Origin of the sequence: Achromobacter ruhlandii (genome assembly GCF_902859695.1) — a bacterium.
In the GTDB taxonomy this organism is placed as follows: domain Bacteria; phylum Pseudomonadota; class Gammaproteobacteria; order Burkholderiales; family Burkholderiaceae_B; genus Achromobacter; species Achromobacter ruhlandii.
On the sequence record NZ_CADIJL010000004.1, the window covers coordinates 1 to 56664 of the forward strand.

The window sequence follows — 56664 nt, forward strand, 5'->3', positions numbered from 1 at the left end:
TCTTCCACCTGAACCGCTTCGAGAGCATCGAGCAACTACAGGCCGGCATCCGCCAATACATCCACTACTACAATCACCACCGCATCAAGCTCAAGCTAAAAGGCCTGAGCCCGGTTCAGTACCGGACCCAGGCCTTCGGACCTTAGCTTTTTACCGTCCAACTTCTTGGGGTCAGTTCACCGCGCGGCCTTTTTTTGCGGGCAACGCAAACCTCTCCCATGCCCCCAAGGTCCAGCAGCGCCACATTTCTCGAAACCGGTAGCCCGGCGCGGGGCGCGCAGGCGGTGAGCGCGCCGTCGATGCGCCCGACGGAATCCGAAGGCAGCCGCCGCAGGCGGCAACGAGGATGAGGATGGGGAAGTCCGGAGCGAACGCTCCGGACCGCAATCGTTGGCGCGCTCACCGCCTGCGCGCCCCGTGACGGGCGGCCTACGAAGCAAGCACCGCACCGACCAACAAAGAAATAATCAAGAACCCAACAGCAACTCAGCACTGACGCCGCCGGACTCCCTACATCTTGACGACATCCACGCCCTTAGGCGCCACAAACCGAAACTCCCCATCGCCAAGCCTGGGATTGGGAACGATCCCGGAAAGATCCACCCGCGTCGTCTGCCCGAACGAATCCAGCAGCTCCACCCGCACCGGCAGATTGTCCTTCATCCCGATATCGACGCGCGAAAACCCCGCATCCGCCGTGCGCGGCTTCGCCCGCAGCCAATCGATGCCATCCTTGGACGGCAACGCCGACACATCGAACGACTGCTCCAACGACCCCGACCCGAACAGAATCGCCGCCGGCGACGTCCCGATGGCCGCATCCACCTTGCGCTCGGTCACCTGCGCCAGATCCGGATCGAACTGGAACACCTGTTTGCCGTCGGAAATCACCAATTGCTCATAGGGCTTCTGCACCGACCACTTGAACTTGCCCGGCCGCTGGAACGAGAACACCCCCGTCTGCGCAGGCTGCGTGCGCCCCTGCGTGCTGACGGTGTACTGCGAAAAAGAGCCAGTCGCCGCCGTCACCGTGCTCACGAACGCGCGCAACTGCTCCTGCGCCGTGGCGGCCACGGCCGCGGTCGGCGCCAACGCCGGGGCCATGCACAGGGCCAGGCCGGCGGCCAGGCCACGAAACGTCTTCATCATGCTTCCTCTCGAGCGGCGGCGGGCACCAGGATCTCCCGGTTGCCATTGGACTGCATCGCCGACACGATACCCGATTGCTCCATCTGTTCCAGTAACCGCGCCGCACGGTTGTAACCAATGCGCAGATGGCGCTGCACCAGCGAGATCGAGGCGCGGCGATGCTTGAGCACCACCTCGCAGGCCTGGTCGTACATCGGGTCCGACTCGGCGTCGCCGCCGATGCCGGTGACGCTGCTGGCGCCTTCGCCGCCGTCACCGTCCAGCCCGCCTTCCAGCAGGCCCTCGACATAATTCGGCTCGCCCTGCGCCTTCAGGCTTTCGACCACGCGGTGCACTTCGTCGTCGCTGACGAAGGCGCCGTGCACACGCACCGGCAGACCGGTGCCCGGGGGCATGTAGAGCATGTCGCCCTGGCCCAGCAGGGTCTCCGCGCCCATCTGGTCGAGAATGGTGCGCGAGTCGATCTTGGACGACACCTGGAACGCGATGCGGGTCGGAATGTTGGCCTTGATCAGGCCTGTGATGACATCCACGCTGGGACGCTGCGTCGCCAGGATCAGGTGGATGCCGGCCGCGCGCGCCTTCTGCGCCAGGCGGGCGATCAGTTCTTCGATCTTCTTGCCGACCACCATCATCAGGTCGGCCAGCTCGTCGATGACCACCACGATGGTGGGCAGCGGCGACAGCGGCTCGGGCTGGTCGGGCGTCAGCGAGAACGGGTTCGGGATCGGCTCCTCGCGCTTGATGGCGTCGCGGATCTTGGTGTTGTAGCCGGCCAGGTTGCGCACGCCCATCTTGCTCATCAGGCGGTAGCGCTTTTCCATCTCGCCCACGCACCAGTTCAGCGCGTTGGCGGCATGGCGCATGTCCGTGACCACCGGCGCCAGCAGGTGCGGAATGCCTTCGTAGACGCTCATTTCGAGCATCTTCGGATCGATCAGGATCAGGCGCGTGTGCGAGGCGTCGGCCTTGTACAGTAGCGACAGGATCATGGCGTTGATCCCGACCGACTTGCCCGACCCGGTGGTGCCCGCCACCAGCAGGTGCGGCATCTTGGCCAGGTCGGCCACCACCGGATTGCCGGCAATGTCCTTGCCCAGCGCCATGGTCACCACAGAATGGCTGGCGTGGTAGGTCTGCGAGCCCAGGATCTCGGACAGCTTGACCACCTGGCGCCGCGGGTTGGGCAATTCCAGGCCCATCAGGTTCTTGCCGGGAATGGTTTCCACCACCCGGATGCTGACCAGGCTGAGCGCGCGCGCCAGGTCCTTGGCCAGATTGACGATCTGGCTGCCCTTGACGCCGGTGGCCGGCTCGATTTCATAACGCGTGATGACCGGACCGGCCTGCGCCGCCACCACGGTGACGGACACGCCGAAGTCGGCCAGCTTCTTTTCGATCAGTCGCGAAGTGAACTCGATGGTCTCGGCCGACACGGTTTCCTGGTTGGCCAGCGGCGGATCCAGCAGGCTGATGGCCGGCAGGTCGCCCTCGCCGCCCGGCGGCGGCGCGAAGAACAGCGACTGCTGCTTTTCCTTCTCGACGCGCTCGGACTTGGGCACCACGGTGATCGCCGGCTCGATACGCACCGGCTGTTCATGCACCAGTTTTTCCTGCTTGGCCACCACCTGCTCGGTGCGCACGGCCTTGGCCACTTCGCCGACCTTGCGGTCTTCGCGCGCGGCGTAGGAATTGCGCACCCGGCGCACCAGGCCTTCGATCCAGCTGCCGACGCGCTCTGCCACGGTCAGCCACGAGAACGAGAAGAACAGGCTCAGGCCGATCGCCAGCATCACCAAAAAGGCCAGGGTGCTGCCGGTGAAGCCGATGCTGCGGCCCATCAGGTCGGCCAGGGTGTGGCCGATGACGCCGCCAGCGCCGCTGGCGCTTTCCGAGGCGCCCGGCAGGTGGGTACCGCGGCTGGCCAGGCGCAGGGCTTCCATGCCCAGCGAGCCGACCAGCAGCAGGAAGAAACCGATGCCCTCTTCCCAGTGGACCCGAGGCAACACCTCAGGCTGCTTACCATTGGTAACACGAAGATGGCTGGCAAGGCGGCGGTAACCCGCCCGCACGCGGTGCAGCAGCAGGATCACCCACCACCAGGCGGAGAAACCGAACAGGTACAGCAGGATGTCCGCCAGGTAGGCGCCCAGGGTCCCGCCCTTGTTGTGGATGACGCCGGCGGGGACGGAATGCGACCAGCCCGGGTCGGCGGCGCTCCAGGTGGCCAGCACCAGGGTGAGCCAGGCCGCCAGGGCGGCGAAGAGGATCCAGCGGGCTTCGCGCAGCAACGCGGAGATACGCGTCTGCAGTGGCGAGGGCCCGTTGCGGGTGTTGCGCGAAGCGCGCGGAGAAGCAGTCGAGATACGCGGCATGCGGCTCATTATAATTGGGCGTTAACCTAAAGATACCCGCCCATGTCCACGCCTACGCACGCTAAAGTTTTGATACTCGGATCCGGCCCCGCCGGTTACACGGCGGCCGTCTATGCGGCACGCGCCAATCTGAGCCCCGTCCTTGTTACAGGTTTGGCCCAAGGCGGCCAGCTGATGACCACCACGGACGTCGACAACTGGCCGGCCGACGCCGACGGCGTGCAGGGTCCGGACCTGATGCAGCGCTTCCAGAAGCACGCCGAGCGCTTCAACACCGAAATGCTGTTCGACCACATCGCCAAGGTCGACCTGTCCAAGCGCCCGTTCACCCTGACCGGCGACACCGGCAAGGTCTACACCTGCGACGCCCTGATCATCGCCACCGGCGCCTCGGCCAAGTACCTGGGCCTGCCGTCCGAAGAGGCCTTCATGGGCCGCGGCGTGTCCGGCTGCGCCACCTGCGACGGCTTCTTCTACCGCAACCAGGACGTGGTCGTGGTCGGCGGCGGCAACACCGCCGTCGAGGAAGCCCTGTACCTGTCCAACATCTGCCGCAAGGTCACCCTGATCCACCGCCGCGACAAGTTCCGCGCCGAGCCGATCCTGGTCGACAAGCTGATGAGCAAGGTCGAAAACGGCAACATGGAACTGAAGCTGTTCCATACGCTGGAAGAAGTGCTGGGCGACGACAGCGGCGTCACTGGCGTGCGCGTGCGCCACGTCGACACCGGCGCCACCGAAGACCTGAAGGCCACCGGCGCCTTCATCGCCATCGGCCACCAGCCCAACACCGAGATCTTCCAGGGTCAGCTCGACATGAAGGACGGCTACATCGTCACCAAGAGCGGCCTGTCCGGCATGGCCACCATGACCTCGGTCCCGGGCGTGTTCGCCGCCGGCGACGTGCAGGACCACGTCTATCGCCAGGCCATCACCAGCGCCGGCACGGGCTGCATGGCCGCCCTGGACGCACAACGGTGGCTGGAGAATGCGGGGCAATAAGGTCGGCGCGGCCGACCTGAAACGCCTCAAGAAAGACCTGCAGGCCGAGCAGGAACGCGCCGCCCTCGCCCAGCGCGTGGCGGCGCTGAAGAAAACCGCGCCGGCGCCCGGCGCGGACACCGATCCGGCCGACGACATGGCCGCGTTCCGGCGCAGCATGCAGACGGTCAAGCCGATCAGGCAGGTCGCGCGCGCCGAGCACAAGCCTGTGCCGCAGCCGGCCCCGGCCCTGCGCCGCGCCAACGCCTTGGGCGAGACCGCCACGCGCGCCGATGCCGGCGTCTCGGACGGTGGCGAAATCACGCACCTGCTATCCGAAGGCGGCACCGCCTTCGTGCGCGGCGACGCCGCGCCCGATACGGCGCGCAACCTGCGCCGCGGCCAGTGGCGGGCGGGCGCCGAGCTCGACCTGCACGGCCTGCGCGTGGAGCAGGCGCGCCACGCCATGCTGTCGTTCCTGGACGAGTGCCAGGAACACGGCATCCGCTGCGTGCGCATCGTGCATGGCAAGGGCTATGGCTCGCAGGGCCTGGAACCGGTGCTGAAAGACAAGGCCCGCACCTGGCTGGTGCAGAAGAACGAGGTGCTGGCATTCTCCGAGGCGCCCGAGCGCGAAGGCGGAGCCGGCGCCCTGCTGGTGCTGCTGCGCCAATCCGAGGGGCCGCGCAAATGAAGTGGCTCTACCTGGGCATCGCCATCGTCGCCGAGATCTTCGCCACCAGCGCCCTGAAAAGCTCCGACGGCTTTTCGCGGCTGGCGCCCTCGGTGGTGACGGTGTTCGGCTACATGATCTCGTTCTACTTCCTGTCGCTGACGCTGCGCGAGGTGCCGGTCGGCATCGCCTACGCCATCTGGTCGGGCGTGGGCATTGTGCTGATCTCCATCGTGGGCGCGCTGTTCTTCAAGCAGCACCTGGACACCCCGGCGCTGATCGGCATCGGCCTGATCATCGCCGGCGTGGTGGTCATGAACGTCTTCTCGAAGTCCGTGTCGCACTGAGCCGTCCCGGGCGCAAGCCCGGGGCCGCCCCTCCTGCTGGTCAGGGCCGCCCTTTCCCCCATCCGCCTCAGGCCGTGCCGTTCTCCGCCGGCGGCTTCGGCGCGCCCGGATGGCGCAGGTAGCCCACCAGCGCCAGCGTGGCGCGGTCGGGCGGCGGCGTCAGCAGCGACACCACGACGATCGTCAGGAACGCCACCGGCGCGCCGAACACGCCGGCCGCGATCGGCTGGATGCCCCACCACAGGTCCACCGGCTGGGTCCGCGAGATCCCCAGCACCCACTCGCGCAGCCACGGATGCGTGTGCGTCATGTAGGCGAAGGTCGCCAGCAGGCCCGCCGCCATGCCGAGCGTGGCGCCCCATTTGTTGGCGCGGCGCCAGAACACGCCCATCACCAGCGCCGGGAAGAACGACGAGGCCGCGAACGAGAACGCCGCCGACACCATGAAGAGAATATCCGCCGGCTTGCGCGCCGCCACCCAGGCCGCGCCGAACGCCACCACCAGCAGGAGGATCTTGGACACCATCACCCGCCGCGCCGCCGACATGCGCGGCGACACCATCCGGTACCACATGTCGTGCGACAGCGAATTGGACAGGGTCAGCAGCAGGCCATCGGCGGTCGACAGCGCGGCCGCCAGGCCGCCCGCCGCCACCAGCCCGGAAATCACATAGGGCAGCCCGCCGATTTCGGGCATGGCCAGCACCACCACATCCGCGCCAATGCTGATCTCGCTGAGCTGCACCACGCCATCGCGGTTGATGTCGGTGACGTCCAGCAGGTTGCTGTCGACCGCGCTCCAGGCGTGGACCCAGTTCGGCAGGCTGAGGAAATTCGACCCCACCACCTGCGTATAGACCTCGTACTTCACCAGCAACGCCAGCGCTGGCGCCATGAAATACAGCAGCAGGATGAACAATAGCGACCAGCACACCGACCGGCGCGCCTCGATCACCGACGAGGTGGTGTACGACCGCATCAGGATGTGCGGCATGCCCGCCGTGCCCAGCATCAGGCACAGCACCAGCGCCAGGAAATTGATGCGCATGTTGCGCCGTTCCTCCGGATCGGAGGACGGGAACGGTTCGGCATGGGGGGTCAGCGGGGCCGCGCGCGCCTCGAAGGTGGCCTTGGCCTGCGACCAGGCAACGCGGGCCTCTTCCACCGTGGGCGGAAACGCCGCCAGTTCGCGCTCGACCGAGCGGATCTCGACCATCGGCGCGTCACTGGCGTTGAGCTGCGCCAGGCGGCTGCGCAGCTTGTCCTTTTCCAGCGCCCAGGATTCCGGCAGGTCGCGCACCCGCTGCGCCATCTCGTCGGCCCGTTCCTGCCACAGGCGGCGCACCTCGATCTCGGCCGGATCGTTCTTCAGGTAGACCTCTTTTTCCGTCACCTCCTGCAGCACCACGCCGGCCGACAGTTGCGGCACCGGCATGTCGGTGTGCTTGATCGACAGCCACACCACCGGCACCAGGTAGGCGATGACCAGGATGATGTACTGCCCCACCTGGGTCCAGGTGACGGCGCGCATGCCGCCCAGGAACGAACAGACCAGCATGCCGCCCAGCGCCACGAAGATGCCCAGCTCGAACGAAATGCCGGTCATGCGCGTGGTGATGATGCCCACGCCGTAGATCTGCGCCACGAGATAGGTGAACGAACAGAGGATGGCGCAGGCCACGCCCGCCAGCCGCGGCAGGTTGCCGCCATAGCGCGCGCCCATGAAATCGGGAATGGTGTATTGGCCGAAACGGCGCAGATAAGGCGCGAGCAGCATCGCCACCAGCACATAGCCGCCCGTCCAGCCCATGATGTAGGCCAACCCGCCATAGCCGGTCAGGTAGAGCGTGCCGGCGACGCCGATGAACGAGGCCACCGACATCCAGTCGGCCGCGGTCGCCATGCCGTTGTAGATGGCCGGCACCCGCCGGCCGGCGACGTAGTATTCAACCTGATCGGAGGTGCGGCAGACAATACCGATGCCCGCGTACAGGCTCACGGTCACCAGCAGGAACACATAGCCGATCCAGTTGCGCGGCAGGCCCAGGATCTCGGCCAGCGCCATCAGCAGAATCATCAGTGCGAAGCCGGCCGTATACAGCACGTAGATACGGCGCAGCCGGATCCGGAATTCCTGCGGGGTGTCTCCGCCGAACGGCATCAGCGGCTCTCCTTGGCCTCGTCCCCGCGTTGGTCGGCGCGGTTCATGATCCGGGCGTAGATGCAGATGATGACGAGGTAGGCCAAAGGCGCGCCATAGGCCGCCATCCAGAACGAGAAGGGCCAGCCGATGAAGTCGAACGACAGGTCGCGGGCGAAATAGGATGGAATGAATGTCAGCGCCGCCCACACGACCGCCAGCACGACGATCAGGCGCACATTGCGGCGCCAATAGCGGGAGGGGATGGGCTCGGGGGAAACGCGGGATTCCGGCATAGCTGGCGTGAGCGAAACCTGAGGAATATCGCGAAACGCGGCGCTTGAAAACCCTGGCTGGATGAAATGCGGGCTTTTTATGCGACAACGGCCGGCACTGCCTGGTGCCAGCCGTTGTGCGTTTTGCTTTTCTTGAGTACTGCTACTTTTTTATGTACCGGTGCCGCCGGTAATTGCCCATGCAGGGCTTTGTCTCCTCACCTGCATGGGAAGAGATTCTGCACCAGATGCGGGAATGTCACACTAGGGGAATGCCCTAATTCGGCGCATTCATTTACATATTCCATGCACCACAGTAGTGCATTTTGGCGTCTCCGTTCTAAATATTGGGATTTTTTCCACCCAAGCCCGCGTTCCGGAAGCTGCCGGCGGCCCCGATTTTGAGCCTGCCTCAACTCCCCGCCGCGCCGCCCGCTTCCGGGCACCCGCGCCGCGCCATCGCGGCGCATGCGTAGACCGGATGATGACAGCGCGTCTTTACGTTCCGTTTACACCCCCCCGCCAAAGCTATACCCCGTTTTTACCCCCCGCTCCGTAACCTGCCGATGTCCTGATTGGTCACTTCGCCCGCGCGGTCCGCATCCCCTTTTGCCGCCCGGGCCCGTCGTTCGAAGGGAGCGCCGCTCCCGGGAGGAAAAACGTGGATGCCATCTATATCGCGATCTTCGCCGTCATGGCCGGGCTGACCTACGCCCTGGTCTCGTTCTGCGAAGCCTTGTCCTCGGGAGAGCAACCATGAGCTGGCTCTACTGGCTGAGCGGCATCACGTCCGCGCTGCTGTTCGTGTACCTGCTGGTCGCGCTGTTCAAACCGGAGAAGTTCTGATGACTGCCGAATTCATCGGACTGCTGGTCGTGTACCTGGCGGTCCTGCTCGCGATCGCGCCCTTTCTCGGGCGCTATATCCGCGTCGCCATGGAAAACGGGCAATCCCGGCTGACCGCCTGGGGCCGCCCGCTGGAACGTGGCATCTACCGGCTGGCGGGCATCGACCCGCAGGCCGAAATGGGCTGGAAGCGCTATGCGCTGGCCGTGCTCGCCTTCAACATCCTGGGCATCGTGGCGGTCTACGCGCTGCAACGCCTGCAGGGCCTGCTGCCGCTGAACCCGGCCGGCATGGGCGCTGTCTCGCCCGATTCCTCGCTCAACACCGCCATCAGCTTCGTCACCAACACCAACTGGCAGGGCTACGGCGGCGAATCGACGATGAGCTACCTGACGCAGATGCTGGCGCTGACGGTGCAGAACTTCGTCTCGGCCGCCACCGGCATCGCGGTGCTGTTCGCGCTGATCCGCGGGCTGGCGCGCCATTGCTCGGCGACGGTGGGCAACTTCTGGGCCGACATGGTGCGCAGCACGTTGTACGTGCTGCTGCCCCTGTCCCTGGTGCTGGCGCTGGCGCTGGTGAGCCAGGGCGTGATCCAGAACGTCAGCCCCTACCAGGACGTGCAGACGGTCGAAGCCCTGCACTATGACCAACCGCGCGTGGACGCCCAGGGTCAGCCGGTGCTCGATGCCAAGGGCCAGCCCGTGACCGACCCCGCGGTCACCCAGACGCAGACGCTGGCCATGGGCCCGGTCGCCTCGCAGGAAGCGATCAAGATGCTGGGCACCAACGGCGGCGGCTTCTTCAACGCCAACTCCGCGCATCCCTATGAAAACCCGACGGCCCTGTCGAACTTCCTGGAGATGCTGGCGATCCTGGCAATCCCGGCGGCGCTGTGCTTCAGCTTCGGCGAAATGGTCGGCAACCGGCGCCAGGGCATCGCCATTCTGGCGGCCATGACGCTGCTGTTCGCCGTGTTCGCCTTGAGCACCGCCTATTTCGAGCAGCAGCCCAATCCGATGACCGCCCAGACCGGCGTCGACAGCGCCATGAGCGCGCTCTCGCCGGGCGGCAACATGGAAGGCAAGGAGACCCGCTTCGGCATCGCCGCCACCTCGCTGTTCGCCACCATCACCACGGCGGCCTCCTGCGGCGCGGTCAACGGCATGCACGATTCGCTCAGCGCCATGGGCGGACTGTCGCCAATGCTGCTGATGCAGCTGGGCGAAGTGGTCTACGGCGGGGTCGGCTCCGGCCTCTACGGCATGCTGGCGTTCGCCATCCTCGGCGTCTTCATCGCCGGGCTGATGATCGGCCGCACCCCCGAGTACCTGGGCAAGAAGATCGAGGCCTACGACATGAAGATGGTCTCTATCGTCATCCTGGCGACGCCGCTGCTGGTGCTCGGCGGCACCGCGCTGGCGGTGTCGGTGACGGCCGGCCAGGCCGGCGTGCTGAACCCAGGCATCCACGGCTTCTCCGAGATCCTGTACGGACTGTCCTCGGCCGCCAACAACAACGGCAGCGCCTTCGCCGGCCTGTCCGCCAACACGCCCTTCTACAACGTGCTGCTGGGCATCGCCATGTGGTTCGGCCGCTTCGCCATCATCGTCGCGGTGCTGGCGATGGCCGGCTCGCTGGCGGCCAAGCGCCGCCTGCCCGCCGGGCCCGGCAGCATGCCGACCACCGGTCCCCTCTTCGTGGTGCTGCTGATCGGCGCGGTGCTGCTGGTGGGCGCCCTGACTTATGTGCCCGCGCTGGCCCTGGGCCCGGTCGCGGAACACCTGCAACCCTGAATGCAACAGGCTAGGAAAGAAAATGGCCAAGATTGATATGCCAACCCAAGGCGCCGGCGGCGGCGCCGCCCGCGCGCCGTCGGCCGCGCCGCTTGAACGCAAGTTCGGCATGTGGTCGGGCGCGCTGGTCGGCCCCGCGCTGCTGGACAGCCTGCGCAAGCTCTCGCCCGCCGCGCAACTGAAGAACCCCGTGATGTTCGTGGTCTACGTGGGCAGCATCCTGACCACCATCCTGTGGATCATGGCGCTGCGCGGCCAGGCCGAGGCGCCCGCGGGCTTCATCCTCGCGATCTCGGTGTGGCTCTGGTTCACGGTGCTGTTCGCCAACTTCGCCGAAGCGCTGGCCGAGGGCCGCGGCAAGCAGCAGGCCGCTACCCTGCGCGGCCTGCGCACCACCATCGATGCGCGCCTGCTCAAGGGTTTCCGCGATGAGGATGCCGCCCGCGCCGAACCCGCACAGTGGCGCAACCAGGCCGTCAAGCAGGCCTCCGGGCTGCTGCGCCGCAATGACGTGGTGCTGGTGGAAGCCGGCGAAACCATCCCGGGCGACGGCCAGGTCATCGCCGGCGTCGCGTCGGTCGATGAAAGCGCCATCACCGGCGAATCGGCGCCGGTCATCCGCGAATCGGGCGGCGACTTCTCGTCCGTCACCGGCGGCACGCGGGTGCTGTCCGACTGGATCTTCGTGCGCATCGCCGCCGATCCGGGCGAGAGTTTCCTGGACCGCATGATCGCCATGGTAGAAGGCGCCAAGCGCCAGAAGACCCCCAACGAACTGGCGCTGACGATCCTGCTGGTCGGCCTGACGGTGGTGTTCCTGCTGGTGGTCGCAACGCTGATGCCGTTCTCGATCTACTCGGTCACGGCCGCTGGCGGCGGCAGCGCCGTCACCGTCACGGTGCTGGTGGCGCTGCTGGTGTGCCTGATCCCCACCACCATCGGCGGGCTGCTGTCGGCCATCGGCGTGGCGGGCATGAGCCGCATGATGGGCGCCAATGTCATCGCCACCTCGGGCCGCGCGGTGGAAGCCGCCGGCGATGTCGACGTGCTGCTGCTGGACAAGACCGGCACCATCACCTTCGGCAACCGCCAGGCCTCGACCTTCCTGCCCGCGCCCGGCGTATCGCCGCGCGAACTGGCGGACGCGGCGCGCCTGGCCTCGCTGGCCGACGAAACGCCCGAAGGCCGCAGCATCGTGGCGCTGGCCGACAAGGCCATCCACGCGCCGGCCGTGCGCGCCGCCGATGCCGAGTACGTGCCCTTCACCGCCCAGACCCGCATGAGCGGCGTCAACCTGAAAGACCGCATGATCCGCAAGGGCGCGGTCGATGCGGTGCGCGCCTGGCTGGCCGAGCAGGACGCCATCGTGCCCGAACAGGTGCTGCGCCTGGCCGAGGACGTGGCGCGCCGCGGCAGCACGCCGCTGATGGTCAGCGACGGCAACCGCGCGCTGGGCGTGGTCGAGCTCAAGGACATCGTCAAGCCCGACATCCAGTCGCGCTTCGCCGAGCTGCGCCGCATGGGCATCAAGACGGTGATGATCACCGGCGACAACAAGCTCACCGCCGCCTCCATCGCCGCCGAAGCGGGCGTCGACGACTTCCTCGCGGAAGCCACGCCGGAAGCCAAGCTCAAGCTGATCCGCGCCTACCAGGGCGAAGGCCGCCTGGTGGCGATGACCGGCGACGGCACCAACGACGCGCCGGCGCTGGCGCAGGCCGACGTTGCGGTGGCGATGAATTCGGGCACCCAGGCCGCCAAGGAAGCGGGCAACATGGTGGACCTGGATTCCAATCCCACCAAGCTCATCGAGATCGTCGAGATCGGCAAGCAGATGCTGATGACGCGCGGCGCGCTCACCACCTTCAGCATCGCCAACGACGTGGCCAAGTACTTCGCCATCATCCCGGCGGCGTTCGCCACGGTGTACCCGCAGTTGAACGTGCTGAACATCATGGGCCTGGCCACGCCGGCCTCGGCCATCCTGTCGGCCGTGATCTTCAACGCGCTCATCATCATCGTGCTGATCCCGCTGGCGCTCAAGGGCGTGCGCTATCGCCCGCTGGGCGCCTCGGTCCTGCTGCGCCGCAATCTGCTGATCTATGGACTGGGCGGCCTGCTGGTGCCGTTCGCCGGCATCAAGCTGGTCGACATGGTGCTGGCCGCCCTGGGCTGGGTCTGACCCGCGCCCGTCACTGGAAAGGAACTCATCATGAAACAAGCTCTTCCCCTGCCGCGCCAAGGCGGCATCCTGCGCCCCGCGCTGGTCGTCTTCGCCGCCCTGTCGCTGGTGACCGGCCTGGCCTACCCCTTCCTGACCACCGGCATCGCCGCCGCCGTGTTCCCGCATGAAGCGTCGGGTTCGCTGATCCGCCAGGGCGACAAGGTGGTCGGCTCGGAATGGATCGGCCAGTCGTTCAGCGCGCCGCAGTACTTCTGGGGCCGGCCGTCGGCCACCTCGCCGATGCCGTACAACGCCGCCAACTCCGGCGGCTCGAACCTGGGCCCGCGCAATCCGGCGCTGGCCGAGGCCGTGCAGGCGCGCATCGCCGCCCTCAAGGCGGCCGACCCCGACAACCCCACCCCGGTGCCGGTGGACCTCATCACTGCCTCGGGCAGCGGCCTGGATCCGCACATCAGTCCCGCCGCCGCGGCCTACCAGGCCGCGCGCGTGGCCCGCGCCCGCCAGCTGCCGCGCGACAAGGTCGACGCGCTGATCGCGGCCAACACCAGCAAGCCCTGGCTGGGCGTGCTGGGCGACCCCGTGGTCAACGTGCTCAAGCTCAATCTGGCGCTGGACCAGCTGGCGCCGGTGAAATGACACGCCGGCGTATAGTATTGCCAGCCGTTCCCCCACTTCACCTGCGCGTTCATGGCTGACAATGCTGGCGAGCGTCCCGATCCGGACGCGCTCTTGAAAGACCTCGACGCTGCCGCGCGCCAGGCGGTGCGCGGCAAGTTGCGGGTCTACTTCGGCTCGTCCGCCGGCGTCGGCAAGACTTACGCCATGCTGGTGGCCGCCCGAGCCCATGCCGCGCAGGGCGCCCGCGTGCTGGCCGGCATCGTCGAAACACACGGCCGCCGCGAAACCGCCGCCCTGCTCGAAGGCCTGGCGGTCCTGCCGCTCAAAGAGGTCGCCTACCGCGGCCACGCGCTCAAGGAATTCGACCTGGATGGCGCGCTGCGGGCGCATCCCGATCTGGTGCTGGTCGACGAACTGGCCCACTCCAACGCGCCCGGTTCGCGCCACGCCAAGCGCTGGCAGGACATTCACGAACTGCTGGCGGCCGGCATCGACGTCTGGACCACGCTCAACGTGCAGCACCTGGACAGCCTCAACGAGGCCGTCGGCAGCATCACCGGCGTGCGGGTCTGGGAAACCGTGCCCGACGAGGTCTTCGACGCCGCCGACGAAGTCATCCTGGTCGACCTGTCGGCCGACGAACTGCTGCGCCGCCTGAAGGAAGGCAAGGTCTACCTGCCCGAGCAGGCGCGCCACGCCACCCGCAACTTCTTCCGCAAGGGCAACCTGATCGCGCTGCGCGAGCTGGCGCTGCGCCGCACCGCCGACCACGTCGACGACGACGTCCAGGCCTATCGCCGCGACCGCGCCATCGAGCCGGTGTGGCGCACGCGCGAAGCGGTGGTGGCCTGCATCGGCCCCGACGCCGACGCCGAATACGTCATCCGCAGCGCCCACCGCCTCAGCCAGCAGCTGGAATGCGACCTGCACGTGGTCACCATCGACGTGCCGCGCGCCGCGCCGCCGCCGCAGGCCGAGCAGGAACGGCTGCAACGCAGCCTGGCGCTGGCCGACTCGCTCGGCGCGCGTTGCGAAACCCTGGCTGGCGGCGACATGGTCGACGCGGTGGTGCGCTACGTGCGCCGCCACAACATCACCAAGGCCATCGTCGGCCGCACCCGCGCCAGCGGCCTGCAGCGCCTGCGGCTGTCGCTGTCGGCCCTGCTGACGGCGGCCATCAGCCCCGGCTGGCTGTGGCGCCGTCACAGCTTCGCCGACATGCTGGCCGCCGGCTGCCCCGAGATCGACATCATCCGCCTGGGCGCCCCGCCCCTGCCCGCCGCCAACGTGCCGGGCCGCGATCCGCTGACGCTCGGCCGCCGCGGTCGCCAGGCGGCCGACGAACGCGGCCCGCTGGCGCTCGCCGGCTATGCCTGGGCCCTCTGCTATTGCGCAGTGGCCACCGCGCTGTCGGCGCTGGCGTTCCCGGCGCTGCACCAGACCAACATCGTCATGCTGTTCCTGCTGGCGGTGGTGGCGGTGGCGCTGCGCCATGGCCGCGGCCCGGCCGCGCTGGCCTCAGTCGTCAGCGTGGGGCTGTTCGACTTCTTCTTCGTGCAGCCGCTGGCCTCGTTCGCCGTGTCGGACGTGCAGTACCTGCTGACCTTCGGCGTACTGCTGGCCGTGGGCCTGTTGATCGGCCAGCTCACCGCCGGGCTGCGCTTGCAGGCTCAGGCCTCGGTCAAGCGCGAGGCCGATGCGCGCAGCCTGTACGAGTTCGCGCGCGAGCTGTCGTCGGCGCTCCTGCCCGAGCAGATCGTCGCGTCCGCCGGCGCCTTCGTGCACGCCACTTTCGGCTCGCGCTGCGCGCTCTACATCCTGGGCCTGGACGACCGCCTCAAGCTGGCCTCGCCCGCCGCCGACGACATGCCGCCGCTGGAGTCGGCGCTGGCCCAATGGGTCTACGACCACGGCCAGCCGGCCGGCGCCGGCACCGCCACGCTGTCCAACAGCGACCTGCTGTACCTGCCGCTGAAGGCGCCGATGCGCACCCGCGGCGTACTGGCGCTGGCGGCGCCGCGCCGCAGCCTGTTCTCGCAGCCCGACTCGCGCCGCCAGATCGAGGCCTACGCCACGCTCATCGCCATCGCCCTGGAGCGCCTGCATTATGTCGAAGTGGCGCAGCAGGCGCTGGTCAGCATGGAATCCGAAAAACTGCGCAACTCGCTGCTGGCCGCGGTTTCGCACGACCTGCGCACGCCGCTCACCAGCCTGGTCGGCATGACCGACACGCTGATGCGGCGCCAGGACGCATTGCCGGCCGACATCCAGGACACCATCCGCGCCATGCGCGACCAGGCACAGCGCATGCACGCGCTGGTCGCCAACCTGCTCGACATGGCGCGGCTGCAGAGCCGCGACACGCCGCTGCGGCTGGAGTGGCAGTCGATCGAGGAACTGGTCGGCGCCTCGCTGGCCGCCATGCGCGAAGCGCTGGCGGCGCATCAGGTCACGGTCGACAGCCTGTCCGGGTTGCCGCTGGTCGAATGCGATGGCGTGCTGATCGAGCGGGTGCTGTGCAACCTGCTGGAGAATGCCGCCAAGTACACCCCGGCCGGCAGCGTCATCCGCCTGCATGCCGCGGCGCAGGACGGCGAGCTGCGCGTCGCGGTCTGCGACAACGGCCCCGGCGTCGCGCCCGGCGCCGAGCGCCGCATCTTCGAGAAATTCACCCGCGGCGAACGCGAATCCGCCACCCCCGGCGTCGGCCTCGGCCTGGCCGTGTGCGAAGCCATCGTCAGCGCGCACCATGGCCGCATCTGGGTCGAACACGCGCCAGGCCAGCCCAGCGGCGCGCAATTCGTCTTCACGCTGCCACTGGGCACGCCGCCCCCGATCCAACCCGAGCCCGCCTGAGCCCACCGCATGTTCGACTTTCAACCTACTGTCCTGATCATCGAGGACGACGCCAATATCCGCCGCTTCGTGCGCCAGGCCCTGGAGAGCGAAGGCTGCGCCGTGTTCGAAGCCGACACTGTCAAGCGCGGCCTGATCGAGGCCGGCACCCGCCAACCCGACGCCGTGGTGCTGGACCTGGGCCTGCCGGACGAGGACGGCATGACCCTGATCCGCGAACTACGCGGCTGGACCGAAGTACCGGTGCTGGTGCTGTCGGCGCGCACCGCCGAGGCCGACAAGGTAGCGGCGCTGGACGCTGGCGCCGACGACTACCTGACCAAGCCGTTCGGCGTCAGCGAACTGCTGGCGCGGCTGCGCGTGCTGCTGCGGCGCCATGCCCGCGGTGGCGCCGGCAGCGCCGCCGAGATCAGCTTCGGCGAGGTGCGCGTGGACTTCGCCAAGCGCGTGGTCGAGCGCGGCGGCCGGCACGTGCACCTGACCGCCATGGAATACCGCCTGCTGGCCGCGCTGCTGGCCCATCGTGGCAAGGTCATGACCCACCGCGAACTGCTGCGCGAGGTCTGGGGCCCGTCGCACGTGGAAAGCAACCACTACCTGCGGATCTACATGGGCCACCTGCGGCAAAAGCTCGAGGCCGATCCGGCGCAACCGGTCTACCTGCTGACCGAGATCGGCGTGGGCTACCGCTTCGCGGGCTGACGTCTCGCGCCGCGCGCAGGCGCTGAGTCAGGCGGAGCGATGGGTTGTATTGACCGGCGTCGTATTGGCCAGCGTCGCATTGCACAGCGTTGTATTACCCAGCGTTGTATTGCCCAGCGTTGTATTGTCTTGCGTTGTATCGCCCTGCGCTGCGCTGCCTTGCGCTGCATTGCCGTACGTTGTACTGCCTTGCGTGGTACTGCCGTGCGGCGCCCGGGCAGGCACGACAAACCGCGCTATTGACGCGCCCTTTACGCGGATCGCGCCACTCTTGTCTCGCCGTTTATGCCGCTTCTCCTATTGTGGCGAACCCGTCCAACACAGGAGAATTCCATGTCCCGCAACACCCTGGCCGCGCTCGCGCTGTTCGCCCTTGCCGCCCCCGTGCACGCCGCCGATGCGCCCACCGCCGGTGAGCCGGCCCCCGAGTACTCGCTGACCGCCAACGTCACCCTGGCCAGCCAGTACCGCTACCGCGGCCTGATGCAGACCAACAACCAGCCCGCGATCCAGGGCGGCTTCGATTTCACGCACGCCAGCGGCCTGTACCTGGGCAACTGGAATTCCAGCATCAGCTGGCTCAACGACAGCAACAGCAAGGTCTCGGCGCCGGTGGAAATGGACTTCTACGGCGGCTACAAGGGCAACCTGGCGCCGAACGTGCCGTTCGACCTGGGCGTGCTGCAGTACTACTACCCCCGGCGACTACCCGTCGGGCTACACCAGCCCCGAAACCACCGAGCTGTATGCCGGCCTGGGCTACGGCCCGGTCCTGTTCAAGTACTCGATCGCGATGACCAACCTGTTCGGCTTCGCCGACAGCAAGTACAGCCAGTACTTCGACCTGAGCGGCAATTTCGACACCGGGGTCTGGGGCCTGACGCTCAACGCCCACGTCGGCCGCCAGACGGTCCGCAACGTCACCGACGGCGCCTACACCGACTGGAAACTGGGTTTGACCAAGGACTTCGGCCAAGGCCTGGCAGTCTCGATCGCCTATATCGACACCAACGCCGACCGTGCCGTCTACACCAACAGCCGCGGCCGCTACATGGGCCGCGCCACCGGCCTGCTGTCGCTGACCAAGACCTTCTGAAACGCCCGGGCGTTGACGCGCTTTTTACGCGTCTCGCCCGCATTTATCGGCAGGTTTTACGGCCCGCTTTCTATAGTGGAATCGTCATCAACCAACCGGATACGCGCGAGCCCGCCCTCACGGCTGCGCCCCCCCGACCGCCATGATTCCCCGCCAAGAACGTAGCACGCACGCCTCGTTTGAACGTCCCGCTCCGGCCCATGCGCCGCAACCCGCGCAGATGGTTTCCCTGACCGTCAGGATCGACACGCTGGACGCCTTGAAGGTCCGGCTGGCCCTGCACCGCGAACTGGGCGAACGGATCGGCGTATACGTGCTGTCGGTGGATCACGCCCATGGCCAGAGCATCCTGCAGCTGCATTGCGACCGCAACCAGGTCGACGCCCTGATGCACGCGGTGATGTGCGGCCTGCCCCAGGCCGAATTCGGCCCGCTGCGCCCCGCGGCCGCCATCACGGTGCAATAAGCCATGGATACCCCGCTCACTCCCGCTTTCGAAGGCCTCTGGCTGCCGATGGTCACGCCGATGCGCGGCGGCTACGTCGATTGCGAAGCCGCCCAGGCGCTGGCGCGCTACTACCGCAACGCGGGCATCGCCGGCCTGGTGCTGTTCGGTTCCACTGGCGAAGGCAACCTGCTCTCCATCCCCGAGAAGATCGAGATGATCGAGGCCATCCGCCGTGATCCGCACGCCCTGCCGCTGGTGTTCGGCGCGGGCGGCGTCGACACGCGCGGCGTGGCAGCCGCCATCCGCCGCCTGGACAAGTACGCGCCCGCGGGCTATCTGGTACCGCCACCGTACTACCTGGGCCCGTCGCAACAGGGCATCCTGTGGCACTACCGGCAGATCGCCTGGGCCACCGAGCGCCCCATCATCCTCTACAACATCCCCAAGCGGACCGGCGTCACCATGACGGTCGAAACCATGGAATCGTTGGCGCTGCTGCCCAACTTCCGCGCCGTCAAGGAATGCAATCCCCCGGTGTTGATGGCACTTAACGCGCGCGGCCACCTGACGGCGCTCTGCGGCGAGGACATGGCGCTGCTCGACCATTTCCTGGCCGGCGGCCTCGGCGCCATTCCCGCGGCCGCGCACCTGTTTCCGGAACGCTTCGTCGAAGTCATGCAGCTGGCGCGCGATGGCCACGCCGAAGCCGCGCGCGAACTGTTCGAGCCCCTGCGCGGCCTGATCCGCCTGCTGTTCGCCGAACCCAACCCGGCGCCAATCAAGCGCGCGCTGGCGCTGCAAGGCCTGATCGCCGACGAGCTGCGCCTGCCCATGACCAGCGCCAGCCGCGAGCTGACCCCGCGCCTGCAACGGGCCATGAGCGTGGTGCAGGGATCACCTAATAGGCTGCAGACAGCTTGAACACGGCCACCGCGCGCGCCAGGTCGTCGGCCTGATCGTGCAGTGTGGACGCCGACGCCGCGAACTCCTCGACCAGCGCGGCGTTCTGCTGTGTCACGCCGTCCAGGTGTGTCACCGCCTGATTGATCTGCTCGATGCCGACACTCTGCTCGGCCGACGCGGTGGCGATCTCGCCCATCAGCGGCGCGCTGGTCGCCGCCGATTGCAGCACGCTGCCCATAGTGGCGCTGGCCTGCTCCACACGCTGGCTGCCGCGTTGGACCGAACCCGACGAGGCCTCGATCAGCGTCTTGATCTCCTTGGCCGCGGTGGCCGAACGCTGCGCCAGCGCCCGTACCTCGCCCGCCACCACCGCAAACCCGCGCCCCTGCTCGCCGGCGCGCGCCGCTTCCACGGCGGCATTGAGCGCCAGGATATTGGTCTGGAAGGCGATCTCGTCGATCAGGCGAATGATCTCGTCGATCCGTTGCGAACTGCGCGATATCTCGCGCATCGCGTCGATCGCATGCTGGGTCTCTTCGCTGCCCTGGCGCGCCAGTTGCGCCGACTCGCCCGCCAGCGCACTCACTTCACGCACGTGATCGGCGCTCTGCTTGGCGGTGGCGGTGATCTGCTCGACACTGGCCGCGGTCTGCTCCAGCGCGGCTGCCTGCTTCTCGGTACGATCGTGCAGGTCCATGCTGCCCGCTGCGATTTGGCGCGAAGCCGCCGCGATCGAACCGGTGGCGTGCACGATGCTGCGCACCGCCACTTCCAGCCGCTCCTGCATCGTTGCCATGGCGCCGAACAGCCGGCCGATCTCGCCCCGATGGTGGCGCGCGATGACGCTGGACAGGTCCCCTTGCGCCACCCGTTCACAGACCGCCACGGCCTCGTCCAAGGGACCGATGATGTGCGAGCGGAAGAATCGCAACGCCACCGCCAGCAGCGCCGCCAGCAGCAGCACCGTCACGCCGCCCTGGCGCCACAGCGTGGCGCTGAAGGCCGCATCGACGTCGTCCACGTACAGCCCGGTGAACATCAGCCAGCGCCATTCCGCGTCGTAGACGGCATAGCTGATCTTGGGCAGGGACTCCTCCGCGCCCGGCCGCGGAAACCGGTACTCGACGAAGCCCCCGCCCTCTCTGCCGCGCTCGTGCAGATTCTCGAAGATGGGCAATCCGCCGCTATCCTTGACCGCGCGCACGTTGGTCCCCAAAAGCTTGGCATCGGGATGCACCAGCAGCGCATAGCCATCGTCGAACACGCCGACGTAGCCGTCCGCGCCGTAGCGCAGTTGCGCCAGCCGCTGCGCCACATTGCGCTTGGCCTGCTCGGCCGACAGCCCCTCGTCGATGGCGCGCTGCTTGCCGTTGCGCACAATGCCGGCGGCCAGGTCCAGCACGTGGCGCAGTTCCGTCTTGCGCCCATCCAGCATCTCGGTCCGCCGCTCCCAGGCATCCCAGCCTCCCAGCGCCAGCACCGCGACCCCGATAGCCAGCACAAACCACAGCAGCTCCCTGCGCAAACTTGAATTCTTCATAGGCCCCCTCTTTCCCGATATCCTTCCGCGCCCGCAACCAAAGACGGCGAAATGTGACGATTTATCTTTGCGTCCGATCAGAATACGAGGGAGCGGCAGGGTTTTCACCGACGAGGCCAAGCCGACTTGATCTACGTCAAACCCTTCAAGCTTTTGCCGCGCAACGTGCGCGCAAAAAAAAAGCAAGGCCATGCAGGCCTTGCTTTTCATAACGCCATGCCGCTCGCAAAAGCGGCCGCGGGCCACTAGCGTCGCGCTGCCAGGCGCTGTTGCGCCAGCCCGGTGCGAGCCGACGTCAACGCATACAACACCACCACCGTCAACGCATAGATCGGCACGCTGCGCATGTTGCGAAACATCATTTCCGACATGCTGAAGACGAAATAGCCCAGGCAGAACAGCAGGCCGATCTGCGATCCGACATGCACCACCGGATCGTCGCTGGCGGAACGGCGCCAGAAGATGGCGGCGGGGATCAGGTACAGCGCGAGGATGCTGAGCAGACCCAGCAGGCCATAACCCGACAGCGCGCCCAACATGTCGTTATGGGGCTCGCCATAGCCGACCGCGACTTCCTCGGTAACCACGCCTTGCTGCTGCAATTTCACCAATTCAGCGCGGAAATTGGGCACCCCCACGCCAACCAGGGGACTTTCCTTGAACATCAGCCAGGATGCTTTCCACAGCTGAATGCGAATTCCCACGGAGGTATCCCGGTCGTGCTGCTCATAACGGTTCAGGTCCGACACCACCTTCTGCCAGCGGCTGTCCTTCGCGTACCAGGACACGGCGGCCACGATCGCCATCGCCACCATCAACCCGCCCAGGAAAACCAGCTTGGTACGCCGCGTCCACTGACGCTTGGTTAGCAAATACACCAACCCGAAGACGACCAGCAACGCCCAACTGCTGCGTGTCTGCGATACCCACAACGCAAGATGCCCAATACCAGACTCATTCCCTATGAACCAACCACATTCATGAATGAACGCGGCAACATCCGCCAGCGAGGGTGACTGCTGGATGGCCAGGCCCGCGTCGGTCAGGCAGGTCCAATCGGGACGTTCGTGTGGCGCCAGGATGAAGACCGGCTCGTATCCCTGGCGTTGCAGCCTCAGACCCAGCTCGACGAAATGCCGCGGCGCCCAGCGACGGGGGGACGCGAGCCGATGTCGGTGCCCGGAAGCGCCAAACCCAAAGCATCGCAGCAATAATCACTGATCTGGTTCAGCTTGACGAAACCTTGCCCAGTAATGACCACGTGCGCGTCGTAATAAAAATAGGATCGCGCATGGTCATGCAAAGCATAGGGCCACCCCACGTGCATCTGCGCGGCGCAATCGTAATCCGCCAGCACGGCCGAAACCTGCCCCCGCGGCAGCGATGGTCGAATGTCAAGACCAGGCAACCAGGAGCGCACGCAGGTTGTAGGCAAAATCGCCGAAAACGGTTACCTAGCGCCCATGCGCCACTAGGTTGTGCACCGTTGCCATCATCAGCAATGCGTCACCAGCGGGGGCGCCATCAACATTGCGATCCGCTTGGCGTTCCAGATTACCGAGATCGGCAGAGAATTTCACCAAAAAAAACCGCAAACCTTACGGAATGCGGTTCTTTGAAAAAAACGGACCAATCTGATTCCGATTACATATTTTCAATCATGACCTGGCCGAAGCCCGAGCATGACACCTGCGTCGCGCCTTCGAGCAGGCGGGCAAAGTCATACGTCACCTTCTTGGACAGGATCGACTTCTCCATGCTGGAGATGATCAGGTCGGCGGCCTCGGTCCAGCCCATGTGGCGCAGCATCATCTCGGCCGACAGGATTTCCGAACCCGGATTCACGTAGTCCTTGCCCGCGTACTTCGGCGCCGTGCCATGAGTGGCCTCGAACATGGCCACCGAGTCCGACAGGTTGGCGCCCGGGGCGATGCCAATGCCGCCAACTTGCGCGGCCAGCGCATCGGAGATGTAGTCGCCATTCAGGTTCAATGTGGCGATCACGTCGTATTCCGCCGGACGCAGCAGGATCTGCTGCAGGAAGGCGTCGGCGATGACGTCCTTGACGATGATCTCGCGGCCCGTCTTGGGATTCTTGAATTTGCACCACGGCCCGCCGTCGATCAGCTGCGCGCCGAACTCCTTCTGCAATAGCGCATAACCCCAATCGCGGAAGCCGCCTTCCGTGAACTTCATGATGTTGCCCTTGTGCACCAGCGTCAGCGAGGTACGGTCGTTGTCGATGACGTATTGCGCCGCCTTGCGCACCAGGCGCTCGGTGCCTTCGCGCGACACCGGCTTGATGCCGATGGACGAGGTGTTGGGGAAACGGATCTTCTTGACCCCGAGCTTGGTCTGCAGGAACTGGATCAGTTCCTTGGCCTGCTCGCTCTCGGCCATGTATTCGATACCCGCGTAGATGTCTTCCGAGTTCTCGCGGAAGATCACCATGTTGGTCTTTTCGGGCTCGCGCACCGGCGAGGGCACGCCCTTGAAATAGGCCACCGGGCGCAGGCAGACGTACAGATCCAGCTGTTGACGCAGCGCCACGTTCAGCGACCGGATGCCGCCGCCGACCGGGGTGGTCAGCGGGCCCTTGATCGACACCACGTAATCCTTGACGACCTCCAGGGTCTCGTCGGGCAGCCACACGTCCGGACCGTAGACCTTGGTGGCCTTCTCGCCGGCATAGACTTCCATCCAGTGGATCTTGCGCTTGCCGCCGTAGGCCTTTTGCACCGCGGCATCGACGACCTTGATCATCACGGGGGTGATGTCCGCGCCCGTGCCGTCGCCCTCGATATAGGGCACGATGGGCTGATCGGGCACGTTCAGCGAGAAATCAGCGTTGACCGTGATCTTCTGGCCCCCAGCGGGCACCTTGATATGTTGATAGGACATGAATGCTCCATTTGCTCCGGGTGGTTTTTCTGCACGCGCGCCGCATCGGCCGGCGTGAGCGCCGCGGGCCGCGTGGCCCCGGCGAAACGCGCACTGGATAGCGGATAGCAACCAATTCTATATCGCATTGGGGCCGCCGGGCGGGCGCGGCGCCGGCGGGCGGTAAAATAAAGCCCTCTCCAGCCCGCATGGCCCCCGTCTGACAATGTTCAACCCATCCCGCGACCAGGTTCGCGAATTCTTCATCGAAACCTGGCGCAAGCACCGCGCCAACGAGGTCCTGACCCCACTGGAGGCCATGGCCCTGGACTGGGTCATCGAGCATCCGGAATACCATGGCGACCTCGAAAACCCCGAGGCCATGACCACCGAATACGCGGTGGAAAAGGGTCGCACCAATCCGTTCCTGCACCTGTCGATGCACCTGGCCATCGCCGAGCAGTTGTCCATCGATCACCCGCCGGGCATCCGCAACGCGTACCAGCGCCTGGTGGCGCGCAGCGACGCGCACCAGGCCGCGCACGAGATCATGGAATGCCTGGGACGGGTGGTATGGGAAGCCCAGCGCCTGGGCACGCCGCTGGACAGCGACACCTACATCGACCTGATCCGCCAGCGCGCCGAACGATAGCCGGCCGCGCGACGCGAGCGCCCAAGGAAAAACCCTCGGCGAACCGAGGGTTTTTTGCATGCGGGGCAAACAGCGCTATTTGCGCACGCCCAGGTCGCTAGGCAACGATGCCAACCAGGCCGCGACGTTGCTGATGTCCTGGTCCGACAATTGGGTGGCGAAAGCGCCCATGATGGGGTTCTTGCGCACGTTGGCCGTGGCCGCGCTGCCCGAGGCGCCGCGGCGGTAGGCCTTGAGCGCATGCACCAGATAGTCGGCGTGCTGGCCGGCCAGCGTCGGGTAGGCCGGATCGACCGCCGTCTTGGCGTCGGCGCCATGGCACGACGCGCAGTTGAATTTCTCGAAGACAGCCTTGCCGGCCATCAGGTCCTGGGCCTGGGCAGCCGCGCCCGAAATGGCCAACGTCGCGCCCGCGAGGGCAAGCATGATGCGGTTCATGTGATTGCCCCCTGTCATTTGAGATTCGAGTAGTACGCGGCCAGATCGGCGATGTCCTGGTCGGACAGGCTGCCGGCGATGGCGTCCATCGTGGGATGGCTGCGCGCGCCTTTCTTGTACTCGTTGAGGGCGGTTTCGATGTATTTGGCGTTCTGGCCGGCAATCATCGGGACGTGGTAAAGCTCGGGAAAGGTCGCCTTGTAGCCTTCGATGCCGTGGCAACCGATGCACATGGAGACCTTGTCGCGGGCATTCTGGACGTTGCCGACCGGCGCCGCGTCCGCGGCGGCCGCCTGGCCGGCGATCGCACAGGAGGCCAGGGTCAGCAGGGAAACCGTGTACTTCAGAGAGAATCGCAACTTCATTGGGATGGCTCTTCTTGGTATGGCTTGAGGACTAGGGCCTGCTCACACGGAAAGGCCCCCGGCAAACACGTTGCGGGTCGAACCCAGCTGCAAAACCGCCTGATTGTACGATAATTGTCTAGGATTAATACCCGAAAATGGCCTTGATCCCCATCAACCCCGAGAAGTCCGCCGATCCATGTCCGCTGCCCAGACCGCTCCTTCCGCACCGCAAACACGCTTCGATGGCACCGACCGATACGTCGCCACCGATGACCTCAAGCTCGCCGTCAACGCCGCGCTGACACTGCAGCGCCCGCTGCTGATCAAGGGCGAACCCGGCACCGGCAAGACCATGCTGGCCGAGGAAGTGGCGCGCGCGCTGGGCCGTCCCTTGCTGCAATGGCACATCAAGTCCACCACCAAGGCGCATCAGGGTCTTTACGAATACGACGCGGTGTCGCGCCTGCGCGACTCGCAGCTCGGCGACGAAAAGGTCCGCGACATCCGCAACTACATCGTGCAGGGCACGCTGTGGCAGGCCTTCGACGCCGAGCAGCCGGTGGTGCTGCTGATCGACGAAATCGACAAGGCCGACATCGAATTCCCCAACGACCTGCTGCGCGAACTCGACCGCATGGAATTCCATGTGTACGAAACGCGCCAGACCATCGCCGCGCGCCACCGGCCGCTGGTCATCATCACCTCCAACAACGAGAAGGACCTGCCCGACGCCTTCCTGCGCCGCTGCTTCTTCCACTACATCCGTTTCCCCGACCGCGAGACCATGCGCGACATCGTCGCGGTGCATTTCCCCGAACTCAAGCAGGACGTGCTGCGCGCGGCGCTCGACACCTTCTTCAGCCTGCGCGACGCGCCCGGCCTGAAGAAAAAGCCGTCGACCTCCGAACTGCTGGACTGGCTGCGCCTGCTGCTGGCCGAGGACGTCAGCGCGGCGCAGATCGACGCGCACACCGCCACGGCGGTGCCGCTGATGGCTGGCGCCCTGCTCAAGAACGAACAGGACGTGCACCTGCTGGAACGGCTCGCCGCCATGACCCGCGGCACCCAGCGCCGCTGACGCCCTCCTCGCGGCCATCATGCTGATCGACTTCTTCTACCACCTGCGGGCACACAAGCTGCCGGTCTCGGTGCAGGAATACCTGACGCTGGTGGACGCGCTGCGCCAGGACGTCATGACGCCCACGCTGGACGACTTCTACTTCCTGGCGCGCACCGCGCTGGTCAAGGACGAATCGCTCTACGACCGCTACGACAAGGCCTTTGGCGCCTACTACAAGGGCATCGAGGCCGCGCTGCCGGCCGGCAAGGACATCCCGCTGGACTGGCTCATCAAGCAGTTCGAGAAGAGCCTGTCGCCGGAAGAAAAGGCCGCCATCGAGAAGCACGGCTGGGACAAGCTGATGGCGCTCTTCAAGGAACGCCTGGAAGAGCAGAAGGAACGCCACGCCGGCGGCAGCAAGTGGATCGGCACCGGCGGCACCTCGCCCTTCGGCAACGGCGGCTACCACCCAGAAGGCATCCGCGTCGGCGGCCAGTCGGCCGGCAACCGCAGCGCGGTCAAGGTCTGGGACATGCGCCAGTTCAAGGACTACGACGATCAGGTCGAGCTGGGCACGCGCAATTTCAAGGTCGCGCTGCGCCGCCTGCGGCGTTTCGCGCGCGAAGGCGCCGAACTCGAACTGGACCTGGACGACACCATCGCCAGCACCGCGCGCAATGCCGGCCACCTGGACCTGCGCATGGTTCCGGAGCGCCACAACACCGTCAAGGTGCTGATGCTGCTGGACGTCGGCGGCAGCATGGACGACCACATCGGCCGCGTCGAGGAGCTGTTCTCCGCCGCCCGCAGCGAGTTCCGCAATCTCGAGGTCTACTACTTCCACAACTGCCCGTACGAAAGCCTGTGGCAGAGCAACCGCCGGCGCCAGAACGAACGTTTCGACACCTGGGACGTGCTGCGCAAGTACAACCCCGACTGGCGCCTGATCATCGTCGGCGACGCCACCATGAGCCCCTACGAGATCCTGCAACCGGGCGGCTCGGTCGAGCACTACAACAAGGAACCGGGCGCACAGTGGATGCGCCGGCTGCTGGATGCCTGGCCCAAGTCCGTGTGGCTCAATCCCGAGCCCACCGCGTCGTGGCAGTACCGCCAGTCGATCGCGCTGATGCGCGACATCATGCAGGACCGCATGTACCCCGTGACGGTCGCCGGACTGGAACAGGCGATGCGGGTGCTGTCGAAGTAGTGCGACCGCCGGGCGCCGCGGCGCGGTCCCGGCAAAGCCCTCAGCCGTCCACCGGCCGCGCCGGCGTGTCCAGGGTCAACTGGTAGAACGCCAGGTCGAGCCAGCGGCCGAACTTGAAGCCAGCCTCGCGGATGGTGCCGGCATGCACGAATCCCAGCTTCTCATGCAGCTTGATGCTGCCCTGGTTGGCCGCGTCGATGCCGCCGATCATCAGGTGCACCTGGTTGGCGCGGGCGCGTTCGATCAACACGCGCATCAGCGCCTCGCCCAAGCCCCGCCCGCGGAAGCGGCCGTCGACATACACGGAATGCTCGACCGAATACTTGTAGGCCGGCCAGGCGCGGAACGTGCCGTAGCTGGCGAACGCCATCAGCTCGCCCGCCGCGTTCTCGAACCCCACCACGGGAAAGCCTCCGCCGGCCTTGGCCTGGAACCAGCCCAGCATCGCCTCGCGCGGACGCGGCTTGTAGTCATACAGCGCGGTCGAGGTGGCAATGGCCTCGTTGAAGATGGCCAGGATCTGGTCGGCATGGCGTTCGTGCGTGCAGTCGACCAGGATGGCGCCGTCCGGGGCGCGGTTATCAGCGTGGGAAGTCATGCGTCGGATTGTAGCGAGCCGCCCCGATCACAAGATAAAAAAAACCGGCGATCTCGCCGGTTCAGTGAGGGGACTGCCGCTTCTGGCCACTCTCAGGCGGCGCGGCTCTCCACAGATCGGTTGGCAGTGTCGGCCATGCTGCGCATCCCGGGACACTGGCGCCAGGACAATTCGTCCGCATCCATGTCCAGGTCGAACAGGTCATTGGCCGCGGGCCACGGATGCTGGCGCGCCTCGGCGCCCTCCATCTCGAGCACGTGCCCGGCGAAGCCTCGCGGCGACCCTCCGCACTCGGCGAAATAGCGCTGCGTGCTCAGGTCCACCACGTAGGTGGTCATGTCATGGGTCAGTATGGCCACGAATTGGCCGTCATCACTGGCATAAGCGTACTGAAACTGCCCTTTGATGCGGTCGCCGCTCATGGGGCTGCCGGTCAATTGGGACAAGGCACGCGTGACGATCTCGGTCAGCATGGGTCGTTCCTCCGAAAGATGCGCCGGCAGGATGCCGGCGGCGAAGGCGCGAACAACAAGCACCGTCGTCGCCCGCGGGGCGGGGGCGCGCGTTCCGGCATGCTGCCGATGCGGCCCGGCGGGGCGGCGGCTGGCGTTGGACGGGAAACCTGTAGACGGCTGTCGCGCATCCCGTCGACAACAGCAACTACGTTCTGCAAAGCTTACACCCGCGCCCGCTTCGATCTCAAATCGGCCGCGCCACGCCAGGATATTGCATCGCAACATCCTGGCATGACGAGGCCTGCCGACGCTTATGCAGCGGCAAACGGCTCCCTGCCTGCGCCTGCGTCACCATTTTTTTGCGCATTCCAGACTTCTCGCGCCAGCCGGTACAGCACATGCGTCTTCAAGGGATGGCCGTCCGGCACCGCCGGATGCTCGAAGCGCTGTGCATCTTCGCGCATGCCCAGGCGCCGCATCACCGCGCGCGATGGCTCGTTTTCCGGCACCGTGAACGCCACGATCTCGGGCACCCCAACCTGCTCGAACCCCACCCGCAACGCCGCCTGTGCGGCTTCGCTGGCATAGCCCCTGCCCCAGTAGGGCGCCGCCAGGCGCCAGCCGATTTCCACGCCGGGCGCGAACGGCAGCGTCGGCGCCAGCGCCTTGATGCCGACGAACCCGATGAACGGCGCGACGCCCGGCGCCTCGACGGCCCAGAAGCCCCAGCCGTATTCATCGATGCCGGCGGCCAGCCGGTCGGCCAGCGCGTCGCTTTCCGGCGCGGTCAGCGGCAACAGGTAACGCGTCACGCGCGCATCGGTATTCATGGCCGCGAACGGCTTGCGGTCGGCCGCCAGCCACTGCCGCAGCACCAGGCGGGGAGTCTCAATTTCAAGGGATAGCGACATGCGCGTTTTTTCCAGACGGAACGACAGGCCGGCGCGCCAGGGGCGGGCCCCTGAACCATTCACACCGTATACACTCCAACGGATTCTGCCATGCCAAAGGAATAGTCCGCCATGCGCCTGTCCATATCGAAGCTGCCGCGCCCGCTGGGCGCGCTGCTGTTCTCATCCTTCCTGGCCTTCCAGGCCGGAGCCGCCAGCCTGCCGGCCGGCGTCACGGAGGCCGCCTCGATTGAAGGCATCACCGAATACCGACTCAGCAACGGCCTGCGCGTCCTGCTGGTTCCCGACGAATCCAAGCCCTCGACCACGGTCAACATGACCTATCTGGTCGGCTCGCGCAACGAGAACTACGGCCAGACCGGCATGGCCCACCTGCTCGAACACATGCTGTTCAAGGGCACCTCCACCACCCGCAACGCCATGGGCGAATTCTCGCGCCGCGGCCTGCAGGCCAACGGCTCGACCTCCAGCGACCGCACCAACTATTTCGCCAGCTTCGCCGCCAATCCCGACACCCTCAAGTGGTATCTGGGCTGGCAAGCCGACGCCATGGTCAATTCCCTGATCGCCAAGGAAGACCTCGATTCCGAAATGACGGTGGTGCGCAACGAGATGGAAAGCGGCGAGAACAGCCCTTTCCGCATCCTCATGCAGAAGATGCAGGCGGCCGCGTTCCAGTGGCACAGCTACGGCAAGAACACCATCGGCGCCCGCTCCGACGTCGAAAACGTCGACATTGGCCAGTTGCGCGCCTTCTATCATGAGTACTACCAGCCCGATAACGCGGTGCTGATCGTGGCCGGCAAGTTCGATCCGCAGGCCACGCTGGCCGACATCGAGGCCACGCTGGGCAAGCTGCCCAAGCCCGAGCGCAAGCTGCCGCCGGAATACACCGTCGAGCCGGCCCAGGACGGCGAACGCGCCGTCACGTTGCGCCGCACCGGCGGCACGCCGCTGGTCGCCGCGATGTACCACATCCCGGCCGCCGGCAGCCCCGACTTCGTGCCGTTCGACCTGGCCACCACCATCCTGGCCGATACGCCGTCGGGCCGCCTCTACCACGCGCTGGTGCCGACCAAGCTGGCCTCGGGCGTGTTCGGCTTCACCATGGAAAACCTGGATCCGGGCCTGGCCATGTTCGCCGCCCAACTGACCCCGGGCAAGAACCAGGATGCCGCCATGAAGGCGCTGACCGGCACGCTGGAAGATCTCGGCAAGAAGCCCTTCACCCAGCAGGAACTGGACCGCGCGCGCAGCAAATGGCTGACCTCCTGGGAGCAAACCTACAGCGATCCCGAACAGGTCGGCGTGGCGCTCTCGGAGGCCATCGCCGCCGGCGACTGGCGCCTGTTCTTCCTGCAGCGCGACCGCGCCCGCAAGGCCACGCTGGCCGAGGTGCAGCAGGCCGCCACCACCTACCTGGTGCAAAGCAACCGCATCGAAGGCCGCTACATCCCGACCGACAAACCGGTGCGCGCGCCGCAGACCCAGCGCGTCGATCTGACGGCGGTGTTCAAGGACTACAAGGGCGATCCCGACTTCAAGGCCGCGTCCGCCTTCGATCCCACCCCGCAGAACATCGACCGCCTGACCCAGCGCAAGACGCTCGACCTGCCCAACGGACCGGTGCAACTGGCGCTGCTGCCCAAGGCCACGCGCGGCAACCGCGTGCAGGCGCAGATGCTGATCCAGTTCGGCAACGAGAAAGACCTGCTCGGCCAGCGCGTGAATTCCAGCGCCGTGGCCGACCTGCTGACGCGCGGCACCGCCAAGCTGTCGCGCCAGGACATCCAGGACCGCCTCGACAAGCTGCAGGCCGAACTCGGCTTCAGCGGTGGCGGCACCACGCTCAAGATCGCCATGTCGACCAAGCGCGAGAACCTGCCCGAACTGACCCGCCTGGCGCTGGACATCGTGCGCAACGCCAACTTCCCCAAGGAACAGCTCGAGGAATACCAGCGCCAGCTCGAAACCTCTATCCAGAACGCCATGACCGAACCGCAGGCCCTGGCCGGACGCGCCCTGGCCCGCCAGGACAATCCGTGGCCCGCCGATGACCTGCGTTACGTGCCGACGTTCGAGGAATCGCTGGCCGGCATCCGCGCGCTGAACCGCGATGCGCTGGTCAAGTTCCACGCCAAGTTCTATGGCGCCGGCAAGATCGAATATTCGGCCGTGGGCGATTTCGAGCCCGAAGCCGTCGAAAAGGCCGTCAAGGACGGCTTGGCCGGCTGGAAGCGCGCCCCCGCCTACACCCGTGTCGGCAATCCGTACCGCGACATCCCCGCCAAGCAGTTCGATATCGAGACCCCGGACAAGGCCAACGCGTTCTACATCTCGCGCATGCCCCTGAAGTTGCAGGACAGCGACGCCGACTATCCGGCGCTGTACCTGGCCAACTACCTGTTCGGCGCCTCGGAAACCTCGCGCCTGTGGAACCGCGTGCGTGAGACTGAAGGCCTGTCCTACAACGTGCGCAGCTCGCTGTCGGTCTCGTCGTTCGAGCCCAGCGCCAGCTGGACCATGTACGCCATCTACGCGCCGCAGAACCGCGAGCGCCTGGAAAAGGCCATCGGCGAGGAACTGGCCCGCGTGCTCAAGGACGGCTTCAGCGACAAGGAAATTTCCGACGGTATCACCGCGCTGCTGAACTACCGCAACCTGGCCCGCGCCCAGGATGACGTGCTGGCCGGCACCTGGCTCGACTACCTGCAGCGCGGCCGCACCTTCGAATGGTCGGCCGAGATGGACAAGAAGATCAGCGCGCTCACGCCCGACACGGTCAACGCCGCCTTGCGCAAGTACCTGCGCCCCGACGGCTTCAGCACCGCGGTCGCCGGCGACTTCAAGAAAAAGACGCCCTGACGCTACGTCTTCCCGGCATCCCCAGCCCCTGCCCAGGCAGGGGCTTTTTTTTGCCACAAAGCGCATCGCGCACCCATCTCGGGGACGGAGCAACCGCATAACCATGCCATAGACGGGGAAATTTCTTATCCAAATATTTATTACCCATCCATATGGAAAGATGTTTTCAGGATATACGGGTTTATCCCAGGTGGGATGACGCGCACAATTCAGTCATCGGGAACAAACAACGAACCACGACGGAGGGCCGCCGGATTCGGCCCCGTCTACAACATTGGAGGTCATTATGAAAACCCTGACGACTACCCTACTGATTTCCCTAGCCCTGGCTGGCGCCGGCGCACAAGCCGCCGGTGTCGAGCAAGCCAAGTCGAGCGCCCAGGTGGCGACCGAACTGCAACAGGCCAAGGTCAGCGGCCAATACACCTTTGGCGAACTGGACTACCCGCCCGCCCTGCCCCAGGCCACCAGCCTGAGCTCGCAGGAAGTGCAGGCCCAGCTGCAACAAGCCAAGACCAGCGGCGAATACACCTTCGGCGAACTGCAGTACCCGCCGGTCGTGGCAGCGCCCGCCGCCGGCAAGAGCCGCGCCGAAGTCCAGCAGGAACTTGCCCAGGCCAAGGCCAGCGGCCAATACACGTTCGGCGAGCTCGAATACCCGCCGATCACCCGGTGAGCTGCTTGCTGTAGCCCGACCGGCCTCGGACGGCATCATGGTTCGGGGTCGGTATTTTCCGGCAACGGCGGCAGAACTGTAGCAGTGGAAGTAGCAGGACCTGTAGTAGCAGTACGAAGTCTGTTTTGGAAGAGGCAGCAACTGTAGTTAGCAAGACCCGTAGTTAGCAGCACCCGTAGTCAGCAGTACGAAGTCTGAAGCAAGAAGTAGCAGTACCCGTAGTGAAACCGCGGCGCAAGCCGCGGTTTTTTTTCGCCCCGACGTCGTGCCGCCTGCCACAATGAAAGCGGCCCAGGGTCCGGATACCTCCAGACCCTGGGCCGTGGTCCGCCGCAATGGCGGGAGTCAGTTCAGCCGATTCAGCTGAAGAATTCCTTGACGCGGTCGGTCCAGGACTTGCTTTGCGGCGAGTGGCGGTCGCCCCCGTCGTTCAGCGAGGCCTCGAACTGGCGCAGGATGTTCTTCTGGTCGTCGCTCAGGCGCACCGGCGTCTCGACCACCACGTGGCAGTACAGGTCGCCCGGATAGCTGCCGCGCACGCCGCGGATGCCCTTGCCGCGCAGGCGGAAGGTCTTGCCGGACTGCGTGCCTTCGGGAATCGAGATCTCGGCCTTGCCGCCCAGGGTCGGCACCTGCAGTTCGCCGCCCAGCGCCGCCGTGGTGAACGGGATGGTCAGCTCGCAGTGCAGGTCGTCGCCGTCGCGCTGGAAGATCTTGTGCTGCTTGATGTGGATTTCCACATACAGATCGCCCGGCGGGCCGCCGTTGATGCCCGGCTCGCCATTGCCGCTGGAGCGGATGCGCATGCCATCGTCGATGCCGGCCGGAATCTTGACCTGCAGGGTCTTGTTGCGGCGGATGCGGCCGACGCCATCGCAGGCCGTGCACGGATCGGTGATTTCCTTGCCGTTGCCATGGCAGGTCGGGCAGGTCTGCTGCACGCTGAAGAAGCCCTGCTGCATGCGCACCGCGCCGGAGCCGCCGCAAGTGCGGCAGGTCTTGGGCGAGGTGCCGGGCTTGGCGCCGGAACCGTGGCAGGTGTCGCAGTTTTCCCAACTGGGCACGCGGATCTCGGTGTCGAAGCCGGCCGCGGCCTGCTCCAGCGTGATCTCCAGCGCGTACTTCAAGTCGGCGCCGCGATAGACCTGCGGACCGCCGCCGCGACGGCCACCGCCGCCACCGCCGAAGATCTCGCCGAAGATATCGCCGAAGGCGTCGGCGAACCCGCCGCCCATGCCGCCGCCGCCCATGCCGGCGGCGTTGGGATCGACGCCCGCGTGACCATAGCGGTCGTACGCGGCGCGCTTCTGTTCATCGCCCAGGACCTCGTAGGCTTCCTTGGCTTCCTTGAACTTCTCTTCGGCTTCCTTGCTGTCCGGATTGCGATCCGGATGGTATTTCATGGCCAGCTTTCGATAGGCCTTCTTGAGTTCGTCGTCCGAAGCGTTTTTCGCCACGCCCAGGACGTCGTAATAGTCGCGTTTTGCCATGATCGGTGGGCTCGGGGGAGAGCCTTCTTTTCAGTGCTACAGAATGAGTTCGCCCGGTAGGCGGATTTCTCCGGCTACCGGGCGGCAGAGGCAGGTCAGCGCCCGGCCATTATTGGTCGCGCTTGACTTCCTTGAAGTCGGCGTCGACGACGTTGTCGTCCACCGGCTTCGCGTTGTCGGCGGCCTGCTGCTGGCCGGCCGCTTGCTGCGCCTGCATGTCGGCGTACATCTTTTCGCCGAGCTTCTGCGAGGCGGTCGACAGGGCTTCGACCTTGGCGTCGATGGCGGCCTTGTCGCCGTCCTTCAGCGTGTCTTCCAGCGCCTTGATGGCCGCCTCGATGCTTTCCTTCTCGGACGCCTCGAGCTTGTCGCCGTATTCGGTCAGCGACTTGCGGGTGGCGTGCACCAGCGCATCGGCCTGGTTGCGGGCCTGGGCCAGCTCGGCGACGCGGTGATCTTCCTCGGCATTGGCCTCGGCATCCTTGACCATGCGCTGGATCTCGTCTTCCGACAGACCCGAGTTGGCCTTGATGGTGATCTTGTTTTCCTTGCCAGTGCCCTTGTCCTTGGCCGACACGTGCAGGATGCCGTTGGCATCGATGTCGAACGTGACTTCGATCTGCGGCATGCCGCGCGGCGACGGCGGGATCCCTTCGAGGTTGAACTCGCCCAGGGCCTTGTTGCCCGCGGCGATTTCGCGCTCGCCCTGGAACACCTTGATCGTCACGGCCGGCTGGTTGTCATCAGCGGTCGAGAAGGTCTGCGAGAACCGGGTCGGGATGGTCGTGTTCTTCTGGATCATCTTGGTCATCACGCCGCCCAGGGTTTCAATACCCAGGGACAGGGGGGTGACGTCCAGCAGCAGCACGTCCTTGCGGTCGCCCGACAGCACGGAACCCTGGATGGCGGCGCCAGCGGCGACGGCTTCGTCGGGGTTCACGTCCTTGCGCGGATCCTTGCCGAAGAATTCCTTCACCTTTTCCTGGACCTTGGGCATGCGGGTCATGCCGCCGACCAGGATCACATCGTCGATGTCGGAAACCTTCACGCCGGCGTCCTTGATGGCCACGCGGCAGGGTTCGATGGTGCGTTCGATCAGTTCCTCGACCAGCGCTTCCAGCTTGGCGCGCGTGATCTTCAGGTTCAGGTGCTTCGGACCCGAGGCGTCGGCCGTGATGTACGGCAGGTTGATCTCGGTCTGCTGAGCCGACGACAGTTCGATCTTGGCCTTTTCGGCGGCTTCCTTCAGGCGCTGCAGGGCCAGCACGTCCTTGGACAGATCGACGCCTTGTTCCTTCTTGAACTCGCCGATGATGTAGTCGATGATGCGCTGGTCGAAGTCTTCGCCGCCCAGGAAGGTGTCGCCGTTGGTCGACAGCACTTCGAACTGCTTTTCGCCATCGACGTCGGCGATTTCGATGATGGACACGTCGAACGTGCCGCCGCCCAGGTCATAGACGGCGATCTTGCGGTCGCCCTTTTCGGTCTTGTCCAGGCCGAAGGCCAGCGCGGCCGCGGTCGGCTCGTTGATGATGCGCTTGACTTCCAGACCGGCGATGCGGCCGGCGTCCTTGGTGGCCTGGCGCTGGCTGTCGTTGAAGTACGCCGGCACCGTGATGACGGCTTCGGTGACTTCTTCGCCCAGGTAGTCCTCGGCGGTCTTCTTCATCTTGCGCAGCACGTCGGCCGACACTTGGGGAGGCGCCATCTTCTTGCCGCGCACTTCCACCCAGGCGTCGCCGTTGTCGGCCTTGACGATGGCGTAGGGCATCAGGTTGATGTCCTTCTGCACCGCCTTTTCCTCGAACTTGCGGCCGATCAGGCGCTTCACCGCGTACAGGGTGTTCTTGGGGTTGGTCACTGCCTGGCGCTTGGCGGGCGCGCCCACCAGGGTCTCGCCGTCGTCCATGTAGGCGACGATCGAGGGGGTGGTGCGGGCGCCTTCGGCGTTTTCGATGATCTTGACCTGACCGCCGTCCATGACAGCCACGCAGCTGTTGGTCGTGCCCAGGTCGATGCCAATAATTTTGCTCATGGTCGGGTTACCTTGGATAGATCTATGAAATTGGAGAGAAATTTCCTGTCCCCACATAACTGGGGCTGCCCGCAGGGTTTTTCAAGACGCCTGGCTGGAATTTTCCGCCGGCGTTTCCTGCAGGCGCCGGATGGCCGCCGTGAACTGGGGCAATCCGGGCCAACCGGTGATGCGGCCGAGCCGCTTTCCGGCCCGGTAAAGCACAAAAGTGGGGACGCCATGCAGGGAAAAGCGGCGGCCCAGGGGTTCATCGGCGTAGACATCGGCCTCGAACCAGCTCAGGTCCAGGCCCAGCAGGGTGTCCTGGTGCAGCAATGCCGCCTGCTTGAAAAGATTGCAGTTATAGCAATCCTGGCCCCACAGGAACACGCAGCGCAGGTCCGATCCCGGGGCCTGGACCACGGCGGCGTCGAATCCCGCGGTATCGACATGACGCATGCCGAACACCGCGAAAACCTGGGCCGGGTCGAACCTGGGATCGGTCATGGCGCGCGGTCCGGTCAGCCTTGGCCGGCGGACACCACCACCAGGGCCGGACGCAGGGTGCGGTCGGCGATGGCGTAGCCCTTCTGCAGCAGCTGCACTACGGTGTTGGCGGGCTGCTCGGCCGGAATCGAAGAAATGGCCTGGTGCAGGTGCGGATCGAACTTGTCGCCCTGGACCGGCGCGATTTCCTTGAGCATGTTGCGCTCGAAGGCGGCCGCGAGCTGCTTGAGCGTGACCTCGACGCCTTCGCGCAGCGTGTCCACGGTCTGGTCGGCCTGGGCCAACGCGGCCTCCAGGCTGTCCTTGACCGGCACCAGGCTTTCCGCGAACGACTCGATGCCGAACTTGCGTGCCTTGGACACTTCTTCCTGGGCACGGCGGCGCACGTTCTCGGCCTCGGCGCGGATGCGCAGAAGCTGGTCCTGCTGCTCATTGACGGTAGCCTGGGCCGCGTCCAGCTGGGCGCGCAACTCGTTCAGCTCGGCCTGCGCGGCGTCCTGGGCGGCGGGGGCCGCATCGGCGTCGTCGCCGAATCCGGGCGTCTGATCTACAGGCTCGTTGGGTGCCGTCATGGGGAATCCTCCAAAAAGAATGGCTTTCGCAGACATGAATGGGGGCCAATACCCCTATTTCAAGCCCGGGAAAGCAAATATTCCCCGCCGCGCACCGCTGCCGCGGCAATGGGCGACGACGCTGAAAAATCCGGCAAAAATCTCTAAAAATGCAGCATTAGCCGTAAAAACCAGCCAAGATCCGGATTTTCGGCATAGCCGGCGCCATCAGGCACCGATCATTTCTTGTGCGGCTGCGCCGGGGCGACGGCATCACTGGCGGGAAAGCTCTCTTTCAGGGCGCGGTCGACGCGCGGATCGTCATCGGGTTCCGGGTTGATCGCGATGGGATCGCTGGCGGGAAAGGTCTCGGCCAGCGCCTCGTCCAGCTCGTGCTCGACCTGATCCTCGTCCACCGGGGTGCTGACGTTCCCCTTTTTCACAACTTTGCCCGTCTTGGGATCATGGTGCATGCGCCCTCTCCTTCAAGTCCGTGAATGTGTGGGCCATCCCCGCAAGTGGCGTTCCGCCAGGGTGGCCAACCCCGCGATCCAGGCCGGATCATCATTCAGCGCCGGGATGTAACGGAACTGCTTGCCGCCCGCGCCGAGAAAGGCGTCGCGGCACTCCAGGCTGATTTCTTCCAGGGTTTCCAGACAGTCTGCCACAAATCCCGGACACACCACATCCACCTCGGTGACGCCCGAGGCGGCCAGCGCCTTGAGGGTCGGTTCGGTGTAGGGCTCGAGCCAGCGGGCGGTGCCGAAACGGCTCTGGAAGGTCACCTCGATCTGCTCGCGCGGCAGCGACAGGCGCTGCGCCAGCAGCCGCGCGGTTTCCATGCAGTCGCGGTAGTACGGGTCGCCCAGCTCGATGGAATAGCGCGGCAGGCCATGGAAGCTCATGACCAGCTTCTGCGGTTTGCCATGCTCGCGCCAGTACGCTTCGATGCTGGCGGCCAGCGGATCGAGATAGATGGGGTCCTCGTGGAACCGCTTGATGAAGCGCATTTCCGGCTGGTCGCGCAGCCGGCCGGCATGTCGCGTGACGGCATCGACCACCGTGGCGGTGGTGCTGGCGGCGTATTGGGGATAAAGCGGCACGGTCAGGATGCGTTCGCAGCCCTGCGCGCGCAGGCGCGAGATGGCGTCGGGAATCGACGGGTTGCCGTAGCGCATGCCCAGCGCCACCACCGCCTCGACCCCGGCCGCGGTCAACGCGGCCTGCACGCCTTCGGCCTGGCGGCGGCTGTAGACCATCAGCGGCGAGCCGTCCTTGAGCCAGATGCCGGCGTAACGCGGCTCCAGTTTCTTGGGACGCAGCGTCAGCACCAGGCCGTGCAGGATCGGCTTCCACAGATAGCGCGGAATCTCTATCACGCGCGGGTCCGACAGGAATTCGCCCAGGTACTTGCGGATGTCCTTCCTGCCCGGGGTGTCGGGCGTGCCCAGGTTCACCAGCAGCACGCCGACCTTGCCCGGCGCGCGCGGCGGCGGGTCTTCATTGAATGGGTCGTCCTGCTCGGCTTCGGGCAGGTAGCGTTCAGGCCAGAGATACTTGAACAGGCGAAGAAACACAAAAACTCCCCTTCCTCCGCGAGGAGGATGTCGGTTCGAATGGAACTACTGGTTGTGGCTGAGGGCGTTGGACAGCAGACGCGCCGTGATGTCCACGATGGGAATCACGCGTTCGTAGGCCATGCGGGTCGGGCCAATGACGCCGAGCGTTCCGACCACCTTGCCGTCCACGCCGTAGGGCGCCGTGATGACCGAGACTTCTTCCATCGGCACCAACTGGGAATCGCCGCCGATATAGATCTGCACGCCCTGCGCGCGGCTGGACACGTCGAGCAGTTGCAGCAGGTCGGTCTTCTTCTCGAACAGCGAGAACATCTTGCGCAGCCGGTCCATGTCGGAAGCGATGTCGGTGACGTCCAGCAGCTTGCGCTCGCCAGAAATGACCACGGCATCGCCGTCCTCGGCGGCCTCGGCACTGGCCTCGACCGCCGCCTGCATCAGCCGCGAGATGTCTTCGCGCAACTGCGCCAGTTCGGTGGACAGGGTGCGCCGCACCGCGTCGAAGGACTTGCCGGCGAAGTGGACGTTGAAGAAGTTGCCGGCCTCCAGCAATTCGGCCTCGGCGTAGTCGCGCTGCACGAACAGGATGCGGTTCTGCACGTCGCCGTCGGGGGTGACGATGATCAGCAGCACCCGCTTGTCCGACAGGCGGATGAATTCGATCTGGCGGAACACCTGGGCGCGCTTGGGAGTCAGCACCACCCCGGCGAACTGGGTCAGGTTGGAAAGCAGCGCCGCGGCGGCATTGACCGCGCGGGTGGGCTCGGCCGCGGCCAGCATCTCGCCCATGTTGTGCGGCTCGAGCTGGTAGGACTGCACCGCCAGCAGCGAATCGACGAACATGCGGTAGCCGCGCGGCGTCGGAATGCGCCCCGCCGAGGTGTGCGGACTATGGATCAGCCCCAATTCCTCCAGATCCGCCATGACGTTGCGGATGGTGGCGGGCGACAGATCGAAAACCTTCGATAGCGTCCGCGAGCCGACTGGTTGCCCATCGGCGATGTAGCGTTCGATCAACGCTTTCAGTAGTGCGCGTGCGCGGTCATCCATAGCGGGTATTTTAGGGAATCTTTTCCAGTTGAGGCGATTTTTGTCCCGCAAGCCGATATGCGGCCCCATATAATCGGCTAACTGGCCCGATTCCGGACCAATTTCGTTTTTCTGACTCGCCTTGCCACCATGCACTTTCCTACCGTCGCGCTGATCGGCAGATACCAGGACACCGGCCTGGCCACTCCGCTAAGGGCGCTCGCGCACGCGCTCACGCAGGCCGGGCGGCAGGTGCTCGTCGATGCCGACACGGCCCGCAACACCGGCCTGACGGAATACCCCGTCGCCACCTACGAACAGATCGGCCAGGACGCCTCGCTGGCGGTGGTCATGGGCGGCGACGGCACGGTGCTGGGCGCCGCGCGCCATCTCGCCCCGTACGGCGTACCGGTGGTCGGCATCAACCATGGCCACCTGGGCTTCATCACCGACATCCCGGTGCAGGACGCGCATGGCGCCCTGACGCGCGTGCTGGAAGGCAACTTCCAGATCGAGGAACGCATGCTGCTCGAAGGCAGCGCCTGGCGCGGCGACCAGCAGATGTACGCGGCCTCGGCGCTGAACGACGTGGTGCTGAACCGCGCCGGACGCGGCGGCATGATCGAAGTGCGCGTCGAACTGGACGGCGCCTTCATGTACACCCAGCGCGCCGACGGCCTGATCATCGCCACCCCCACCGGCTCGACCGCCTACGCGCTGTCTGCCAATGGCCCGATCCTGCACCCCGGCATGAACGCCATGGTGCTGGTGCCGGTGGCGCCCCAGACCCTGTCCAACCGTCCCATCGTCATTCCGGACACCGGCGTGTTGAACATGACGCTCACCGCCATGGGCCGCGTCGAGGTCGGCGCCAGCGTGCATTTCGACATGCAGACCTGGTCCGACCTGCAGCCCGGCGACCGCATCGTCGTGCAGCGCGCGCCCTACACCATCCGCTTCGTGCATCCGGAAGGCTACAGCTTCTTTTCCACCCTGCGCCGCAAGCTGCACTGGAACCTGATGCCGCAGGCCACCGACAACGTAGAGTAGTAAGCGCCCCGACATGCTGCGCACCCTGCACATCCGCGACTTCGTCATCGTCGAGCAGACCGAGATCCATTTCGGTCCCGGCTTCACCGTATTCTCCGGCGAGACCGGGGCGGGCAAATCCATCCTCATCGACGCGCTGGCGCTGGCGCTGGGCGAGCGCGGCGACGTCAGCGTGCTGCGCGAAGGCGCCGCTCGCGCCGATATCACCGCCGTCTTCGACACGCCGCCGGCGCTGCGCGCCTGGCTGGCCGAACGCGAGATTGACGCCGACGACGAACTGGCCCTGCGCCGCGTGATCGACGCCCAGGGCCGCAGCCGCGCCTACATCAACGGCACCCCGGCCACGGTCGCGCAATTGCGCGAACTGGGCGACAGCCTGGTCGACATCCATGGCCAGCATGCGCACCAGAGCCTGATGCGTCCGGAGGCCCAGCGCGACCTGCTGGACGCGCACGGCGGCCACGGCGACCTGCGCCAGGCGGTAGGCCAGGCCTGGAAACAATGGCGCGCGCTGGCGCGCCAGCTGGAACTGGCCGAAAAAGACGCCGAGGGCCTGGCCGCCGAACGCGAGCGGCTGCAATGGCAGGTCGACGAACTCGATCGCCTCGGGCTCGCGCCGGACGAATGGGAATCGCTGCAATCCGAGCACACCCGCCTGTCGCATTCGCAGTCGCTGCTGGACGGCGCCACCCAGATCCTCGACGCTCTCGATGGCGAAGGCGATTCGGCCCACCACCGGCTGACCGCGGCCAACCACCGCATCCAGCAGATGCTGCGGCACGACAGCGGCCTGCAGGGCATCTACGACGAACTCGAATCGGCCCGCATCGCCATCAGCGAAGCGGTGTCCGACCTGAACAACTACGTCAGCCGTGTCGATCTCGATCCGCGCCGGCTGGCCGACGTCGAGGCGCGCCTGAGCGCGGTGTTCGAGACAGCGCGCAAATTCCGCACCGAACCCGACGAACTCTGCACCTTGCGCGACAGCTTGCACGCCGAACTCTCGGCCCTGCAGGCTGCCGCCGATATCGACGCGCTGCGCGCCCAGGCGCAGGCGGCGCAGGCGCAGTACGACGCCGCCGCGGCCAAGCTCACGGCGGCGCGCCGCAAGATCGCCAAGGATCTCGGCAAGCAGGTCACGCAAGCGATGCAGACGCTGGCCATGCAAGGCGGCAAGTTCGAGCCCACGCTGGCCGCCGCCGCGCCGTCGGCCCATGGCAATGAACACGTCGAGTTCCTGGTGGCCGGCCATGCCGGCACCACGCCACGGCCGCTAGCGAAGGTCGCATCCGGCGGCGAACTGTCGCGCATCTCGTTGGCGCTGTCCGTCATTGCCAGCCGCGCGGCGCGCGTGCCCACCCTGATCTTCGACGAGGTCGACAGCGGCGTCGGCGGCGCGGTGGCCGAAGCCGTCGGCAAGCTGCTGCGCGAACTGGGCGAGCGCCACCAAGTGCTGTGCGTCACCCACCTGCCGCAGGTCGCCGCCTGCGGCAACAACCAGTTCCTGGTCAGCAAGACCGAATCGCGCGGCACCACGCGCTCGCGCATCGAAGAACTGGATGAAGGCGCCCGGGTCGAGGAGATCGCCCGCATGCTGGGCGGCATCAAGCTCACCGCCACCACCCGCGAGCACGCCCGCGAAATGCTGGCAGGCTTCGGCCGCGCGCCGGCCTGAATCTGCAGGGGCCAGGCAACCCGCTCCTCGCGGGCCTGATGCGACGCAAGCACATCCGGGGCGCGTGCGCCCCCAGAAAAACCGGGCGCCGGCGGCCTTTGCGCCGACAGCCCGTATCGCAATGGTCCGCAGCCTGATTCAGTCCGAGAATAAAAAAAGCCCCTTCATATAGAAGGGGCTTTTGCTTTCAACCACCCACGGCGAGCGCGGCCGTGGGCAGGTCCGAGGCGAAGAAAGCTCAGCGGCCTTTCAGGCAGCTGCCGCAGATGCCGTACAGCACCATGGCGTGGCTTTCCAGCGCGAAACCGTTGTCCTTGGCGATCTTTTGCTGGCGTTTCTCGATGTCCGGATCGGAGAACTCAACCACCTTGCCGCAGTTGGTGCAGATCAGGTGGTCGTGGTGATCGCCGTCGTTCAGTTCGAACACGGCCTTGCCGCTGTCGAACTGGCTGCGGGCAAGGATGCCGGCCTGTTCGAACTGGGTCAGGACGCGATAGACGGTGGCCAGGCCGATTTCGACGTTTTCGCCGATCAGGGCACGGTAGACGTCTTCGGCGCTGAGGTGGCGCTGGTCCGACTTACGGAAGATATCAAGAATTTTCAGGCGCGGGAAAGTCGCCTTCAAACCCATGTTTTTCAGTTCGCTTTGGTCGCTCATGGTGTAATCGCTCTCCGTCCGCGTTGGCATGGGCAAGGATACTCGGTAACCGCGAGCCGGCTCCCCAGAATTCCTGCCGCCCCGCAGAACTATCCTTATGAAACCTTTATGATAACGGTTTTGTCTGCTTCCAAATAATAGGGGCGCGTAGTGTCCATGATTGCACGAATTCCTTCCCGCTCGCTCAAGACCGGTTTGGCCATCGCCGCCCTGGCCGTCGCCCTCGCCGGCTGCACGGGGGACAAGTGGGGCTTCCCCTACAAGGCCGGTGTCCAGCAAGGCAACTGGATCACCCAGGAGCAGGTGGCGCTGCTGCAGCCGGGCATGACGCGCGAACAGGTCCGCTTCGCGCTGGGCAGCCCCACCCTGACCAGCGTGCTGCACGCCAACCGCTGGGACTACCCTTACTACTACAAGCCCGGCTACGGTGAGGCCCAGGAACGCAAGTTCACGGTCTGGTTCGAGAACGACCGGCTGACCCGCTGGGAAGGCGACAAGCAGCCCGACCTGCAGCCCTACCAGATCAACACGCCCAGCGCCACCGCCGATGAAAAGGCCGACAAGCGCCTGAGCGAAGACGAGGCCCGGCTCAAGCAGGAAGAAGAGCAGAAGAAACGCGACGCCGCCGCCCCCACCAGCCCGATGAACCAATACCCCGGCCAGCCCGGCAACGCGCCCGAGCCGCTGCGCTAAACCCAAGGATTTTCTTCATGCGTATTGCTATCGCCGGCGCCAGCGGCCGTATGGGCCAGATGCTGATCGACGCCGTCCTGAAGGCCGACGGCCTGCAACTGGCGGTCGCGCTCGACCGCAAGGGTTCGCCCTCGCTGGGCCAGGACGCGGGCGCCCCGCTGGGCCAGCAGACCGGCGTCGCCATCACCGACGACCTGGGCGCGCTGGCCAACGCCGACTGCCTGATCGACTTCACCCGCCCCGAAGGCACGCTGGAGCACCTGCAGGCCTGCGCCAAGCTGGGCGTGAAGGCCGTCATCGGCACCACCGGCTTCGACGACAACGGCCGCGCCGCCATCGAAGTGGCCGCGCAGAAAACCGCCATCGTGTTCGCGCCCAACATGAGCGTGGGCGTGAACGCCACGCTCAAGCTGCTGGACATGGCCGCCCGCATCCTGAATTCGGGCTACGACGTGGAGGTCTTCGAGGCCCACCACCGCAACAAGGTCGACGCCCCCTCGGGCACCGCGCTCAAGATGGGCGAGACCATCGCCTCGGCCTGGGACGTGGCCCTGCCCGACGTGGCCACCTGGAGCCGCCACGGCGACACCGGCGTGCGCAAGCCGGGCACCATCGGCTTCTCGGTGCTGCGCGGCGGCGACATCGTCGGCGACCACACCGTGTCGTTCTGCGGCATCGGCGAACGCATCGAGATCACGCACCGCTCGGCCAGCCGCGCCACCTACGCCGAAGGCGCGTTGCGCGCCGCCCGCTTCCTGGAAGGCAAGCACAACGGCCTGTACGACATGCAGGCGGTGCTGGGACTCTGATCCCTTCGCGCCCACAAAAAAAGGACCCGCGAGGGTCCTTTTTTTCATGCAGCACCCGGTCACGCCACCACGGGCTCCGGCTCCAGCGCCACGCCGTAGCGCTCGGCGACCGCATCCTGGATCGCGCGCGCCAGCGCCAGGATGTCGGCGGCGGTGGCGCCCCCGCGATTCACCAGCACCAGCGCCTGCCGGTCATGCACCCCGGCCGCGCCCAGGCTGCGCCCCTTCCAGCCGCACTGGTCGATCAGCCAGCCGGCCGCCAGCTTGTAGCTGCCGTCCGGCTGCGCATACGACACCAGGCCGGGATAACGGGAGACGAGCGCTTCGCGCTGCGCCGCGGACACGATGGGATTCTTGAAAAAACTGCCGGCGTTACCGGTGACCGCCGGGTCCGGCAGCTTGGCGCGCCGGATCTCGCAGACCGCCTCGAAGACGGCGCGCGCCGAGGGCTCGCCCATAAGGCCGGGATGACGCTGCAGGTCCGGGTACGACAACACCGGCCGCCAGGGCCGCGGCAGACGCAAGCGCACCGCCACGATCACCCAACGTCCGGGCCGCTGGTGCTTGAAAATGCTGTCGCGATAGGCAAAGCGGCACTCGGCCGCGCTCAGGTCGACATACCGGCCCGCCTGCACGTCCCAGGCCGTCAGGCTGTCAAAGCGATCGGCCAGCTCGACCCCGTAGGCGCCGATGTTCTGCACCGGCGCCGCGCCGACCGTGCCCGGGATCAATGCCAGGTTTTCCAGGCCGTCCCAGCCCTGCCTCACGCACTCGGCGACGAAGTCGTGCCAGGTCTCGCCGCCTGCCGCCTCCACCAGCCATGCATCGGGCTCGGCCCGCAGCAGGCGCACGCCCCGCAGCGCCACGCGCGCCACCAGGCCCGGCACGGTCTCGGGCAACACCACATTGCTGCCACCGCCCAGCACCAGCAGCCGGTCGTGCCGCGCGGCCAAGGCCGACAGGGCCGGCAGTTGCGCCACATCGTCGAGCGTGACGCAGGCCTGGGCCGTCGACGCCAGGCCCAGGGTGTTCAAGGAGGAAAGGTCCCGCGCCTCGGGGATGAGGACAGGTGCGGTGGCAGAGGAATTTGACATGGATACTACCGGGTGTGCTATATTTTCTGTCTTCGCTCATATTACTTGATTGAGCTTGGCAGCCAGACGGCACTCAGTGCAGCCTTGGCCACGCAAAGTTAAGCGCGATCCGCCTGCCCCAGCAATCTGCCAGCGGCAAGCACGATCGAAAAAAATCATGTAGAATGCGCGCCTTCTGATCGATAACCAAGTTGATCAGGCAACCACGAAAGTGGTTGGCAATAAGAAATGGTTTGCACTGGCACTGCGTGGAATTTTCACCAGGCCAGAAATTGCGGACCCATGCGGGAGTAGCTCAGTTGGTAGAGCGCAACCTTGCCAAGGTTGAGGTCGCGAGTTCGAGACTCGTCTCCCGCTCCAGATTTTATGGGCAGTGTCTTCACACTGCGCATGTTGCAAGAAAGGGCCTGCGGGCCCTTTTTTCATTTCCGCCCCGATTACCACAGTTTTCTCCCGAAGCCCTGTCAATGCGAGCAACACCTGCGTGCGAGCAACACCTGCGCCGCAGGTAAGTGAGCACGGGCAGTAAACCAGGAATGTTCGTGACAGGGCCGCCAAGAATGCTCGTGGCAGATCCGCTGAAAGCGGCGACACTGACAGCAATGGCGACGCACCCGGAACCCACAACCGAAACGGCAAGCATGGCGACATCTCCGCAAACGGCTGCGCAGGACGCGATCTGCGACAGATACGGCATGCAAGGCATGGCGCCTGAAGAAATGGTCGCGGTCGCCCTGCGCACGCTGGGCGCGATGCCGATCCATGGCACGCGCATAGCATTGCCCCGGGACGGCACCATCGGCTGGTTCATCCACTGTGGCGAACACTCGGACGCCGACGACTTCTACCAACCCATCCACACCGCGCACCTGGCGACGCTGTTGCCGCGAGTCGTCGACTACCTGCGCCTGCCCCCGGGCGCGAAGTTCATCATCGACGACCAGGGTTACGAAGACGTGTGGATGGAAGCCTAGACGCCTCTCAGTCCGGCGGGCAACGCCGCGCGGCCGCTAGGCGACGAACGCATCGACCAAGGTATCCGCCGCTTTCGTGAAGTACGCCTCGATCTCCGCGCGGGCCCGCAGCCGGGCCGCCTCCAGCGCCTGCCCGCCCATCGCGGTGCCCTCCACCGAAAAGAACGTCAGGCGCTTCAGGCCGATGGTGGCCAGCGCCGCCTTCAGGTAGGGCGTCAGGAAATCCGGCTGGCGCGCCTCGGCCCCGGAGAACAGGCCGCCCGACGACACCGCCACGAAAACCGGCTTGTCGGCCAGCACCCCGACCTTGCCTGCGCGCGTCACGGTGAACGTGCTGCGCACCCGCACCACATGATCGATCCACGCCTTCAACGCCGACGGCACGGTGTAGTTGTGCATCGGTGTGGCGATGACGACGTAGTCGGCATCGACCAGGGATTGGATCAGGTGGTCGGACTGGCGCAACGATCCGGCGGAGTCGCCGTCGGGGTCGGCCGGCGAGCCCAGCGCCCAGGCGTATTCGGCATCCACATGCGGCAGCGGATTGGCGTCGATCTCGACAAGGTCGCGGCCCCGCCTGGCATCGGCCCGCGCCAGGCCATCGAGGATGAACCGCGACAGCCGAAGGCTCTCCGATGCCGCGCCGCGCGGACTGCAGGTCAAACGCAGGACGCTCATGCGACCGCCCCCTCCAACACCTTGCTGAAGCGCATCGCGCCCGTCAGCAAGCCTTGCCGGAAGTAGAAGCGCTGCGCCAGCGCGTTGGCCAGGCCGGTGTCCAGCACCAGCTTGGCGCAACCGGCCTCGCGCGCCATGCGCTCGAGCGCCTGCAGCAGACTGGCGCCATGGCGCGAGCCGCGACTGCATTCGGTGACGACAAGGTCATCGACGTAGAGGAAACGGCCATAGATCAGGTTTTCCTGGAAGCGGTAGCCAGCCAGCGCGACCGGCGCGTCGCCCTCCCACACCGCCAACAGGGCGTAACGCTCGGCGCGCATGCGCGCGACGCGCTCGGCGAAATCGCGCTCGCCGGCCAGGTGCGGGCGCAATTCCCGCATGACCGGAAAGCAGGCGCGCAGCGCCTCGTCGGTTTCGATAGGGCGAATGTCAGGTTGACTCATGAAGATCCTGTCTGGAAAGAAATCACCCGCCGCCATAGCGGGCATGAACATCATGCTAAGGAAGCCATGACATAATTTGAAGAACCATAAATTGACCTTTCGACTAGGCCATGATGCCCACCTCCCTTGCCAACCTGCCGCCCGCCGTTTCCGGCGACGAACCGCTGTACCGGCAGGTCTACGAGCGCTTCCGCGGCGCCATCGCCCAGGGCACGCTCAAGCCGGGCGACCGCATCCCGTCCGCGCGCGCATTGGCCAAGGACCTGGGCGTGGCGCGCGGCACGATCGAGATGGCCTACTCGCTGCTGCATGCCGAAGGCTATGTACAGCCGCGCGGCCAGGCCGGCACCGTAGTCACGCCGGGCTTGCAGGCGCAGGCCACGCCGCGGCCGCTTCCAGCGCCCGCCAAGGCGGACCCCGATACCTGGCGCCAGCCGCCTACGCTGCTGCCATTCCAGATGGGCCTGCCAGCGCTGGACGCCTTTCCACGCAAGATCTGGGCGCGGCTCGGCGCCCGCCACCTGCGCGCCACGCAGGCGGCTGACCTGTCCTACCCGCCCGCCGACGGGCTGCCCGCGCTGCGCAACGCGATCGCCGCGCACCTGCAGGTGGCGCGCGGCATCCACTGCTCGCCGGCGCAAGTGTTCATCACGTCCGGCTATCGCGAGAGCCTGAACCTGGTGATCCAGGCCCTGCTGCACCCCGGCGACCAGGTCTGGGTGGAAGATCCCGGCTACCCGCCGACGCGCGAGCTGCTCAAGCATTCCGGCCTGACGTTCGCGCCGGTGGAAGTCGACGCCGAGGGCATCATGGTGTCGCAGGGTATCGCGCAGGCGCCGGGGGCGAGCGCGGCGGTCGTGACGCCCGCCCACCAAAGCCCACTGAGCGTGACGCTGTCGCTGACGCGCCGCCAGGCGCTGCTGGAATGGGCCGAGCGCAATCAGCGCTGGATCGTGGAAGACGACTACGATGGCGAATACCGCTACGTCAGCCGGCCGCTGCCGGCGCTCAAGAGCCTGGACCGCCATGGCCGCGTGCTCTACGCGGGCACCTTCAGCAAGGTCATGTTCCCCGGCATCCGCCTGGCGTACCTGGTGGTGCCCGAGGCCCAGGTGCGGCGCTTCGAGGACGTGAACCGGGTGCTCGGCAACGGCATCCCGGGCCTGACCCAGGCCATGGTCGGCGCCTTCATGCTGGAGGGCCATTTCGCGCGCCATATCCAGCGCATGCGGCGGCTCTACTCGGAACGCCGCAACGCCACCGCCGCGGGGCTGGCCAAAGTGTTCGGCCCCACCATGCCGATTCATCCACAACCGGGCGGCATGCATTTGCTGGTGCGAATGCAGGGCCACCAGACCGACCGCCCGCTGGCGCAGCGCATGGTCGAGCACGGCATCTACGCGCACGCCCTGTCGCGCTGGACGACCCACGCGCCGTGCGGCGCCGGTCTGTTGATGAGCTTCACCAACATCGAGTCGCAGGAACGCGCCGAGCAGCTAGGCCGACGCATCCTGGAATTGATGTAGCGGCGGCGTATCCGCCATCGGCGAGCCGCCGCCGCTTGCCGCAACCCCGCCTACTTCAACCCGGCCTTGCCCAGACCGAACTCCTCGTCGGAGGAGCCAGGCTCGGTGCGGAAGGCGACATTCAGGCGGTTCCAGCCATTGATGCCCACCACCAGAAAGGTGAGATCCGAGATTTCCTCTTCGGACAGTTGGCCGCGGACCTGTTGATACACCGCATCGGACACGCCGTGCGGGTGCAGTACGGTCAGCGCCTCGGTCCATTCGAGCGCGGCGCGCTCGCGCGGGCTGAACAGTGTGGATTCACGCCAGATGGCGATATGATGCAGGCGCAACTCACGCTCACCGCCGATCTTGGCCTGCTTGACATGCATGTCCAGGCAGAAGCCGCAGCCATTGATCTGCGAGGCGCGGATCGTCACGAGGTCATTGAACTCCCGGATGACGGCCTTCTTTTTCAATGCCGCGCTGAAATCGAGATAATGCTTGGACAGCTCGGCGGAAACCTGGAAGTAATTCAAGCGCTGGGTCATGTTGCGAACACCTATGTGGAATGGATTGCGGACGACATCGCCGCATGTCCACATGGTGCCGCCAGCAGCCGCGGCGGCAAAGCGCCAAGAACCGCCATTTGGACTGGGCCATGTGACGGGCCGCGCGGACCATGCCTGCCCGCCACGTCCGTCCACGCGGCGCCAGGCCAGGCCTGACGCGGCGCCCGCTTGCCCCGGCGTCAAATTACGGTATACTCTCGCCTCTTCGCAGTACAGCAGTATCCGCGCGGGAGTAGCTCAGTTGGTAGAGCGCAACCTTGCCAAGGTTGAGGTCGCGAGTTCGAGACTCGTCTCCCGCTCCAGTTGATGCGCCGTTTTCATGAACGTCGCCGCATCGTTGGAATCACCAGCCGGATGTGCTTATCCAGACGGACCGCCAGGCATCATCGGCGCCGTTTGCCTCACGACAGGTTCTTGTCGATTTCCCCTTCAGTGTTACGTTGCGGTCCCGAGCCTCGATGTCGTCATCGCCTCATGCCATGCGCCCTGCGCGCGGACCTGTCGCGCACCTTCGCGACGAACTCCGCCGCGCATCGTTGCGGCGACTTTTTTTGCGGGCCGCACGGACAGACCCGCACAAGTCCTAAAAACTGTGTATAATCGCTGTCTTTGGTGGACACGGCCTCTTTCAAAAAGTGGCTTAGCCGGCTAAAAGCGCCGGCAGGTTTAAAGCTTCGGATTAAAAACCCAAGGCAATCAACATCCGGTTCACCAAACGCAGTGCCCCGCGGGAGTAGCTCAGTTGGTAGAGCGCAACCTTGCCAAGGTTGAGGTCGCGAGTTCGAGACTCGTCTCCCGCTCCAGTTTATGATCTACAGACTTCCACTGACGTCTGTAAGTCATTGAAAAGAGGAGCTTCGGCTCCTTTTTTCTTTCCAGCGAAAGCCATGGGAATCCACTGACAGCCACCATTTTTGAGGCCAAAAACAAGGCCAAAGAATGCGGGTCGTGCCGGTTCCGGGTTGTTGCTGGGGTTGGATCGGGATGACAAGCAGCATCGGGCCTAAGTCCAAGACTTAGGAGCTTGATGATGACACTCTCTGATCTGACCGTGCGGCAAGCCAAGGCCGCCGAGAAAACCTACAGCATCCCCGACACCGATGGCCTCGGCCTGGTGGTCGCCCGCACCGGCGGCAAGTCGTGGCATTTGCGCTATTACTGGCTCGGCAAGCAAAAGCGCATCTCCCTGGGGAACTACCCCGAGATCGGTTTGCGCGAAGCGCGCACCTTGCGCGACGAAGCCCGGGCGCTTCTGGCAAAGGGCGTCAACCCCCATACCGATCGGAAACAGAAGCGACACGCGGTCAAGCTTGCGGCCGACTACACCTTCAAGGCCGTCTTCGATGCGTGGGTCGAGCATCGCCGCAAGGAAATCAAGGAGGGCAGGAACAGCACGCTGTCGCAGATCCTGCGGATCTTCAACAAGGACGTGCTGCCTAGCCTCAAGCAGATGTCGATCTACGACATTCGCCGGCCCCAACTCCTGGGCGTCCTGGCGAGGATCGAGGAGCGCAAGGCGTTCACCACTGCCGAGAAGGTCCGCACCTGGCTGGGGCAGTTGTTCCGCTATGCCCTCGTCATCGTGGAGGGGCTGGAAGCCAATCCGGCCTCCGACCTGGACGTGGTGGCCGAGCCCAAGCCCCCGGTGAACCACAACCCCTACCTGCATCTTCCGGAGCTCCCCGAGTTCCTGCACAAGCTCAGGCTCTACAACCCTCGTGGTTGGCAGACCCAACTCGGCATCCGGCTGCTGTTCCTGACCGGCGTGCGTACCGGCGAGCTGCGGCTGGCGACCCCGGACCAGTTCGATCTCGACCGTGGCCTGTGGATCATCCCGCCGCAGATCGTCAAGCAACTCCAGGACGAGATGCGCAAGGCCGGCAAGCGCCCGCAGGACGTTCCGCCCTACATCGTGCCGTTGTCCGTGCAGGCCATCGAGATCGTGCGCTACCTGTTGGGTGTGATGAGGCCGGCCCAGGTCCATCTGCTCACGCACCGCAGCGAACTCAAGAAGCGCATCAGCGAGAACACCCTCAACGCGGCCTTGAAACGAATGGGCTACGAGGATCAACTGACCGGTCACGGCATCCGCGGAACCATCTCGACGGCGCTCAACGAGATCGGCTATCCCAAGATTTGGGTGGACGCGCAGCTTTCGCACTCGGACCCGAACAAGGTGAGTTCGGCCTACAACCACGCCAAGTATGTTGAGCCGCGCCGCCGGATGATGCAGGACTGGGCGGATCGTCTCGATCTGCTCGAACAGGGCCAAGTGGAAGCGGCCAGCGCGCACCTCACGATCCATATCGAGGGCGTGCCGGCCATGGCAGAGGAGGACAAGCCCAACACCATCGTCGCTGCTGCTTCTGCGGCATCCGTTCCGCCTGTGGTGGCCGAACCCATCGTCGTGACGCCAAACGACGGGGGAATCACATTCCAGCGACTGTCGCAGGTACCACCGCCCCCGACGCATGCGCCAGAGCCGGAGGTGTCAGTCATCCAGCGCGAGCGCGAGGAAATGCTGGCCATCTACGAATCGCCGAGCAGTCTGCCGGTCCCGCTGTTCGGCAAGTTGGCCGGGAAGTCCAAGGACCAGATCAACCGCGAGCTGAAGGCGGGCAAGCTGCTGTCTATCAGCTTGGGCAACCGCGGGCAACGCGTGCCCGACTGGCAGCTGGTACCCCTCAAGCACAAGCTGGCACAGGTGCTCATGAACCAGTGCCCGCATGCGGATCCGTGGGACCTGTACCGGATGCTGACCCGCCCACATCCGGACCTGGGTGATCGCGCAGCCATCGACATCGTGACACCAGGAAATTTGGGCATGGTCGTGCGGGTCATCGCGGGCACCCAGCAGCAGCCAAACAGGCCCGGACCTGACTCGTCTGTGCAAGGTATTCCAGAGGAGACTCGCCAGCGCATTCAACGGTTGCTAAATGATGCGGCAATGTTCGAAAGTGCCTGACGCTGGCCGACGGCCAAAGATGGATGCTTTGGCCGTCGGAATTGAGAAGAGTTAATGCATCGGGACTGCATCACTGGTCCTCGGGGACGGCAGAGACCCACTTGGTTGCTCCGCGTATCGGACCAGCGCGTACGTCGGCAGGAAATCTATCCGCGCCATGAGTTCAGTGATGGTGAAGCAATGCTGGCGGCGGGTCTGGCCGGCTGCGGCATCATGCAGATGCCGACATGGCTGGTGGCCGAAGATATACGGCAGGGGCGCTTGATCCCCGTGCTGCCGGACTGGGCAGGTGGTGAGGTGCCTATCCATGCAGTGTGGCCGCAATCGCGTTACCTGCAGCCCAAGGTTCGGGCTGTCATAGAAATGCTGACGATTCTGTCTGAACGGCCGGGGGCAGGTTTTGTTCCCTGATATGGCTCGTCACTGCCAAGTTCTTGCGCCGGCTAAAGCGCATGTGTCGAATGGTTATTCACTTGGGGTGCCGATAGGCCGCACCGGAAACGGCAGGGCCTCGGTTATGACACCCTGCCGCGTTGCAACGTTAGCGCGGCTTACGCATCAGCAGATAGGCAGCCGGAATCACGAACAGCGACAGCAACGGTGCGGTCACCATCCCGCCGAGCATCGGAGCTGCTATGCGGCTCATGACTTCAGAGCCCGTGCCGCTGCTCCAAACAATGGGTACCAGGCCCGCCAGGATGACCGCAACGGTCATCGCTTTTGGGCGCACGCGCAGCACCGCCCCTTCCCGGATCGCATCTAGCAGTTCTTCTCGCGTTGGGTTGCGCCCATCGGGGCAACGTTCCGCCAAGGCCTGCTTCAAATAGATGAGCATCACCACGCCGAACTCCGCCGCCACACCTGCCAGCGCAATGAATCCCACGCCGGTGGCGATGGACAGGTTGTAATTCAGCAGGTACAGGAACCAGATGCCCCCCGTGAGCGCGAAGGGCAAGGTCGCCATGATCAAGCCCGCTTCGTCCACACGCGCGAAGGTCAGGTACAACAGAACGAAGATGATCAACAGGGTGGCAGGCACCACAACCTTCAGGCGTGCATTGGCCCGCTCCATGTATTCGAACTGCCCGGAGTAGGTGATGCTCACACCCGGCTCCAGCTTGACCTGCTGCCCGATGGCATCGCGCAGTTCGTTGGCCACCGAGGCTAGATCACGGCCGCGCACATCGACATAGACCCAACCGGAGGGCCGTGCGTTCTCGCTCTTGAGCATGGGCGGTCCATCGGTGATCGCGATGCGTGCCACGGTCCCCAACGTGATCTGCTGACCCATCGGCGTGAAGATGGGTAGTTCTGCCAGCCGTTGTGGTGAATCACGCCATTCTCGCGCGTAGCGCAGATTGATCGGAAAGCGGGCAAGCCCCTCGACCGTTTCCGAGACGTTTTCGCCACCCACCGCGCCGGCGATGACCGCCTGGACATCGGCGATGTTCAGGCCGTAGCGACCGGCGGCTACGCGGTCGATCTGAACATCCACGTAGCGCCCGCCCGTCAAGCGCTCCGCGAGTGACGACGTCACGCCGGGAATGCCCTTGGCGACCTGCTCGACCTCTGCAGCGATGCGATCGATCACGCCCAGGTCGTTGCCGGTCACCTTCACCCCGATCGGGCTCTTGATGCCGGTAGCCAGCATATCGATGCGATTGCGGATAGGGGGAATCCAGATATTGGACAGGCCCGGGATCTTCACGGCACGATCCAGCTCTTCCACGAGCTTCTCGGGCGTCATGCCTGGTCGCCATTGTTCCCTGGGCTTGAGCTTAACCGTGGTCTCGAACATCTCCAGGGGCGCCGGATCGGTCGCAGTTTCGGCCCGTCCTGCCTTGCCGAACACCTTGTCCACTTCAGGTACGGTCTTGATCATGCGGTTGCTCAGCTGCAGCAACTCCGTGGCGCGCTGCGCCGAGAGTCCCGGCAGGGCCGAGGGCATGTAGAGCAGGTCCCCTTCGTCCAACCTCGGCAGAAACTCACCGCCGAGCCGCGCCAAGGGCCAGGCCGTGGTCGCCAAGGCCAGCACGGCGATCAGCAGCGTCGCCTTGGGCCGGCGCAGTACCCACTCCAGTGCTGGCCGGTAGGCTGCAATCAGGATGCGGGTGATGGGGTTCTTCTGCTCATCCGGGATACGCCCGCGAATCCAGTAGCCCATGAGTACGGGAATCAGCGTCACTGACAGCCCTGCGGCCGCGGCCATCGCGTAGGTCTTGGTGAACGCCAGCGGGCCGAACAGCCGGCCTTCCTGCGCTTCTAGGGTGAAGACCGGGATGAACGAGAGCGTGATGATGAGCAGCGAGAAGAAGAGCGCAGGACCGACTTCCTCCGCGGCCTGTGTGATCACGTCCCACCGTTCCTTGCCCTGCAGCCGTTGATCTGGGTGCGCGTGCTGCCAAGCCTCCAGCTTCTTGTGGGCGTTCTCGATCATCACCACCGCTGCATCCACCATCGCCCCCACGGCGATGGCAATCCCCCCCAGCGACATGATGTTGGCGTTGATGCCCTGGTAGCGCATGACCAAGAACGCCGTCATCACGCCCAGAGGTAGCGAGATGATGGCCACCAGCGCAGAACGAAGATGCCAAAGGAACAGTGCGCAGATCAGCGCCACCACCAGAAACTCTTCGCCTAGCTTGGTCGTGAGATTGCGAATGGCCCGCTCGATCAGCGCGCTGCGGTCGTAGGTGGTGACGATCTCGACGCCCGGCGGCAGGCTGCCCTGCAGCTCCGCGAGCTTGGCCTTGACGGCAGCGATCGTCTCCTGGGCATTCTTGCCGGAGCGCAGCACCACCACGCCGCCGGCGACCTCGCCTTCTCCGTCGAGTTCGGCAATGCCACGCCGCATCTCCGGGCCTATCTGGAGCGTCGCAACATCCCCCAGCCGCACCGGCACACCGCCGCGTGCCGTCAAGGGGATCTCCCGGAACTCGTCCAGGGTCTTGAGGTAGCCGCTCGCGCGGACCATGTACTCCGCGCCTGACAATTCCAGGACGGAGCCGCCGGTCTCCTGGTTGGCCGCCATCAGGGCATCGCGGACTTGAGCCTGACTGAGGCCATAGGACGCCAACTTGATCGGGTCGAGCACGACCTGGTACTGCTTGACCATGCCCCCCACCGATGCCACCTCGGCCACGTTGGGCAGGCTCTTGAGTTCGAACTTCAGGAACCAGTCCTGCAACGCACGCAGTTGCGCCAGATCGTTCTTGCCCGTGCGATCCACGAGCGCGTACTGGAAGATCCAGCCGACGCCTGTGGCGTCCGGACCCAGGGCCGGCTTCGCCGTGGCGGGCAATCGGCCCTGGACCTGGTTCAGGTATTCCAGTACCCGTGAGCGGGCCCAGTACAGGTC

At 65.7% G+C, this 56664-nt stretch carries 51 protein-coding genes, 3 tRNA genes and 2 pseudogenes (1 of these 56 only partly in view); 30 read left to right on the forward strand and 26 right to left on the reverse strand.

Features of this window, described 5'->3' with window-relative positions:
• On the forward strand, positions 1 to 146 hold a 146-nt coding region (locus HV742_RS06570; protein WP_175144720.1), incomplete at its 5' end, for an IS3 family transposase.
• Positions 147 to 510: 364 nt separating this feature from the next.
• Here HV742_RS06570 and lolA read toward each other — a convergent pair.
• Positions 511 to 1146, reverse strand: a complete 636-nt coding sequence (gene lolA, locus HV742_RS06575) for an outer membrane lipoprotein chaperone LolA (protein WP_054417532.1) — start codon at positions 1144 to 1146, stop codon at positions 511 to 513.
• Positions 1146 to 3524, reverse strand: coding sequence for a DNA translocase FtsK (locus HV742_RS06580; RefSeq protein ID WP_104010435.1), 2379 nt, complete (start codon positions 3522 to 3524; stop codon positions 1146 to 1148). Before HV742_RS06580 ends, lolA begins: the two co-directional genes overlap by 1 nt.
• Positions 3525 to 3566: 42 nt before the next feature.
• Here HV742_RS06580 and trxB point away from each other — a divergent pair, with 42 nt between their 5' ends.
• The 3 genes from trxB to HV742_RS06595 are packed head-to-tail and all read left to right on the forward strand — an operon-like array spanning position 3567 to position 5525.
• A complete protein-coding gene (trxB, locus tag HV742_RS06585; protein ID WP_049071784.1) occupies positions 3567 to 4526 on the forward strand; it encodes a thioredoxin-disulfide reductase in 960 nt (319 codons plus the stop codon).
• Positions 4513 to 5199 (forward strand): Smr/MutS family protein, encoded by a 687-nt coding sequence (locus HV742_RS06590; RefSeq protein ID WP_049071782.1) that lies wholly within the window; start codon positions 4513 to 4515, stop codon positions 5197 to 5199. Before trxB ends, HV742_RS06590 begins: the two co-directional genes overlap by 14 nt.
• A complete protein-coding gene (locus tag HV742_RS06595) occupies positions 5196 to 5525 on the forward strand; it encodes a DMT family transporter (RefSeq protein ID WP_049071779.1) in 330 nt (109 codons plus the stop codon). Before HV742_RS06590 ends, HV742_RS06595 begins: the two co-directional genes overlap by 4 nt.
• A gap of 67 nt (positions 5526 to 5592) precedes the next feature.
• Here the strand turns inward: HV742_RS06595 and HV742_RS06600 are convergent, their stop codons facing one another.
• Together HV742_RS06600 and HV742_RS06605 are read right to left on the reverse strand one after the other, a co-directional pair.
• Positions 5593 to 7686 carry a sodium:solute symporter family protein gene (locus HV742_RS06600; protein ID WP_175144721.1) on the reverse strand — a complete coding sequence of 698 codons (2094 nt, stop codon included), beginning with the start codon at positions 7684 to 7686 and terminating at the stop codon, positions 5593 to 5595.
• Entirely contained in the window at positions 7686 to 7961 is a 276-nt protein-coding gene (locus HV742_RS06605; protein WP_049071777.1) for a DUF4212 domain-containing protein, read from the reverse strand. Before HV742_RS06605 ends, HV742_RS06600 begins: the two co-directional genes overlap by 1 nt.
• 735 nt (positions 7962 to 8696) lie before the next feature.
• Here HV742_RS06605 and kdpF point away from each other — a divergent pair.
• The 9 genes and pseudogenes from kdpF (at position 8697) to dapA (ending at position 19408) form a co-directional block, all read left to right on the forward strand.
• Positions 8697 to 8786 (forward strand): K(+)-transporting ATPase subunit F, encoded by a 90-nt coding sequence (gene kdpF / locus HV742_RS06610; RefSeq protein WP_035360036.1) that lies wholly within the window; start codon positions 8697 to 8699, stop codon positions 8784 to 8786.
• Complete coding sequence (gene kdpA, locus HV742_RS06615) at positions 8786 to 10582, forward strand: potassium-transporting ATPase subunit KdpA (protein ID WP_175144722.1); 1797 nt, start codon at positions 8786 to 8788, stop codon at positions 10580 to 10582. Before kdpF ends, kdpA begins: the two co-directional genes overlap by 1 nt.
• A gap of 22 nt (positions 10583 to 10604) precedes the next feature.
• Positions 10605 to 12764, forward strand: a complete 2160-nt coding sequence (kdpB, locus tag HV742_RS06620) for a potassium-transporting ATPase subunit KdpB (protein WP_068981334.1) — start codon at positions 10605 to 10607, stop codon at positions 12762 to 12764.
• Positions 12765 to 12794: 30 nt separating this feature from the next.
• The gene (gene kdpC, locus HV742_RS06625; RefSeq protein WP_049071772.1) at positions 12795 to 13403 is read left to right on the forward strand and encodes a potassium-transporting ATPase subunit KdpC; all 609 of its coding nucleotides are present in this window, start codon (positions 12795 to 12797) and stop codon (positions 13401 to 13403) included.
• Positions 13404 to 13454: 51 nt separating this feature from the next.
• The gene (locus HV742_RS06630) at positions 13455 to 16241 is read left to right on the forward strand and encodes a DUF4118 domain-containing protein (RefSeq protein ID WP_175144723.1); all 2787 of its coding nucleotides are present in this window, start codon (positions 13455 to 13457) and stop codon (positions 16239 to 16241) included.
• A gap of 9 nt (positions 16242 to 16250) precedes the next feature.
• On the forward strand, positions 16251 to 16943 hold the full coding sequence (gene kdpE, locus HV742_RS06635; protein WP_175144724.1) for a two-component system response regulator KdpE: 693 nt from the start codon (positions 16251 to 16253) through the stop codon (positions 16941 to 16943).
• Between the two features lie 333 nt (positions 16944 to 17276).
• Positions 17277 to 18039, forward strand: a pseudogene (locus HV742_RS06640) (TorF family putative porin).
• Between the two features lie 220 nt (positions 18040 to 18259).
• On the forward strand, positions 18260 to 18505 hold the full coding sequence (locus HV742_RS06645) for a hypothetical protein (RefSeq protein ID WP_054419965.1): 246 nt from the start codon (positions 18260 to 18262) through the stop codon (positions 18503 to 18505).
• 3 nt (positions 18506 to 18508) lie between these two features.
• On the forward strand, positions 18509 to 19408 hold the full coding sequence (dapA, locus tag HV742_RS06650; protein WP_175144725.1) for a 4-hydroxy-tetrahydrodipicolinate synthase: 900 nt from the start codon (positions 18509 to 18511) through the stop codon (positions 19406 to 19408).
• Here dapA and HV742_RS06655 read toward each other — a convergent pair.
• Positions 19386 to 20930: a methyl-accepting chemotaxis protein gene (locus HV742_RS06655; protein ID WP_175144726.1), complete on the reverse strand. Its 1545-nt coding sequence runs from the start codon at positions 20928 to 20930 to the stop codon at positions 19386 to 19388. The two genes, dapA and HV742_RS06655, sit on opposite strands and share 23 nt — an antisense overlap.
• Positions 20931 to 21056: 126 nt before the next feature.
• On the opposite strand from HV742_RS06655, the gene HV742_RS32440 reads away from it, so the two are divergent.
• The gene (locus HV742_RS32440) at positions 21057 to 21179 is read left to right on the forward strand and encodes a hypothetical protein (protein WP_302478776.1); all 123 of its coding nucleotides are present in this window, start codon (positions 21057 to 21059) and stop codon (positions 21177 to 21179) included.
• Here HV742_RS32440 and HV742_RS06660 read toward each other — a convergent pair.
• The 3 genes and pseudogenes from HV742_RS06660 to icd form a co-directional block, all read right to left on the reverse strand.
• Positions 21176 to 21865 (reverse strand): annotated as a pseudogene (locus tag HV742_RS06660) (O-antigen ligase family protein); the annotation flags it as partial. The gene HV742_RS32440 and the pseudogene HV742_RS06660 sit on opposite strands and share 4 nt — an antisense overlap.
• A 179-nt stretch (positions 21866 to 22044) precedes the next feature.
• Positions 22045 to 22287 (reverse strand): hypothetical protein, encoded by a 243-nt coding sequence (locus HV742_RS06665; protein WP_175144728.1) that lies wholly within the window; start codon positions 22285 to 22287, stop codon positions 22045 to 22047.
• 287 nt (positions 22288 to 22574) lie between these two features.
• The gene (icd, locus tag HV742_RS06670; protein WP_049071757.1) at positions 22575 to 23831 is read right to left on the reverse strand and encodes an NADP-dependent isocitrate dehydrogenase; all 1257 of its coding nucleotides are present in this window, start codon (positions 23829 to 23831) and stop codon (positions 22575 to 22577) included.
• 205 nt (positions 23832 to 24036) lie between these two features.
• Here icd and HV742_RS06675 point away from each other — a divergent pair, with 205 nt between their 5' ends.
• Positions 24037 to 24462, forward strand: coding sequence for a DUF1841 family protein (locus HV742_RS06675; RefSeq protein ID WP_049071755.1), 426 nt, complete (start codon positions 24037 to 24039; stop codon positions 24460 to 24462).
• A 75-nt stretch (positions 24463 to 24537) separates the two neighbouring features.
• Here the strand turns inward: HV742_RS06675 and HV742_RS06680 are convergent, their stop codons facing one another.
• Positions 24538 to 24900, reverse strand: a complete 363-nt coding sequence (locus HV742_RS06680; RefSeq protein WP_049071754.1) for a c-type cytochrome — start codon at positions 24898 to 24900, stop codon at positions 24538 to 24540.
• A gap of 14 nt (positions 24901 to 24914) precedes the next feature.
• A complete protein-coding gene (locus HV742_RS06685) occupies positions 24915 to 25265 on the reverse strand; it encodes a c-type cytochrome (RefSeq protein ID WP_049071752.1) in 351 nt (116 codons plus the stop codon).
• Between the two features lie 178 nt (positions 25266 to 25443).
• On the opposite strand from HV742_RS06685, the gene HV742_RS06690 reads away from it, so the two are divergent.
• Entirely contained in the window at positions 25444 to 26325 is an 882-nt protein-coding gene (locus HV742_RS06690; RefSeq protein WP_054419947.1) for an AAA family ATPase, read from the forward strand.
• A gap of 19 nt (positions 26326 to 26344) precedes the next feature.
• Positions 26345 to 27517, forward strand: a complete 1173-nt coding sequence (locus HV742_RS06695; protein ID WP_175144729.1) for a vWA domain-containing protein — start codon at positions 26345 to 26347, stop codon at positions 27515 to 27517.
• A 40-nt stretch (positions 27518 to 27557) separates the two neighbouring features.
• Here HV742_RS06695 and HV742_RS06700 read toward each other — a convergent pair whose 3' ends face one another.
• From HV742_RS06700 to HV742_RS06710, 3 genes are all read right to left on the reverse strand, one after another.
• Positions 27558 to 28115, reverse strand: coding sequence for a GNAT family N-acetyltransferase (locus HV742_RS06700; protein WP_063581507.1), 558 nt, complete (start codon positions 28113 to 28115; stop codon positions 27558 to 27560).
• Positions 28116 to 28207: 92 nt separating this feature from the next.
• On the reverse strand, positions 28208 to 28588 hold the full coding sequence (locus HV742_RS06705; RefSeq protein ID WP_054419942.1) for a hypothetical protein: 381 nt from the start codon (positions 28586 to 28588) through the stop codon (positions 28208 to 28210).
• A 293-nt stretch (positions 28589 to 28881) separates the two neighbouring features.
• Entirely contained in the window at positions 28882 to 29481 is a 600-nt protein-coding gene (locus HV742_RS06710; RefSeq protein ID WP_175144730.1) for a GNAT family N-acetyltransferase, read from the reverse strand.
• 111 nt (positions 29482 to 29592) lie between these two features.
• Here HV742_RS06710 and HV742_RS06715 point away from each other — a divergent pair, with 111 nt between their 5' ends.
• Positions 29593 to 32346, forward strand: a complete 2754-nt coding sequence (locus HV742_RS06715) for a M16 family metallopeptidase (RefSeq protein ID WP_059269427.1) — start codon at positions 29593 to 29595, stop codon at positions 32344 to 32346.
• 286 nt (positions 32347 to 32632) lie between these two features.
• Entirely contained in the window at positions 32633 to 33022 is a 390-nt protein-coding gene (locus HV742_RS06720) for a DUF4148 domain-containing protein (RefSeq protein WP_006389048.1), read from the forward strand.
• A gap of 359 nt (positions 33023 to 33381) precedes the next feature.
• Here HV742_RS06720 and dnaJ read toward each other — a convergent pair whose 3' ends face one another.
• The 7 genes from dnaJ to hrcA all read right to left on the reverse strand — a co-directional run bounded on the left by dnaJ (position 33382) and on the right by hrcA (position 40211).
• Entirely contained in the window at positions 33382 to 34512 is a 1131-nt protein-coding gene (gene dnaJ / locus HV742_RS06725) for a molecular chaperone DnaJ (protein ID WP_059269426.1), read from the reverse strand.
• A 109-nt stretch (positions 34513 to 34621) separates the two neighbouring features.
• Positions 34622 to 36547: a molecular chaperone DnaK gene (gene dnaK / locus HV742_RS06730; protein WP_049071730.1), complete on the reverse strand. Its 1926-nt coding sequence runs from the start codon at positions 36545 to 36547 to the stop codon at positions 34622 to 34624.
• 81 nt (positions 36548 to 36628) lie between these two features.
• On the reverse strand, positions 36629 to 37033 hold the full coding sequence (locus tag HV742_RS06735; protein ID WP_049071728.1) for a thioredoxin family protein: 405 nt from the start codon (positions 37031 to 37033) through the stop codon (positions 36629 to 36631).
• 14 nt (positions 37034 to 37047) lie between these two features.
• Entirely contained in the window at positions 37048 to 37605 is a 558-nt protein-coding gene (gene grpE / locus HV742_RS06740; protein WP_049071727.1) for a nucleotide exchange factor GrpE, read from the reverse strand.
• A 218-nt stretch (positions 37606 to 37823) separates the two neighbouring features.
• Positions 37824 to 38057 (reverse strand): hypothetical protein, encoded by a 234-nt coding sequence (locus HV742_RS06745; RefSeq protein ID WP_049071726.1) that lies wholly within the window; start codon positions 38055 to 38057, stop codon positions 37824 to 37826.
• Positions 38058 to 38069: 12 nt separating this feature from the next.
• Positions 38070 to 39161 (reverse strand): ferrochelatase, encoded by a 1092-nt coding sequence (gene hemH, locus HV742_RS06750; protein WP_175144731.1) that lies wholly within the window; start codon positions 39159 to 39161, stop codon positions 38070 to 38072.
• A 45-nt stretch (positions 39162 to 39206) separates the two neighbouring features.
• Positions 39207 to 40211 (reverse strand): heat-inducible transcriptional repressor HrcA, encoded by a 1005-nt coding sequence (gene hrcA, locus HV742_RS06755; RefSeq protein WP_049071722.1) that lies wholly within the window; start codon positions 40209 to 40211, stop codon positions 39207 to 39209.
• 129 nt (positions 40212 to 40340) lie between these two features.
• Here hrcA and HV742_RS06760 point away from each other — a divergent pair, with 129 nt between their 5' ends.
• Both HV742_RS06760 and recN read left to right on the forward strand, forming a co-directional pair.
• Positions 40341 to 41240: an NAD kinase gene (locus HV742_RS06760; protein WP_049071720.1), complete on the forward strand. Its 900-nt coding sequence runs from the start codon at positions 40341 to 40343 to the stop codon at positions 41238 to 41240.
• Positions 41241 to 41253: 13 nt separating this feature from the next.
• The gene (gene recN / locus HV742_RS06765; RefSeq protein ID WP_049071717.1) at positions 41254 to 42915 is read left to right on the forward strand and encodes a DNA repair protein RecN; all 1662 of its coding nucleotides are present in this window, start codon (positions 41254 to 41256) and stop codon (positions 42913 to 42915) included.
• A 238-nt stretch (positions 42916 to 43153) separates the two neighbouring features.
• Here the strand turns inward: recN and fur are convergent, their stop codons facing one another.
• Positions 43154 to 43573 (reverse strand): ferric iron uptake transcriptional regulator, encoded by a 420-nt coding sequence (gene fur, locus HV742_RS06770; protein ID WP_006223539.1) that lies wholly within the window; start codon positions 43571 to 43573, stop codon positions 43154 to 43156.
• Between the two features lie 156 nt (positions 43574 to 43729).
• Between fur and HV742_RS06775 the strand changes: the two genes are divergently transcribed.
• Together HV742_RS06775 and dapB are read left to right on the forward strand one after the other, a co-directional pair.
• The gene (locus HV742_RS06775) at positions 43730 to 44266 is read left to right on the forward strand and encodes an outer membrane protein assembly factor BamE (protein WP_049071713.1); all 537 of its coding nucleotides are present in this window, start codon (positions 43730 to 43732) and stop codon (positions 44264 to 44266) included.
• Positions 44267 to 44283: 17 nt separating this feature from the next.
• On the forward strand, positions 44284 to 45075 hold the full coding sequence (gene dapB, locus HV742_RS06780) for a 4-hydroxy-tetrahydrodipicolinate reductase (RefSeq protein WP_049071712.1): 792 nt from the start codon (positions 44284 to 44286) through the stop codon (positions 45073 to 45075).
• A 59-nt stretch (positions 45076 to 45134) separates the two neighbouring features.
• Here the strand turns inward: dapB and murB are convergent, their stop codons facing one another.
• On the reverse strand, positions 45135 to 46169 hold the full coding sequence (gene murB / locus HV742_RS06785) for a UDP-N-acetylmuramate dehydrogenase (protein ID WP_175144732.1): 1035 nt from the start codon (positions 46167 to 46169) through the stop codon (positions 45135 to 45137).
• A gap of 284 nt (positions 46170 to 46453) precedes the next feature.
• On the opposite strand from murB, the gene HV742_RS06790 reads away from it, so the two are divergent.
• A tRNA-Gly gene (locus HV742_RS06790) sits at positions 46454 to 46529 on the forward strand.
• A gap of 281 nt (positions 46530 to 46810) precedes the next feature.
• Positions 46811 to 47143, forward strand: coding sequence for an immunity protein Imm33 domain-containing protein (locus HV742_RS06795; RefSeq protein ID WP_054416534.1), 333 nt, complete (start codon positions 46811 to 46813; stop codon positions 47141 to 47143).
• A gap of 36 nt (positions 47144 to 47179) precedes the next feature.
• Here HV742_RS06795 and HV742_RS06800 read toward each other — a convergent pair whose 3' ends face one another.
• Both HV742_RS06800 and HV742_RS06805 read right to left on the reverse strand, forming a co-directional pair.
• Positions 47180 to 47821, reverse strand: coding sequence for an FMN-dependent NADH-azoreductase (locus HV742_RS06800; protein WP_100502887.1), 642 nt, complete (start codon positions 47819 to 47821; stop codon positions 47180 to 47182).
• Entirely contained in the window at positions 47818 to 48264 is a 447-nt protein-coding gene (locus HV742_RS06805) for a GNAT family N-acetyltransferase (RefSeq protein WP_049071704.1), read from the reverse strand. Before HV742_RS06805 ends, HV742_RS06800 begins: the two co-directional genes overlap by 4 nt.
• A 110-nt stretch (positions 48265 to 48374) precedes the next feature.
• On the opposite strand from HV742_RS06805, the gene pdxR reads away from it, so the two are divergent.
• On the forward strand, positions 48375 to 49790 hold the full coding sequence (pdxR, locus tag HV742_RS06810; RefSeq protein WP_063585091.1) for a MocR-like pyridoxine biosynthesis transcription factor PdxR: 1416 nt from the start codon (positions 48375 to 48377) through the stop codon (positions 49788 to 49790).
• A gap of 50 nt (positions 49791 to 49840) precedes the next feature.
• Here the strand turns inward: pdxR and HV742_RS06815 are convergent, their stop codons facing one another.
• Positions 49841 to 50320: a carboxymuconolactone decarboxylase family protein gene (locus tag HV742_RS06815; protein ID WP_068980376.1), complete on the reverse strand. Its 480-nt coding sequence runs from the start codon at positions 50318 to 50320 to the stop codon at positions 49841 to 49843.
• A 247-nt stretch (positions 50321 to 50567) separates the two neighbouring features.
• Here HV742_RS06815 and HV742_RS06820 point away from each other — a divergent pair.
• The 4 genes from HV742_RS06820 to HV742_RS06835 all read left to right on the forward strand — a co-directional run bounded on the left by HV742_RS06820 (position 50568) and on the right by HV742_RS06835 (position 53717).
• Positions 50568 to 50643: transfer RNA gene (locus tag HV742_RS06820), tRNA-Gly, on the forward strand.
• 425 nt (positions 50644 to 51068) lie between these two features.
• Positions 51069 to 51144 (forward strand) — tRNA-Gly (locus tag HV742_RS06825).
• 227 nt (positions 51145 to 51371) lie between these two features.
• Positions 51372 to 53306 carry a tyrosine-type recombinase/integrase gene (locus HV742_RS06830; protein WP_023098512.1) on the forward strand — a complete coding sequence of 645 codons (1935 nt, stop codon included), beginning with the start codon at positions 51372 to 51374 and terminating at the stop codon, positions 53304 to 53306.
• 54 nt (positions 53307 to 53360) lie between these two features.
• Positions 53361 to 53717, forward strand: coding sequence for a LysR substrate-binding domain-containing protein (locus HV742_RS06835; protein WP_071535740.1), 357 nt, complete (start codon positions 53361 to 53363; stop codon positions 53715 to 53717).
• Between the two features lie 130 nt (positions 53718 to 53847).
• On the opposite strand, the gene HV742_RS06840 is transcribed toward HV742_RS06835, so the two are convergent.
• Positions 53848 to 56664 carry the 3' portion of an efflux RND transporter permease subunit gene (locus tag HV742_RS06840; protein ID WP_023098513.1) on the reverse strand. Its footprint extends 303 nt past the window's final position, so only the last 2817 of its 3120 coding nucleotides appear in the window; the start codon falls outside the window, past its right edge — the gene reads right to left on this strand; the stop codon is at positions 53848 to 53850.

Bases quoted from the DNA above. Each gene is read 5' to 3' on its own strand.
- dapB (WP_049071712.1), top strand. From the start codon at position 44,284: ATGCGTATTGCTATCGCCGGCGCCAGCGGCCGTATGGGCCAGATGCTG.
- HV742_RS06745 (WP_049071726.1), bottom strand. From the start codon at position 38,057: ATGCACCATGATCCCAAGACGGGCAAAGTTGTGAAAAAGGGGAACGTC.
- HV742_RS06695 (WP_175144729.1), top strand. From the start codon at position 26,345: ATGCTGATCGACTTCTTCTACCACCTGCGGGCACACAAGCTGCCGGTC.
- HV742_RS06795 (WP_054416534.1), top strand. From the start codon at position 46,811: ATGGCGACATCTCCGCAAACGGCTGCGCAGGACGCGATCTGCGACAGA.
- HV742_RS06710 (WP_175144730.1), bottom strand. From the start codon at position 29,481: ATGTCGCTATCCCTTGAAATTGAGACTCCCCGCCTGGTGCTGCGGCAG.
- HV742_RS06705 (WP_054419942.1), bottom strand. From the start codon at position 28,588: ATGCTGACCGAGATCGTCACGCGTGCCTTGTCCCAATTGACCGGCAGC.
- lolA (WP_054417532.1), bottom strand. From the start codon at position 1,146: ATGAAGACGTTTCGTGGCCTGGCCGCCGGCCTGGCCCTGTGCATGGCC.
- HV742_RS06580 (WP_104010435.1), bottom strand. From the start codon at position 3,524: ATGCCGCGTATCTCGACTGCTTCTCCGCGCGCTTCGCGCAACACCCGC.
- dnaK (WP_049071730.1), bottom strand. From the start codon at position 36,547: ATGAGCAAAATTATTGGCATCGACCTGGGCACGACCAACAGCTGCGTG.
- HV742_RS06590 (WP_049071782.1), top strand. From the start codon at position 4,513: ATGCGGGGCAATAAGGTCGGCGCGGCCGACCTGAAACGCCTCAAGAAA.
- HV742_RS06830 (WP_023098512.1), top strand. From the start codon at position 51,372: ATGACACTCTCTGATCTGACCGTGCGGCAAGCCAAGGCCGCCGAGAAA.
- HV742_RS06715 (WP_059269427.1), top strand. From the start codon at position 29,593: ATGCGCCTGTCCATATCGAAGCTGCCGCGCCCGCTGGGCGCGCTGCTG.
- HV742_RS06595 (WP_049071779.1), top strand. From the start codon at position 5,196: ATGAAGTGGCTCTACCTGGGCATCGCCATCGTCGCCGAGATCTTCGCC.
- grpE (WP_049071727.1), bottom strand. From the start codon at position 37,605: ATGACGGCACCCAACGAGCCTGTAGATCAGACGCCCGGATTCGGCGAC.
- kdpB (WP_068981334.1), top strand. From the start codon at position 10,605: ATGGCCAAGATTGATATGCCAACCCAAGGCGCCGGCGGCGGCGCCGCC.
- dapA (WP_175144725.1), top strand. From the start codon at position 18,509: ATGGATACCCCGCTCACTCCCGCTTTCGAAGGCCTCTGGCTGCCGATG.
- HV742_RS06800 (WP_100502887.1), bottom strand. From the start codon at position 47,821: ATGAGCGTCCTGCGTTTGACCTGCAGTCCGCGCGGCGCGGCATCGGAG.
- HV742_RS06805 (WP_049071704.1), bottom strand. From the start codon at position 48,264: ATGAGTCAACCTGACATTCGCCCTATCGAAACCGACGAGGCGCTGCGC.
- HV742_RS06720 (WP_006389048.1), top strand. From the start codon at position 32,633: ATGAAAACCCTGACGACTACCCTACTGATTTCCCTAGCCCTGGCTGGC.
- HV742_RS06630 (WP_175144723.1), top strand. From the start codon at position 13,455: ATGGCTGACAATGCTGGCGAGCGTCCCGATCCGGACGCGCTCTTGAAA.
- kdpF (WP_035360036.1), top strand. From the start codon at position 8,697: ATGAGCTGGCTCTACTGGCTGAGCGGCATCACGTCCGCGCTGCTGTTC.
- HV742_RS06835 (WP_071535740.1), top strand. From the start codon at position 53,361: ATGCATCGGGACTGCATCACTGGTCCTCGGGGACGGCAGAGACCCACT.
- HV742_RS06680 (WP_049071754.1), bottom strand. From the start codon at position 24,900: ATGAACCGCATCATGCTTGCCCTCGCGGGCGCGACGTTGGCCATTTCG.
- HV742_RS06690 (WP_054419947.1), top strand. From the start codon at position 25,444: ATGTCCGCTGCCCAGACCGCTCCTTCCGCACCGCAAACACGCTTCGAT.
- HV742_RS06815 (WP_068980376.1), bottom strand. From the start codon at position 50,320: ATGACCCAGCGCTTGAATTACTTCCAGGTTTCCGCCGAGCTGTCCAAG.
- HV742_RS06675 (WP_049071755.1), top strand. From the start codon at position 24,037: ATGTTCAACCCATCCCGCGACCAGGTTCGCGAATTCTTCATCGAAACC.
- pdxR (WP_063585091.1), top strand. From the start codon at position 48,375: ATGATGCCCACCTCCCTTGCCAACCTGCCGCCCGCCGTTTCCGGCGAC.
- HV742_RS06655 (WP_175144726.1), bottom strand. From the start codon at position 20,930: ATGAAGAATTCAAGTTTGCGCAGGGAGCTGCTGTGGTTTGTGCTGGCT.
- dnaJ (WP_059269426.1), bottom strand. From the start codon at position 34,512: ATGGCAAAACGCGACTATTACGACGTCCTGGGCGTGGCGAAAAACGCT.
- HV742_RS06605 (WP_049071777.1), bottom strand. From the start codon at position 7,961: ATGCCGGAATCCCGCGTTTCCCCCGAGCCCATCCCCTCCCGCTATTGG.
- HV742_RS06600 (WP_175144721.1), bottom strand. From the start codon at position 7,686: ATGCCGTTCGGCGGAGACACCCCGCAGGAATTCCGGATCCGGCTGCGC.
- kdpE (WP_175144724.1), top strand. From the start codon at position 16,251: ATGTTCGACTTTCAACCTACTGTCCTGATCATCGAGGACGACGCCAAT.
- trxB (WP_049071784.1), top strand. From the start codon at position 3,567: ATGTCCACGCCTACGCACGCTAAAGTTTTGATACTCGGATCCGGCCCC.
- HV742_RS06760 (WP_049071720.1), top strand. From the start codon at position 40,341: ATGCACTTTCCTACCGTCGCGCTGATCGGCAGATACCAGGACACCGGC.
- kdpC (WP_049071772.1), top strand. From the start codon at position 12,795: ATGAAACAAGCTCTTCCCCTGCCGCGCCAAGGCGGCATCCTGCGCCCC.
- icd (WP_049071757.1), bottom strand. From the start codon at position 23,831: ATGTCCTATCAACATATCAAGGTGCCCGCTGGGGGCCAGAAGATCACG.
- murB (WP_175144732.1), bottom strand. From the start codon at position 46,169: ATGTCAAATTCCTCTGCCACCGCACCTGTCCTCATCCCCGAGGCGCGG.
- HV742_RS06685 (WP_049071752.1), bottom strand. From the start codon at position 25,265: ATGAAGTTGCGATTCTCTCTGAAGTACACGGTTTCCCTGCTGACCCTG.
- HV742_RS06645 (WP_054419965.1), top strand. From the start codon at position 18,260: ATGGTTTCCCTGACCGTCAGGATCGACACGCTGGACGCCTTGAAGGTC.
- recN (WP_049071717.1), top strand. From the start codon at position 41,254: ATGCTGCGCACCCTGCACATCCGCGACTTCGTCATCGTCGAGCAGACC.
- HV742_RS06700 (WP_063581507.1), bottom strand. From the start codon at position 28,115: ATGACTTCCCACGCTGATAACCGCGCCCCGGACGGCGCCATCCTGGTC.
- HV742_RS06735 (WP_049071728.1), bottom strand. From the start codon at position 37,033: ATGACCGATCCCAGGTTCGACCCGGCCCAGGTTTTCGCGGTGTTCGGC.
- fur (WP_006223539.1), bottom strand. From the start codon at position 43,573: ATGAGCGACCAAAGCGAACTGAAAAACATGGGTTTGAAGGCGACTTTC.
- kdpA (WP_175144722.1), top strand. From the start codon at position 8,786: ATGACTGCCGAATTCATCGGACTGCTGGTCGTGTACCTGGCGGTCCTG.
- HV742_RS06775 (WP_049071713.1), top strand. From the start codon at position 43,730: ATGATTGCACGAATTCCTTCCCGCTCGCTCAAGACCGGTTTGGCCATC.
- hrcA (WP_049071722.1), bottom strand. From the start codon at position 40,211: ATGGATGACCGCGCACGCGCACTACTGAAAGCGTTGATCGAACGCTAC.